Origin of the sequence: Zoogloea oryzae (assembly GCF_030161255.1) — a bacterium.
GTDB lineage: Bacteria > Pseudomonadota > Gammaproteobacteria > Burkholderiales > Rhodocyclaceae > Zoogloea > Zoogloea oryzae.
In genome coordinates, this window is sequence record NZ_BSPX01000032.1 from 1 (window position 1) to 51,364 (window position 51,364).

General features: G+C 65.3%; 41 protein-coding genes. 20 read left to right on the forward strand and 21 right to left on the reverse strand.

Annotation, left to right across the window (positions count from 1 at the left end):
• The 3 genes from QQK25_RS11650 to QQK25_RS11660 form a co-directional block, all read left to right on the forward strand.
• Nucleotides 1-592 (forward strand): DUF2894 domain-containing protein (locus QQK25_RS11650; protein WP_284188087.1); only part of this gene is annotated, 592 nt, incomplete at its 5' end.
• A 500-nt stretch (nucleotides 593-1,092) separates the two neighbouring features.
• Nucleotides 1,093-1,302, forward strand: a complete 210-nt coding sequence (locus QQK25_RS11655) for a hypothetical protein (protein WP_284188088.1) — start codon at nucleotides 1,093-1,095, stop codon at nucleotides 1,300-1,302.
• Entirely contained in the window at nucleotides 1,303-1,563 is a 261-nt protein-coding gene (locus QQK25_RS11660) for a hypothetical protein (protein ID WP_284188089.1), read from the forward strand.
• A gap of 64 nt (nucleotides 1,564-1,627) precedes the next feature.
• On the opposite strand, the gene QQK25_RS11665 is transcribed toward QQK25_RS11660, so the two are convergent.
• The 3 genes from QQK25_RS11665 to glmU form a co-directional block, all read right to left on the reverse strand.
• Nucleotides 1,628-3,463: a 5'-nucleotidase C-terminal domain-containing protein gene (locus tag QQK25_RS11665; protein ID WP_284188090.1), complete on the reverse strand. Its 1,836-nt coding sequence runs from the start codon at nucleotides 3,461-3,463 to the stop codon at nucleotides 1,628-1,630.
• A gap of 152 nt (nucleotides 3,464-3,615) precedes the next feature.
• Entirely contained in the window at nucleotides 3,616-5,454 is a 1,839-nt protein-coding gene (glmS, locus tag QQK25_RS11670) for a glutamine--fructose-6-phosphate transaminase (isomerizing) (RefSeq protein WP_284188091.1), read from the reverse strand.
• A 58-nt stretch (nucleotides 5,455-5,512) separates the two neighbouring features.
• The gene (gene glmU / locus QQK25_RS11675) at nucleotides 5,513-6,877 is read right to left on the reverse strand and encodes a bifunctional UDP-N-acetylglucosamine diphosphorylase/glucosamine-1-phosphate N-acetyltransferase GlmU (protein ID WP_284188092.1); all 1,365 of its coding nucleotides are present in this window, start codon (nucleotides 6,875-6,877) and stop codon (nucleotides 5,513-5,515) included.
• A 205-nt stretch (nucleotides 6,878-7,082) separates the two neighbouring features.
• Here glmU and QQK25_RS11680 point away from each other — a divergent pair, with 205 nt between their 5' ends.
• Together QQK25_RS11680 and QQK25_RS11685 are read left to right on the forward strand one after the other, a co-directional pair.
• A complete protein-coding gene (locus QQK25_RS11680; protein WP_284188093.1) occupies nucleotides 7,083-8,495 on the forward strand; it encodes a bifunctional enoyl-CoA hydratase/phosphate acetyltransferase in 1,413 nt (470 codons plus the stop codon).
• Nucleotides 8,492-9,691: an acetate/propionate family kinase gene (locus tag QQK25_RS11685; protein WP_284188094.1), complete on the forward strand. Its 1,200-nt coding sequence runs from the start codon at nucleotides 8,492-8,494 to the stop codon at nucleotides 9,689-9,691. Before QQK25_RS11680 ends, QQK25_RS11685 begins: the two co-directional genes overlap by 4 nt.
• Nucleotides 9,692-9,781: 90 nt before the next feature.
• Here the strand turns inward: QQK25_RS11685 and QQK25_RS11690 are convergent, their stop codons facing one another.
• From QQK25_RS11690 to QQK25_RS11740, 11 genes are all read right to left on the reverse strand, one after another.
• A complete protein-coding gene (locus QQK25_RS11690) occupies nucleotides 9,782-11,248 on the reverse strand; it encodes a glutamate synthase subunit beta (protein ID WP_284188095.1) in 1,467 nt (488 codons plus the stop codon).
• A 1-nt stretch (nucleotide 11,249) separates the two neighbouring features.
• A complete protein-coding gene (locus QQK25_RS11695; protein WP_284188096.1) occupies nucleotides 11,250-15,926 on the reverse strand; it encodes a glutamate synthase-related protein in 4,677 nt (1,558 codons plus the stop codon).
• Nucleotides 15,927-16,159: 233 nt separating this feature from the next.
• On the reverse strand, nucleotides 16,160-17,284 hold the full coding sequence (locus tag QQK25_RS11700) for a deoxyguanosinetriphosphate triphosphohydrolase (protein WP_284188097.1): 1,125 nt from the start codon (nucleotides 17,282-17,284) through the stop codon (nucleotides 16,160-16,162).
• 19 nt (nucleotides 17,285-17,303) lie between these two features.
• Nucleotides 17,304-18,383, reverse strand: coding sequence for a 3-dehydroquinate synthase (gene aroB / locus QQK25_RS11705; RefSeq protein ID WP_284188098.1), 1,080 nt, complete (start codon nucleotides 18,381-18,383; stop codon nucleotides 17,304-17,306).
• Nucleotides 18,371-18,913 carry a shikimate kinase gene (locus QQK25_RS11710; protein WP_284188099.1) on the reverse strand — a complete coding sequence of 181 codons (543 nt, stop codon included), beginning with the start codon at nucleotides 18,911-18,913 and terminating at the stop codon, nucleotides 18,371-18,373. Before QQK25_RS11710 ends, aroB begins: the two co-directional genes overlap by 13 nt.
• A gap of 75 nt (nucleotides 18,914-18,988) precedes the next feature.
• The gene (locus QQK25_RS11715; RefSeq protein WP_284188100.1) at nucleotides 18,989-20,923 is read right to left on the reverse strand and encodes an Ig-like domain-containing protein; all 1,935 of its coding nucleotides are present in this window, start codon (nucleotides 20,921-20,923) and stop codon (nucleotides 18,989-18,991) included.
• Between the two features lie 24 nt (nucleotides 20,924-20,947).
• A complete protein-coding gene (locus QQK25_RS11720; protein WP_284188101.1) occupies nucleotides 20,948-23,128 on the reverse strand; it encodes a type IV pilus secretin PilQ in 2,181 nt (726 codons plus the stop codon).
• Complete coding sequence (locus tag QQK25_RS11725) at nucleotides 23,125-23,658, reverse strand: pilus assembly protein PilP (protein WP_153160726.1); 534 nt, start codon at nucleotides 23,656-23,658, stop codon at nucleotides 23,125-23,127. Before QQK25_RS11725 ends, QQK25_RS11720 begins: the two co-directional genes overlap by 4 nt.
• On the reverse strand, nucleotides 23,655-24,311 hold the full coding sequence (locus tag QQK25_RS11730) for a type IV pilus inner membrane component PilO (protein WP_284188102.1): 657 nt from the start codon (nucleotides 24,309-24,311) through the stop codon (nucleotides 23,655-23,657). Before QQK25_RS11730 ends, QQK25_RS11725 begins: the two co-directional genes overlap by 4 nt.
• 17 nt (nucleotides 24,312-24,328) lie before the next feature.
• Nucleotides 24,329-24,934: a PilN domain-containing protein gene (locus tag QQK25_RS11735; RefSeq protein ID WP_153160730.1), complete on the reverse strand. Its 606-nt coding sequence runs from the start codon at nucleotides 24,932-24,934 to the stop codon at nucleotides 24,329-24,331.
• Entirely contained in the window at nucleotides 24,931-26,007 is a 1,077-nt protein-coding gene (locus QQK25_RS11740; RefSeq protein WP_284188103.1) for a pilus assembly protein PilM, read from the reverse strand. The genes QQK25_RS11735 and QQK25_RS11740 overlap by 4 nt, the downstream gene beginning before the upstream one ends.
• Before the next feature lie 175 nt (nucleotides 26,008-26,182).
• Here QQK25_RS11740 and QQK25_RS11745 point away from each other — a divergent pair, with 175 nt between their 5' ends.
• The gene (locus tag QQK25_RS11745; RefSeq protein ID WP_284188104.1) at nucleotides 26,183-28,519 is read left to right on the forward strand and encodes a penicillin-binding protein 1A; all 2,337 of its coding nucleotides are present in this window, start codon (nucleotides 26,183-26,185) and stop codon (nucleotides 28,517-28,519) included.
• Between the two features lie 16 nt (nucleotides 28,520-28,535).
• Here the strand turns inward: QQK25_RS11745 and cyaY are convergent, their stop codons facing one another.
• Nucleotides 28,536-28,856: an iron donor protein CyaY gene (cyaY, locus tag QQK25_RS11750; RefSeq protein WP_284188105.1), complete on the reverse strand. Its 321-nt coding sequence runs from the start codon at nucleotides 28,854-28,856 to the stop codon at nucleotides 28,536-28,538.
• Nucleotides 28,857-28,903: 47 nt separating this feature from the next.
• Between cyaY and lptM the strand changes: the two genes are divergently transcribed.
• From lptM to QQK25_RS11770, 4 genes are read left to right on the forward strand one after another with little or no spacing between them, the layout of a single operon-like run.
• Nucleotides 28,904-29,113 (forward strand): LPS translocon maturation chaperone LptM, encoded by a 210-nt coding sequence (gene lptM, locus QQK25_RS11755; protein ID WP_284188106.1) that lies wholly within the window; start codon nucleotides 28,904-28,906, stop codon nucleotides 29,111-29,113.
• Nucleotides 29,110-30,372: a diaminopimelate decarboxylase gene (lysA, locus tag QQK25_RS11760; protein ID WP_284188107.1), complete on the forward strand. Its 1,263-nt coding sequence runs from the start codon at nucleotides 29,110-29,112 to the stop codon at nucleotides 30,370-30,372. The genes lptM and lysA overlap by 4 nt, the downstream gene beginning before the upstream one ends.
• Before the next feature lie 35 nt (nucleotides 30,373-30,407).
• The gene (locus QQK25_RS11765) at nucleotides 30,408-31,526 is read left to right on the forward strand and encodes an efflux RND transporter periplasmic adaptor subunit (RefSeq protein WP_284188108.1); all 1,119 of its coding nucleotides are present in this window, start codon (nucleotides 30,408-30,410) and stop codon (nucleotides 31,524-31,526) included.
• Nucleotides 31,523-34,594, forward strand: a complete 3,072-nt coding sequence (locus QQK25_RS11770; protein WP_284188109.1) for an efflux RND transporter permease subunit — start codon at nucleotides 31,523-31,525, stop codon at nucleotides 34,592-34,594. The genes QQK25_RS11765 and QQK25_RS11770 overlap by 4 nt, the downstream gene beginning before the upstream one ends.
• 465 nt (nucleotides 34,595-35,059) lie before the next feature.
• Here QQK25_RS11770 and QQK25_RS11775 read toward each other — a convergent pair whose 3' ends face one another.
• The 6 genes from QQK25_RS11775 to QQK25_RS11800 form a co-directional block, all read right to left on the reverse strand.
• Nucleotides 35,060-36,463: a 3'-5' exonuclease family protein gene (locus tag QQK25_RS11775; RefSeq protein ID WP_284188110.1), complete on the reverse strand. Its 1,404-nt coding sequence runs from the start codon at nucleotides 36,461-36,463 to the stop codon at nucleotides 35,060-35,062.
• Nucleotides 36,464-36,625: 162 nt separating this feature from the next.
• Nucleotides 36,626-36,811, reverse strand: a complete 186-nt coding sequence (locus QQK25_RS11780) for a DUF3460 family protein (RefSeq protein WP_284188111.1) — start codon at nucleotides 36,809-36,811, stop codon at nucleotides 36,626-36,628.
• A 63-nt stretch (nucleotides 36,812-36,874) separates the two neighbouring features.
• Nucleotides 36,875-39,079: a RelA/SpoT family protein gene (locus QQK25_RS11785; RefSeq protein ID WP_284188112.1), complete on the reverse strand. Its 2,205-nt coding sequence runs from the start codon at nucleotides 39,077-39,079 to the stop codon at nucleotides 36,875-36,877.
• Nucleotides 39,080-39,105: 26 nt separating this feature from the next.
• A complete protein-coding gene (rpoZ, locus tag QQK25_RS11790; RefSeq protein WP_079434420.1) occupies nucleotides 39,106-39,321 on the reverse strand; it encodes a DNA-directed RNA polymerase subunit omega in 216 nt (71 codons plus the stop codon).
• A 7-nt stretch (nucleotides 39,322-39,328) separates the two neighbouring features.
• Nucleotides 39,329-39,943: a guanylate kinase gene (gene gmk / locus QQK25_RS11795; protein WP_153160743.1), complete on the reverse strand. Its 615-nt coding sequence runs from the start codon at nucleotides 39,941-39,943 to the stop codon at nucleotides 39,329-39,331.
• 9 nt (nucleotides 39,944-39,952) lie between these two features.
• Nucleotides 39,953-40,819, reverse strand: coding sequence for a YicC/YloC family endoribonuclease (locus QQK25_RS11800; protein ID WP_284188113.1), 867 nt, complete (start codon nucleotides 40,817-40,819; stop codon nucleotides 39,953-39,955).
• Between the two features lie 85 nt (nucleotides 40,820-40,904).
• Between QQK25_RS11800 and QQK25_RS11805 the strand changes: the two genes are divergently transcribed.
• The 10 genes from QQK25_RS11805 to QQK25_RS11850 all read left to right on the forward strand — a co-directional run bounded on the left by QQK25_RS11805 (nucleotide 40,905) and on the right by QQK25_RS11850 (nucleotide 51,305).
• Nucleotides 40,905-41,855 carry a serine/threonine protein kinase gene (locus QQK25_RS11805; RefSeq protein ID WP_153160745.1) on the forward strand — a complete coding sequence of 317 codons (951 nt, stop codon included), beginning with the start codon at nucleotides 40,905-40,907 and terminating at the stop codon, nucleotides 41,853-41,855.
• On the forward strand, nucleotides 41,852-42,760 hold the full coding sequence (locus QQK25_RS11810; RefSeq protein ID WP_153160746.1) for a PP2C family protein-serine/threonine phosphatase: 909 nt from the start codon (nucleotides 41,852-41,854) through the stop codon (nucleotides 42,758-42,760). The genes QQK25_RS11805 and QQK25_RS11810 overlap by 4 nt, the downstream gene beginning before the upstream one ends.
• Before the next feature lie 157 nt (nucleotides 42,761-42,917).
• Nucleotides 42,918-44,195 (forward strand): tyrosine-type recombinase/integrase, encoded by a 1,278-nt coding sequence (locus QQK25_RS11815; protein WP_284188114.1) that lies wholly within the window; start codon nucleotides 42,918-42,920, stop codon nucleotides 44,193-44,195.
• A gap of 82 nt (nucleotides 44,196-44,277) precedes the next feature.
• Nucleotides 44,278-45,102, forward strand: coding sequence for a hypothetical protein (locus tag QQK25_RS11820; protein WP_284188115.1), 825 nt, complete (start codon nucleotides 44,278-44,280; stop codon nucleotides 45,100-45,102).
• Between the two features lie 176 nt (nucleotides 45,103-45,278).
• A complete protein-coding gene (locus QQK25_RS11825) occupies nucleotides 45,279-45,545 on the forward strand; it encodes a helix-turn-helix transcriptional regulator (RefSeq protein ID WP_284188116.1) in 267 nt (88 codons plus the stop codon).
• A complete protein-coding gene (locus QQK25_RS11830; RefSeq protein WP_284188117.1) occupies nucleotides 45,542-45,886 on the forward strand; it encodes a hypothetical protein in 345 nt (114 codons plus the stop codon). The genes QQK25_RS11825 and QQK25_RS11830 overlap by 4 nt, the downstream gene beginning before the upstream one ends.
• Nucleotides 45,883-48,945 (forward strand): DUF927 domain-containing protein, encoded by a 3,063-nt coding sequence (locus tag QQK25_RS11835; RefSeq protein ID WP_284188118.1) that lies wholly within the window; start codon nucleotides 45,883-45,885, stop codon nucleotides 48,943-48,945. Before QQK25_RS11830 ends, QQK25_RS11835 begins: the two co-directional genes overlap by 4 nt.
• 614 nt (nucleotides 48,946-49,559) lie before the next feature.
• On the forward strand, nucleotides 49,560-50,096 hold the full coding sequence (locus QQK25_RS11840) for a serpin family protein (RefSeq protein WP_284188119.1): 537 nt from the start codon (nucleotides 49,560-49,562) through the stop codon (nucleotides 50,094-50,096).
• Nucleotides 50,097-50,584: 488 nt separating this feature from the next.
• The gene (locus tag QQK25_RS11845; RefSeq protein ID WP_284188120.1) at nucleotides 50,585-51,082 is read left to right on the forward strand and encodes a hypothetical protein; all 498 of its coding nucleotides are present in this window, start codon (nucleotides 50,585-50,587) and stop codon (nucleotides 51,080-51,082) included.
• Entirely contained in the window at nucleotides 51,066-51,305 is a 240-nt protein-coding gene (locus QQK25_RS11850) for a hypothetical protein (RefSeq protein ID WP_284188121.1), read from the forward strand. The genes QQK25_RS11845 and QQK25_RS11850 overlap by 17 nt, the downstream gene beginning before the upstream one ends.
• Nucleotides 51,306-51,364: the final 59 nt, after the last annotated feature.

Consider the following 51,364-nt stretch of genomic DNA (forward strand, 5'->3'; position numbering starts at 1 on the left):
CCTCGCCGCGCTGCTTGCCGACTACACCGCCCGCCTGGACAAAACCCGCAACGAGGCCGACACCCGCCTCGCCCGCGCCTGCGGTGAGTTCCCCGACGCCGCCGACGCGCTCACCGCCCTCCACGCCGGCGGCCACTTCGCCCAGTTCCGCCAACGCATCGCCCGGCTCGAAGCTGCCCGGCGCGCCCCCCTGCTCGCCAACCTCGTCACCCACATCGACCAGCGCAAGCGGGCCGACACCGCCGGCACCCCGGCCAGCCCCACCGACGACGCCGACGCCCCGGTCGACATCAGCTCCCTCGCCTACTTCGAGAAGATCTGGGCCGAGCTGAAGGTCGAACAGCAACTCGCCGAAGCCCTCGCCCAGGCCCCGGAAAACGCCGGCCCCCTCAACTCCCACCTCCTCGCGCTGCAATCCCTCAAGCTCATGCGCGACCTCTCGCCGGGCTACCTCAAGCGCTTCGTCTCCTACGTGGATGCCCTGCTGTGGCTCGACCAGGCCGACAACGCCGGCAAACCTGCGCCCAAAAACGCAGCCAAGAGCGAGAAGGACAAGAAGCGCAAGGCCACGCCGCGGGGCAAGAAGGCCTGAAACGGAGCTGCAATGGATCGAGCGGAGGCTCGGACCTCCCGGTTCGGCGCTTTTTGCTCCCGGTTGAGAGCTGCAAGCTCCCGGGTCGGATAAATTTGCTCCCGACCGGGAGTGTTTCACTCCGAGTTGGGAGAAATCTGCTCCCGGCTGGGAGCATTTCGCTCCGAGTCGGGACCTTTTTGCTCCGAACCGGGAGCTCAATCGTCCGAACCGGGAGCAAAAAGCGCCCAACCGGGACGATCGATCTCCCAACCCGGCGCAGCGTTTGGAGGTGGGATGTCGGCTCACGCTGCACGACCCCGACCTACCGGCGACTTCAAGCGGCTCGGGCGGAAACAGCCCAGCTCCTGCAGGCAATATCGGTTAGCCATCACCGCCAGAGTCCCGTCGTCATGGGGTGAGGGCTCCGGGACTTAGCGTTACGCCGCATCAATCCAGCCAGCGGGCCATACGGTCGAGCAGGACATTTTTCGCAGCAAGTCGCAACACAGGACATACAAGTGAGAGTCTTCAGCGCAGCAATCCTCCTGGCCGTTTCCGGATGCATGCTTTCAGGCATTGACAAGCCGAGTCGGTACGACTTCGAAACGTGGAAGAAAGAGGGGACGTCGATTACCGAAACCCAGATTGCAATGCTGGAATGCGGTTACCACTCAATTTATTGGAACGGATCGATGGAGTTCGCTGAAATAACGACCGCCCATCTGTGAATGAAAAAAATCGGTTTTGTCAGCACGTCCGCGGATGATTACTTCAGCTGCCGCAACAAAAAATTGCGCGATCATCCCAGCTGCGCCTTGGATGCATTGATTCCAGCGCCCAGCGTCGAACGTCGCCTAAACAGCCCCACCTGCAAGGAATACCCGAAGGCCTATGCCTGCCAGCCCCCTGGCACCCCTATCCCCACGGATGCCGAACTGGAAAACCTGAAGCGACAACGGAAGTCCATGCCGGTCAGGCAAGCAGAGTGAAGCCCGACGCCGCCGCGTCAAGCCACCACCGCGTGCCTCGTTGCCCACAGGCGGCGCCCACCCATCAAGGCGTCTCGATATACGACTGCGTGCTCCGCGCCGCCGCGGCCGGCTTGGTCAGCGCGCCCTTGCTGCGCACGTACTGCAGGAAGGAATCGGCGTAATCCAGGAAGGTGTCTTCGCGCTGGGCGGCGGGGATGGTCTTGAAGGTGTCGTACTTGTCGCCGCCTTCGGCGGTGAAGTTGTTGGTGATGAGCTTGTAGCTGGCGGCCATGTCGAGGGCGACCCACGCGCCGCTGCTGTTGCGGATTTCCAGGTTGCTCACCCGGTTGCCCTTGGTCTGGTTCATATCCACCCGGAAGCGCAGGCCGCCGGTGTAGGGGTAGGCGCCGGTGCCGGTGCCGTTCATCACCGAATCCACGCCGTCTTCCAGCGCCGATTTGACCTGGGCGCCGGTGAGCACCAGCCGGTAGAGGGTGTTCTTGAAGGGCAGCAGGGTGTAGATGCGGCCGACGGTGAGGTTGCCGGCGGGCAGGTCGATGCGCACGCCACCGGCGTTCTGCAGGCTGATGTCGGCGCCGCCGAAGCGCTGGCCTTGCTCCAGGAAGGCGTCGGCCACGAGCTGCTGGATGTCGCCGCCCTGGGCGATCACGGTGGCGTCCTTGTTGCAGACGTCGCCCAGGCTGGAGCGGCTGGTGTCGCGCTTGGTGCCGGGTACGCGGCGCAGGCACAGGTTGTCGGCGGCGCTGCCGGCCACCTGGGTGCCGAGGGCGTCCTTGGCGGCCTTGAAGGGCGCCAGCGCCGCGGTGGCGGCGGCCGACGGGGTGGTGGTGCGGAACACGCCGGAGGCGTCGAGCTGGCTGCGGTAGGCGGCGGCGTCGGCCGCGGAGGCGGCCGTGCTGCCCACCTTGTAGGTGTCGCCGACGAGCACCTGGGGCTTGCCGGTGCAGCTGGTCACCACGCCGTCGGCGTCGAACTTCACGTCGAGCGCGCCCACGGCGTAGGCGTACTGCCAGGCCTGGGCGATGCACACCGGGCGGCCGTCCTTGTCGGTGGCGGCGGTGGGATAGGCGCCGGAGGGCGTGAGGCCGAAGCCCTTCATGCTGTCGGGGCCGAGCAGGGTGTGGGAATCGCCGCCGACGATCACGTCCACGCCCGAAAGCCTGGGCGCGATGGCCTTGTCGGCGTCGTAGCCCAGGTGGGACATCAGCACGATCTTGTTCACCCCGCGGGCGCGCAGGGCGTCGATGGCGGCCTGGGCGGCGGTGGCTTCGTCGAGGAAGGTGGTGGTGGCGTCGGGGCGCGAGGCGAACTGGGTCTTGCCCTTGACGGTGAGGCCGATCACGCCGATCTGCTGGCCGCTGCGCTGGATGATCGTGTAGTCGGCGATGCGGGAGGCGAGCGGCGAGCCGGCCGCGGGGCGGACGTTGGCCGACAGCACCGGCGTCTGGCAGCTGCCGGCGCGCAGGTAGTCGATGAACTTCACGAGGCCGTTGTCGGCGCTGTCGAATTCGTGGTTGCCGAGGGTGAAGGCGTCGAAGCACACGGTGTTCATCAGCACCGCGTCGGCCTGGCCTTCGCTCTGGGTGAAATACAGGTCACCGGTGATGGCGTCGCCGGCGTGGAGCTTGAGCACGTTGGGCTTGCTCGCCGCCAGCTGCTCGATGGCGGCGGTGACGCGGGCGAAGCCGCCCAGGTCGACGGTGACCGAGCGGCTGGCACCGGTGGCGTCCTTGAGGGTCAGCGCGGTGGTCTCGGCATCCAGGTGCGAGTGGTGGTCGTTGATGTGCAGGATGCTCAGGTCGAGAGGCTCGCCGTGATTGCTGCTGCCGCCACAGGCGGCAAGGCTGAGGGCGCACAGGGACGCGGCGAGGGTGCGCAGCGGGGTCGTGATTTGCATGGAGGGCGTGGCCGTGGGCAGTAGTGGATTTCCCTGCAGGCTAACGGCCTCACGTTAAGCCCCCGTGAAACCAGCCCGGGCGCAAAAAAGCCAACGCCCGATTGGCATCGGGCGTTGGCTTTAGGGTGGCTCGGCCCTGCCGGGCCCGGCGCTTACTCGACAGTGACCGACTTGGCGAGGTTGCGCGGCTTGTCCACGTCGGTGCCCTTGACGAGGGCGGCGTGGTAGCTGAGGAGCTGCAGCGGGATCACGTGGAGGATCGGGGAGAGCATCCCGTAGTGCTCGGGCATGTGCAGGATGTGCACGCCTTCGGATTCGGCGATCTCGGAGCCGGCATCGGCGAACACGTAGAGCTCACCACCGCGGGCGCGGACTTCCTGGAGGTTGCTCTTGAGCTTTTCGAGCAGCTCGTCGGCAGGGGCCACGGCGATGACGGGCATCTCCTTGTCCACCAGCGCCAGCGGGCCGTGCTTGAGCTCGCCGGCGGCGTAGCTTTCGGCGTGGATGTAGGAGATTTCCTTGAGCTTGAGGGCACCTTCCATCGCGATGGGCCAGTGGCTGCCGCGGCCGAGGAAGAGCGCGTGGTGCTTGCCGGCGAAGCGCTGGGCCCACTTCTCGATCTCGGGTTCGAGCTCCAGCACCTTGCCCACGGCCACCGGCAGGTGACGCATCTGGGTGAGGTAGCCGGCTTCCTGCTCGGCGGAGAGGCGGCCGTTGATCTTGGCGAGCGCCAGGGTCAGCAGCGCCAGCGCGGCGAGCTGGGTGGTGAAGGCCTTGGTGGAGGCCACGCCGATCTCGGGGCCGGCACGGGTGATGAAGCGCAGCGCGGATTCACGGACGATGGCGGATTCGGGCACGTTGCAGATCGCCAGGGTCTTGGTCATGCCCAGGCTCTTGGCGTGCTTGAGGGCGGCCAGGGTGTCGGCGGTTTCGCCGGACTGGGAGATGACGACGACCAGGGTGTCGGATTCGGGCACCGATTCGCGGTAGCGGTATTCGGAGGCGATCTCGACGGTGCAGGGGATCTTGGCGACGGATTCGAGCCAGTAGCGGGCGGTGAAGCCGGAGTGGTAGCTGGTGCCGCAGGCCAGGATCAGCACGCGGCGGGTGGCCTTGAGGACGTCCACGGCCTCGGCGCCGAAGATCTGCGGGCTGATGGCACCGGCGCCGGCGATCGGCTCGAGGGTGTTGGCCAGGGCCTGGGGCTGCTCGAAGATTTCCTTCTGCATGTAGTGACGGTACTTGCCCAGCTCGACGGCGTCGGCCGACAGGCTGGAGATGTTCACCGCGCGCTCGACGGGAGTGCCGTCGGTGAGGGTGACGCGGAAGCCGTCGAGGGTCAGCTCGGCCACGTCGCCGTCTTCGAGGTAGACCACCTTGCGGGTGACCTGCAGCAGCGCGGCGGTGTCGGAGGCGGCATAGTGGCCGTCCTCGCCGACGCCCAGGAGCAGCGGCGAGCCCTTGCGGGCGACGATCACGCGGCTGGTGTCGATCTCGGCCACCACGCCGATGGCGTAGGCGCCGACCAGCTCGGCCACGGTGGCGCGAACGGCGTCGAACAGATCGGGGGTGGTCTTGAGCTTGTCGTGCAGCAGGTGGGCGATGGCTTCGGTGTCGGTCTCGGACGTGAACACGTAGCCCTTGGCGCGAAGCTGGGTACGCAGTTCCTCGAAGTTCTCGATGATGCCGTTATGCACCACCGCCAGGCCACCGGAGATGTGCGGGTGGGCGTTGCGCTCGGAGGGCACGCCGTGGGTGGCCCAGCGGGTGTGGGCGATGCCGATGTTGGCGGTGAGGCCGGTGGCGTCGGCCTGGGCGGTCAGTTCGGCCACCCGGCCGACGGCGCGCAGGCGCATGACTTCGGGCTTGCCCTCGGTCTTGAGGACGGCGAGGCCGGCGGAGTCGTAGCCGCGGTATTCAAGCTTGCGCAGCCCTTCGAGCAGCACGGGAACAATGTTGCGACGGGCAATGGCGGTGACGATGCCACACATGAGCGGAAACCTTTCGAAAAGGCCCGACCATCATGGCCGGGCCGAAAAAATGGGGAGATCAGGCTTTCTTGACTTTGACCGGGCGCTTCCAGCCCGGGATCGAGACCTGCTTGGCACGGGAAACCGTGAGCTCGCCGGCCGGCGCATCCTTCGACAGCGTGGTGCCGGCGCCGAGGGTGGCGCCCTTGCCGACGCGAACCGGGGCGACGAGCTGGGTGTCGGACCCGATGAACACGTCGTCCTCGATGATGGTGCGGAACTTGTTGGCACCATCGTAGTTGCAGGTGATGGTGCCGGCGCCCACATTGACCCGCTGGCCGATGTCGGCGTCGCCCACGTAGGCCAGGTGGTTGGCCTTGGAGTGGTTGGCGATCACGCTGTTCTTCACCTCGACGAAGTTGCCCAGGTGCACGTCCTCGCCCAGCACGGTGCCCGGGCGGGTGCGGGCGTAGGGGCCGATGGCGCAGGCGGCGCCCATCGTGGTGTCTTCGATGTGGGAGAACGGGGCGATCTTGGTGCCGGCGCCGATGGTGGCGTTGCGGATCACGCAGTTGGCGCCCACGCGCACGCCGTCGGCGAGCTCGACCTTACCTTCGAAGATGCAGTTCACGTCGATCTCGACATCACGCCCGCAGGTGAGCGTGCCGCGCACGTCGATGCGCGCCGGGTCGATCACGGTGACGCCGGCGTCGGTGAGGCCGCGGGCGATGTTGCGCTGATGGATGCGCTCGAGTTCGGCGAGCTGGGTCTTGTTGTTGACGCCGAGGGTTTCCTCGAAGGCGTCGGGCTGGGTGGTGACCACATCCAGGCCGTCGGCCACCGCCATGGCGATGATGTCGGTGAGGTAGTACTCGCCCTGGGCGTTGTCGTTTTTTAGGTTGGCGAGCCAGCCGCGCAGGCGCTCGACCGGTGCGGCGAGGATGCCGGTGTTCACCTCGCGCACCTGGCGCTGCTCGGGGCTGGCGTCCTTCTCCTCGACGATGCAGGTGACCTTGCCGGCGTCGTTGCGGATGATCCGGCCGTAGCCGGTGGGGTCGTCCATATCCACGGTGAGGAGCGCCAGTTGGCGGTCGCTGGCGGCGGCCATCAGGCGCTGCAGGGTGGGCACGCCGATCAGCGGTACGTCGCCGTAGAGGATCAGCGCGATGTCGCCGTCGTCGACCAGCGGCATGGCTTGCTGCACCGCATGGCCGGTGCCCTGGGGCGGGTCCTGACGGGCCCAGGCAAGATCGGGGGCGTCGAGGGCTTCACGCACCACTTCGCCGCCGTGGCCATACACCACCACGATGCGTCGGGCTTCCAGCACCCGGGCCGTGTCCAGCACGTGCCCCAGCATCGGTTTGGCCGCGAGGGGCTGAAGTACTTTCGGCAACACCGAGCGCATGCGCTTGCCCTGCCCGGCGGCGAGAACGATCACTTCCATGGACATCCTTCAATGCGGTTTGAATTTGGCTCGATCGGATTCTATCACGCGAGTTTTTATGAAAATTGCGACACAGTTCTCGAAACAGGCGGCATTGCCCCGCGAAGCGTGATGCGACGCAACAATCATTTGATCTAGTGCTAAAGTTAGTTTCGAGTCTTTCCGTAGAATCGTCGTGCTGCAAGGCAATAATTCAGGAAACATCATGACTACACAAGCTCGCGATTTCATCCAGAACCGCACCTTTGACGAAATCGCCATCGGCGACTCCGCCCAGCTCGTCCGCACCCTGCTCCCCGAGGACATCCACCTGTTCGCGGTGATGTCCGGCGACGTGAATCCCACCCACGTGGACCCGGAGTTCGCCCGTTCCAGCCAGTTCCGCGAGGTCGTCGGCCACTCCATGTGGGGTAGCGTGCTGATCTCGTCCATACTCGGCACCGAATTCCCCGGCCCCGGCACCGTGTATGTGGGCCAGACCCTCAAGTTCTGGCGCCCGATCACCATCGGCGACACCCTCACCGTCACCATCACCTGCGTCCAGCGCTTCGAGCACAACCATCATCTGATCCTCGAGTGCCTGTGCGTCAATCAGGACGGCCTGAAGGTCATCGACGGCACCGCCGAGGTGATGGCCCCCACCGAAAAGATCAAGCGCCCGCGCATGGCGCTGCCCGAGATCACCATCTCCGACCGCCAGCAGCGCTACCTTCACGTGCTCGAGATGACCAAGGGCATGGAGCCGATCCCCATCGCCGTGGCCCACCCCTGTGACACCGAATCCCTGCGCGGCCCGATCCAGGCCCGCGACGCCGGCCTCGTCATCCCGGTGCTGGTCGGCCCCGAAAGCAAGATCCGTGAAGTGGCCGAGCGTGAGGGCATCGACCTCCACGGCGTGCGCATTGTCGATGTGCCCCACAGCCACGCCTCGGCCGAAACCGCCGTGCGCATGGCCCGCAACGGCGAGGTGGACGCCCTGATGAAGGGCTCGCTGCACACCGACGAGCTGATGAGCGAAGTCGTCGCCAAGGAGACCGGCCTGCGCACCTCGCGCCGCATCTCCCATGTCTTCATGGCCGACGTGCCGACCTACCCGCATCCGCTGCTCATCACCGATGCGGCGATCAACATCTCGCCAAGCCTCGAAGACAAGGTCCACATCATCCAGAACGCCATCGAGCTGGCGATCATGATGGGCGTGCCCGAGCCCAAGGTGGCGATCCTCTCGGCGGTCGAGACGGTCAATGTGAAGATCCGCTCCACCCTCGACGCCGCCGCCCTGTGCAAGATGGCCGACCGCGGCCAGATCAAGGGCGGCCTGCTCGACGGCCCGCTGGCCTTCGACAACGCCGTGTCGCTCGTCGCCGCCAAGACCAAGGGCATCCGCTCCGCCGTCGCCGGCCAGGCGGACATCCTGGTGGTGCCCGACCTCGAATCCGGCAACATGGTCGCCAAGCAGCTCGAATACCTCGCCGACGCCCTGATGGCCGGCGTGGTGCTCGGCACCCGGGTGCCCATCGTGCTCACCAGCCGCGCCGATACCGCCGAAACCCGTACCGCATCCTGCGCCATCGCGCAGCTGATGGCCCACAAACGTCGCCAGGGAGTCCGCCTGTGAAAGCTGTCCTCATCCTCAACGCGGGCTCGTCCAGCCTGAAGTTCGCCCTCTTCCCGATGACCCCGAAGCTGGCCGACATGCCGCGCCTGTCGGGGCAGGTCGAAGGCATCGGCGCCGAGCCGCTGATGACCGCCAAGGACACCAGCTCCGGCGAACGCTTCACCGAAGCACTCACCGTGCCCGTGGGCACCGACCAGAACGGCCAGCACCGGCTGGCGCTGGAGTTCATCTTCGACTGGATCAACCGCCACAGCCCCGGCGTCGAGATCGTCGCCGCCGGCCACCGGATCGTGCATGGCGGCGACCACTACGGCGCCCCGGTGGTGCTGACCCCGGAAGTCGTCGCCGAGCTGGAAACCCTGATCCCCCTCGCGCCGCTCCACCAGCCCCACAACCTGCGCGCCATCAAGTCGCTGTTCGGGCTGATGCCGGACGTGCGTCAGGTCGGCTGCTTCGACACCGCCTTCCACCGCACCCGCCTGCCGGTGGCCGAGCGCTTCCCGCTGCCCCGCGCGCTGTTCAACGAAGGCGTGAAGCGCTACGGCTTCCATGGCCTGTCGTACGAATACGTGTCGCGCCAGCTGCCGGATCTCCTCGGCGAAGAGAAGGCCCGCGGTGCCATCATCATCGCCCACCTGGGCAACGGCGCCAGCATGTGCGCACTGAACGAAGGGCAGTCCCGCGACACCTCGATGGGCTTCACCGCCGTCGACGGCCTGATGATGGGCACCCGCACCGGCAGCCTCGACCCCGGCGTGATCCTCCACCTCATCGAGCAGAAGGGCATGGACGCCAAGGGGCTGTCCAACCTGATCTACAAGCAGTCGGGCCTGCTGGGCGTCTCCGGCCTCAGCCAGGACATGCGCGCGCTGCTCGAATCCGACGAAGATTCAGCCAAGGAAGCCATCGAGCTGTTCTGCTACCGCGCGGCCTGCATGATCGGCCAGCTGTCGATGGCGGCCGGCGGCCTCGAGGCGCTGGTGTTCACCGGCGGCATCGGCGAGCACGCCGCGCCGATCCGCGCCCGCATCGCCGAGTGGCTGGAATGGACCGGCCTGCGCCTGTACCCGGCCGCCAACCAACGCCACGCCACGCGCATCCACACCAAGGACAGCAAGGTCGAGGTGCTGGTGGTGCCGACCAACGAGGAATGGATGATCGGCCACCACGCGGTGAATCTGCTCGGCCTGGGCTGAGCCCTCACCCGCCCCGGCCCGCCGCCGGGGCCGCAAAAACAAAAAGCCCGGGTCACCCCGGGCTTTTTGCTGGCTGCGATGATCCGTGGATCAGCGCGGCAGGACGGACGAGCCCATCAGGAAGGCGTCGACCTCGCGGGCAGCCTGACGGCCTTCGCGGATCGCCCACACCACCAGGGACTGACCACGACGCACGTCACCGGCGGCGAAGACCTTATCCACGTTGGTGCGGTAGCAGCCTTCGCCGTCGGTCGTCGCCTTGGCATTGGCGCGGGCGTCCTTCTCGACACCGAAAGCGTCGAGCAGCGAACCCACCGGGTTGGTGAAGCCCATCGCCAAGAAAGCAGCGTCGCAGGGCAGCTCGAACTCGGAGCCGGCCACTTCGGCCATCTTGCCGTCCTTCCAGTCGAGGCGGACAGCCTTCAGGGCCTTGACGTTGCCCTTGCCGTCATCCACGAAGCCCTTGGTCGCCACCGCGAAATCGCGGGAGCAGCCTTCGTCGTGGGAGGACGAGGTGCGCAGCTTGTACGGCCAGTACGGCCAGGTCAGCGCCTTGTTCTCGGACTCCGGGGGCATCGGCATCAGCTCGAACTGGGTCACCGAAGCCGCACCGTGGCGGTTGGAGGTGCCCACGCAGTCGGAACCGGTGTCGCCGCCACCGATCACGATGACGTGCTTGCCCTTGACGTTGATCGGGTTGGCGATGCCCTGCTGGACTTCCTTGTTCTGCGGGATCAGGAATTCCAGCGCGGCGTAGATGCCCTTCAGCTCGCGGCCCGGGACCGGCAGGTCGCGCGGCACTTCGGAGCCGGCGGCCAGGATCACGGCGTCGAACTCGGCCTTGAGCGCCTCGGCGGAGACGACTTCGGTGGCGTCGTTGTTGATGCCGGCGGGAAGGTTCTTGTCGCCGACCAGCACCTTGGTCTTGAAGACCACGCCTTCGGCCTGCATCTGCTCGACGCGGCGGTCGATGACCGCCTTGTCGAGCTTGAAGTCGGGGATACCGAAGCCGAGCAGACCGCCGATGCGGCTGCTCTTCTCGAACACGGTCACGTCGTGGCCGACGCGGGCCAGCTGCTGGGCGGCAGCCAGGCCGGCGGGGCCGGAACCGACGACCGCGACCTTCTTGCCGGTCTTGACAGCGGACGGCTGCGGCTTGACCCAGCCGTTTTCCCAGGCCTTGTCGATGATCGCGTGCTCGATCGACTTGATGCCCACGGCTTCGGTGTTGATGTTCAGCGTGCAGGCGGCTTCACAGGGCGCCGGACAGATGCGGCCGGTGAAGTCCGGGAAGTTGTTGGTCGAGTGCAGGACCTCGATCGCTTCCTTCCAGTTGCCGCGGTAAACCAGGTCATTCCAGTCAGGAATGATGTTGTTCACCGGACAGCCGTTGTTGCAGAACGGGATGCCGCAGTCCATGCAGCGCGCGCCCTGCTTGCTCGCTTCTTCGTCGGTCAGGGTGACGACGAATTCCTTGTAGTTCTTGAGACGTTGCTCGACCGGCGCATAAGCCTCGGAGAGGCGCTCGAATTCGAGAAATCCAGTTGGCTTGCCCATGTTACGCGGCCTCCAGTTCTTTCTGTTGTTGCGCGGCCATTTCGGCCAGCGCGCGACGGTATTCGTGCGGCATCACCTTGACGAACTTGCAGCGGTAGGCTGCCCAGTCGGCCAGGATGGCCTTGGCGCGTTCGCTGCCGGTGTAGGTGGCGTGACGTTCGATCAGCATCTTCAGCAGGGCCTCGTCGGCCATGCCCAGGTGACGCACGTCGACACGGCCGTGGCCTTCGAGATCGTCGCCGGCCTCGGAACCCTTGCGGGCGGCGAATTCCTCTTCGACCGGCTCCAGGGCCACCTGGGCCATGTTGCAGCGGGATTCGAAGGTGCCGTCTTCGTCGAACACGTAGGCAACGCCACCGGACATGCCCGCCGCGAAGTTGCGGCCGGTCATGCCGAGCACCACCACGGTGCCGCCGGTCATGTATTCGCAGCCGTGGTCGCCCACGCCTTCGACGACCGTGGTCGCACCGGAGTTACGCACCGCGAAACGCTCGCCGCCAACGCCGGCGAAGTAGGCTTCGCCTTCGGTGGCACCGTACAGCACGGTGTTGCCGATGATGATGTTGGACGGGGTGTCGCACTTGAAGCCGGGCGCCGGGCGGACGACGATGCGGCCACCGGAGAGGCCCTTGCCGACGTAGTCGTTGCCTTCACCCACCAGTTCGAGGGTCAGGCCGCGGGACAGGAAGGCGCCGAAGCTCTGGCCGGCAGTGCCGTTGAGCTTGATATGCACGGTGTCGTCCGGCAGGCCGGCGTGACCGTACTTGGCGGCAAACCTTCCCGACAGCATCGCGCCGACGGTGCGGTTGATGTTGCGCACCGGCAGTTCGATGTTGACCTTCTCGCCGTTCTCGAGGGCCGGCTTGGCCAGCTCGATGAGCTGGTTGTCCAGCGCCTTGCCCAAGTTGTGGTCCTGGGTTTCGGTGTGGATGCGCGGCACGTCGGCGGGGACGTTCGGCAGGTGGAAGATGCGGCTGTAGTCCAGGCCGCTGGCCTTCCAGTGGTCGATGCCGGCACGCATGTCGAGGAGGTCGGCACGGCCGATCAGGTCTTCGAACTTGCGGATGCCCAGCTGGGCCATCAGCTCGCGCACTTCTTCGGCAACGAAGAAGAAGTAGTTCACCACATGCTCCGGCTGGCCGGAGAAACGCTTGCGAAGGGTCGGATCCTGCGTGGCCACGCCCACCGGACAGGTGTTCAGGTGGCACTTGCGCATCATGATGCAGCCTTCGACGACCAGCGGCGCGGTGGCGAAGCCGAACTCATCCGCACCCAGCAGGGCGCCGATGACGACGTCGCGACCGGTCTTGATCTGGCCGTCGACCTGCACGCGGATGCGGCTGCGCAGGCGGTTGAGCACCAGGGTCTGCTGGGTTTCGGCAAGGCCGAGTTCCCACGGCGAACCGGCGTACTTGATCGACGACAGCGGCGAGGCACCGGTACCACCGTCGTGACCGGCGATGACCACGTGGTCGGCCTTGGCCTTGGCGACACCGGCGGCAACCGTGCCGACGCCCACTTCGGACACCAGCTTCACCGAGATGTCGGCGACCGGGTTGGTGTTCTTCAGGTCGTGGATCAGCTGGGCCAGATCCTCGATCGAGTAGATGTCGTGGTGCGGCGGGGGCGAGATCAGGCCGACGCCCGGCACCGAGTGACGCAGGAAGCCGATGTATTCGGAGACCTTGTGGCCGGGCAGCTGACCGCCTTCACCGGGCTTGGCGCCCTGGGCCATCTTGATCTGGATCTGGTCGGCATTGACCAGGTATTCGGTGGTCACGCCAAAGCGGCCGGAAGCCACCTGCTTGATCGACGAACGCAGGCTGTCGCCGGCCTTCAGTTCGATGTCGCGCTCGACGCGGCTGGCGCCGATGACTTCGGACAGGGTGGTGTCCTTGGCGATCGGGAAGAAGCGCTTCGGATCCTCGCCGCCTTCACCGGTGTTCGACTTGCCGCCGATGCGGTTCATCGCCACGGCGAGGGTGGTGTGGGCTTCGGTCGAGATCGAGCCGAGGGACATCGCGCCGGTGGCGAAACGCTTGACGATCTCCTTGGCGGACTCGACTTCTTCCAGCGGCACTGGGGCGCCAGCGGGCTTGAGGTCGAACAGGCCGCGCAGGGTCATGTGGCGCTTGCTCTGATCGTTGATGATCTTGGCGTATTCCTTGTACGTGTCGTACTTGCCGGAGCGGGTGGAGTGCTGGAGCTTGGCGATGGCGTCCGGGGTCCACATGTGCTCTTCGCCGCGGACACGGAAGGCGTACTCGCCGCCGGCGTCGAGGGCGTTGGCGAGCACCGGATCGGCGCTGAAGGCCTGCTGGTGCAGGCGGATCGCCTCTTCCATCACCTCGAACACGCTGATGCCTTCAACCTGCGACGAGGTGCCGGTGAAGTACTTCTCGACCAGCGACTTCTGGAGGCCGATGGCTTCGAAGATCTGCGCGCCGGTGTAGGACATGAAGGTGGAGATGCCCATCTTGGACATGACCTTCATGAGGCCCTTGCCGACACCCTTGATGAAGTGCTTGGTGTACTTCTCGGTGAGTTCGGCGTCGCCCTTGGCGATCTGGGCCAGGGTTTCGAGGGCGAGGTAGGGATGCACCGCCTCGGCGCCGTAGCCAGCCAGCACGGCGAAGTGGTGGGTCTCGCGGGCGGAGCCGGTCTCGACGACCAGGCCGGTGCGGGTACGCAGGCCCTGGGTGACCAGGTGCTGGTGGATCGCCGAGGTGGCGAGCAGCGCCGGGATCGCGACGTTGTCGGCGTCGACCTTGCGGTCGGAGACGATCAGGATGTTGGAGCCGTTGAGCACCGCGTTCTCGGCTTCGGCGCACAGGGAGGCCAGGCGCGCTTCGACGCCCTGCTTGCCCCAGGCGAGCGGGTAGCAGATGTCGAGTTCGGCGGAGCGGAACTTGTTGCCGGTGTAGCCAGCGATGCCACGCAGCTTCGCCATGTCGGCAAAGGTGAGCACCGGCTGAGTGACTTCCAGGCGGTACGGCGGGTTGATCTCGTTGATGCCGAGCAGGTTCGGACGCGGGCCGACGAAGGACACCAGCGACATGACCAGCTGTTCGCGGATCGGGTCGATCGGCGGGTTGGTCACCTGGGCGAACAGCTGACGGAAGTAGTTGTAGATCGGCTTGTTGCGCGAGGACAGGACGGCCAGCGGGCTGTCGTTGCCCATCGAACCGGCGGCTTCCTCACCGCTCTTGGCCATCGGCTCGAGGATGAACTTGATGTCTTCCTGGGTGTAGCCGAAGGCCTGCTGACGATCCAGCAGGGAGGCGGAGAAGGTCGGCGCGGCATCGGCTTCGGGCTCGGCACAGGAGTCGAGCTTGATGTTGATGCGGGACAGCCATTCCTGGTAGGGCTTGGCGGCGGCGAGGGACTCCTTGAGCTCCTTGTCGTCGATGATGCGGCCCTGCTCCATGTCGATCAGGAACATCTTGCCCGGCTGCAGGCGCCACTTCTTGACGATCTTCTCGTCGGGGATCGGCAGCACGCCGGATTCGGACGCCATGACCACATAGTCGTCATCGGTGACGAGGTAGCGGGCGGGGCGCAGGCCGTTACGGTCGAGGGTGGCGCCGATCTGGCGGCCATCGGTGAAGGCCACGGCGGCGGGGCCGTCCCACGGCTCCATCATGGCGGCGTGGTATTCGTAGAAGGCGCGACGCTTCTGGTCCATCAGCGTGTGGGATTCCCAGGCTTCGGGAATCATCATCATCATCGCGTGGGCCAGGGAGTAGCCGCTCATCACCAGCAGTTCGAGGGCGTTGTCGAAGGCGGCGGAGTCGGACTGACCCGGATAGATCAGCGGCCACAGCTTCTGCAGGTCTTCACCCAGCAGCGGCGAGTGGGTGCCCTTCTCGCGGGCACGCATCCAGTTGTAGTTGCCACGAACCGTGTTGATTTCGCCGTTGTGGGCGATGTAACGGAACGGGTGGGCCAGATGCCAGGTCGGGAAGGTGTTGGTCGAGAAGCGCTGGTGGACGAGCGACAGCGCGGACACGCAACGCGGATCCTGCAGGTCGAAGTAGTACTGGCCGACCTGGTCGGCGAGGAGGAGACCCTTGTAGTTGATGGTCCGGGCGGACATCGACGGGGTGTAGAACTCCTTGGAGTGCTTGAGCTTGAGCGCGGCGATGGCGTTGGCGGCACGGCGACGGATCACGTACAGCTTGCGCTCGAGGGCGTCGGTGACCATCACGTCGGGACCGCGGCCGATGAAGACCTGACGGATCACCGGCTCCTTGGCCTTGACGGTGGGCGACATGGGCATGGCCGGATCGGTCGGCACATCGCGCCAGCCGAGGACGACCTGGCCTTCGGCACGGGTGGCACGCTCAATCTCTTCCTCGCAGGCGAGGCGGGAGGCGTGCTCCTTCGGCAGGAAGACCATGCCGACACCGTAGTCGCCGGCGGGCGGCAGCGTCACGCCCTGCTTGGCCATCTCTTCGCGGAACAGGGTGTCCGGAATCTGGATGAGGATGCCGGCGCCGTCGCCTTGCAGCGGATCGGCACCCACAGCACCCCGGTGATCCAGGTTCTTCAGGATTTCGAGACCCTGCAGAACGATGTCGTGAGTCTTGTTGCCCTTGATATGTGCGATGAAGCCGACACCACAGGCGTCATGTTCGTTGGCGGGGTCGTACAGACCCTGCTCCAGGGGAAGATCCATCTTGTTTTTCCTCGACACAACACACACCGGCGTTCGCGTTGCTGTAACGCCGGACCTTCAAACTGCGGAAAACGCCCCGTCCGAACCGTGAAAAAGCCGGCAAAGCATGGCCGGCCGGCTACGCGAGATCCCGACGAGGAGACCGTTCAAACACATTGGGCGAGGGTCGAATATACCGCCGCAGGTGCCCGTCCTTCAAGGATTTTTTGCGCTGCCGCAAGACCGGCGCGGCTTCAGTAGATTTCGCCGACGGCAAACAGGCGGCGATGTTCCTTCATGGCATAGCGGTCGGTCATGCCCGCGATGTAGTCGGCGATGGCACGCGGCTTGTCGCTGCGGGCCATCTGCTGGTACTGGGGCGGCAGCAGGCGCGGGTCGTTCATGAAGGCGCCGAAGAGGTCCTGGATGATGCGTCGGGCCTTGTCGGTCATGCGCAGCACCTGGTAGTGGTGGTAGAGGTTGTCGCGGAGGAAGCCCTTGAGAATCCGCAGTTCGGGCAGCAGATCGGTGCTGTAGGCCACCAGGCGCGGCGCGCGACGAACGTCCTCAAGGCTGGTAACGCCAGCTGCCAGGATGTTGTCACGGGTCTGATCGATGAGATCGACCGCCATCATGTTGATCATGCGCCGGATGGTCTCGTGGATCAGGCGGCGACCGGCCAGACCGGGGTAGGCCGCTTCGACAGTGCGCCGGTTGCGGGCGAAGATCGGCACCGCATCAAGCTGCTCGAGGCTAATGAGGCCCGAGCGCAGGCCGTCGTCCACGTCGTGGTTGTTGTAGGCGATCTCGTCGGCGAGGTTGGCGAGCTGGGCCTCGAGGGATGGCTGGCGACCTTCGAGAAAACGCCGGCCGATGTCGCCGAGCAGCTCGGCATTCTTCGGCGAGCAATGCTTGAGGATGCCCTCCCGCGTTTCGTGGAGGAGGTTGAGGCCGTTGAAATCGGCGTAGCTCTCTTCGAGCAGATCGACGGTGCGCAGGGACTGGAGGTTGTGCTCGAAGCCGCCGAAATCCTTCATGCACCCGTTGAGCGCCTCCTGGCCGGCGTGGCCGAAGGGGGTGTGACCCAGATCGTGGGAGAGGGCGACGGCTTCGGCGAGATCCTCGTTGAGGTGCAGCGCCCGGGCGATCGAGCGGGTGATCTGGGCGACCTCGATGCTGTGGGTGAGGCGGGTGCGGAAAAGGTCGCCTTCGTGGTTCACGAAGACCTGGGTTTTGTATTCGAGCCGCCGGAAGGCCGTGCAGTGGACGATGCGATCCCGGTCGCGCTGGAACTCACCGCGGGCGAGCGGCGGCGGCTCGGGCAGCTGGCGCCCGCGGGAGTTGGCTTCGGTGACGGCGTAGGGCGCGAGATCGGTCATGTTTTCCCGGCCCGGCGTTTCAGCAGCAGGCCTCGATGGTGGCGCGGATGGACTCGACCGGCGCTTCTGCGGTGATCACCGCCTTGCCGATCTGCTTGAGCAGCACGAGACGCAGCGTGCCGTCGGAGACTTTTTTATCGTGGGCCATCAGCTCGAGGTAACGATCGGCGCCCAGCGGCGCGCCCTTGACCGGCAGGCCGGCGCGGGCATGGATCGCGCGGACGCGTTCCACATCGGCGTCGCTGAGCCAACCGAGGCGCCGCGAAAGATCGGCCGCCATCACCGCACCGGCAGCGACGGCCTCTCCGTGCAGCCATTCGCCGTAGCCGAGGCCGGTTTCGATGGCGTGGCCGAAGGTATGGCCGAGGTTGAGCGTGGCGCGCTCGCCCTGCTCGGTCTCGTCGGCCACCACGACCTCGGCCTTGTTGCGGCAGGAGCGATCGACGGCCTCGGCCAGGGCATCCTGATCGCGGGCAAGCAGGCGCTCGAGATTGGCCTCGATCCAGTCGAGGAAAGGCAGGTCACGAATCAGACCGTACTTGATGACCTCCGCCAGCCCCGCCTTGAGCTCGCGGTCCGGCAGGGTGTTGAGGGCGGTGGTGTCGGCGATCACCAGCCGGGGCTGATAGAACGCGCCGATCATGTTCTTGCCGAGGGGGTGGTTGATCGCCGTCTTGCCCCCCACCGACGAATCCACCTGGGACAACAACGTGGTAGGCACCTGGATGAAGGGCACGCCGCGCTGGTAGGTAGCGGCAGCAAAGCCAACCATGTCGCCCACTACACCGCCACCGAGGGCGATCAGCGTGGTGCCACGGTCACAGCGCGCGCCCAGCAGGCCGTCGAAGATCAGGTTGAGGGTCGGCCAGTCCTTGTGGGCTTCGCCATCGGGCAAGATGATGCGGGTGACGGTGAGGCCTTCAGCCTCCAGCCCGGCGACAAACGCGTCGAGGTACAGCGGCCCGACCACGTCGTTGGTGATCACCGCCACGCGCCGCGTCTTGACGTAGGGCTTGATGAGCCCGGGCTGCCCGAGGAGATTCGCGCCGATCCGGATGGGGTAGCTACGCTCGGCGAGTTCGACGTTCAAAGTGCGCATAGGGTCTGCAGTTCCTTTTCAATCGTTCTCACCATCGCGTGGGGCGTGCCACGCCCACCTTCGACGACGACGTGGGCCACTTCCCGGTAAAGGGGATCGCGGGCGACGTAGAGTTCCTGGAGCCGACCCTTCGGGTCCGGCACCTGGAGCAACGGCCGGGTGCGGTCGTGGCGGGTACGCTCCCACAACACCTGCGGGGTGACGTTGAGGTAGATCACCACGCCCCGCTCGGCGAGGAGGGAACGGTTTTCGGCTCGCGTCACCGCGCCGCCGCCGGTGGCCAGCACCAGATCGGATTCTTCGGTAAGGGCCTCGAGGGTCTGGGTCTCCCGACGTCGGAAGCCTTCTTCGCCTTCGATCTCGAAGATCGTAGGAATCTTGACCCCGGTCCGGGCTTCAAGTTCGTGATCGCAGTCGACGAAACGGCGACCAAGGCGCTTGGCAAGCTCCCGCCCAACCGTGGTCTTCCCCGAACCCGGCATTCCGACAAGAACGATGCAGCGCGCTTTTTCAGGATTCACGACGGACATAACGGGTGTGTGTGGACAACAAAAAGCTGGCCCGGGTTGGGCCAGCTTTTCTGGTTTGCAGCATTCTACTTTGTATCAGTGCGACGTGCAGCTTGGCGCCCGACCGAAAGGCGAAGTCACAAAGGACGGTGCAACATCCTTGTCCAGCAGTTCGGATGCCGGAACAGGCAGGTAGAAACTCGTCGATGCGGCGCTGTTCTTGCCCGACACCGCGGCCGTCGCCTTGAGTTCAATAAAGGCCCACGAGCCGTAGGAACGCAGATACTCGACGTAGAAAGTGGCGGCACCGCTCTCATCGGTCGTGACCGTCGTGCTCAGGCCGCCGGTGGACGTCGGCGCCCGCACAATGGCCGCACCATTGGGTTCAAGGAAACCATCACTGTCCGCATCGCCAATCTCGCCGGTTTCGACGACACCATTGTTGTTGGCATCTTCGGCAGGGCAGGTGTATGGGTTGGTGAGTACCTTGCCCCACTTGGTTTCGCCGCTCGGGACCGTGTAGTAGCCCTTGTCGAAGCCAATGCCGCGCAGGGAGATCGTCACGACCTGATTCTTGATCGGGCCACTCGCCGGATCCGAGACGATGACGCCCCACTGCTTGCGGTAGCGCGGCGGACTATCGAGCACAACAACCTGATTGTCCGTACCAATGACCATATTGACCGCAGAACCTGCGACGGTCAGCACCGTGAATGCATTGGGCACACCACTCACGGACGCAGTGACCTGCACGGAATCCTTGCCGCTGATCGATGAATCAGCGTTGAAGGTGGTGCTGGCCTTGCCGGAGTCGTTGGTGACGGCAGTGGTCGGGTTGGGTACACCACCACCATTGGGCGCGGCGAAGATCACGGTCTGGCCGGACACCGGATTGCCGTTCACGTCCTGCACGAACGCGGTGATGCTGGACGAACCACCCACCACGACGACCGAGGGATCGGACTGGACGACCACCGAGTTGGGCACGGTAGCGATGAACTTGACCGGCAGCGTGGTCTTGGCAGAAGACGAACTGCCGGTGAGTTCGGCATATACGGTGGCCGAGCCAGCACTCGGCGACTTCACATAAGCCGTGGCAAGACCACCGGAGAAGGTGATCGTCTGGGACGAGGCACCACTCGAGCAGCTGGAATCCGCATAAACGAGTCCGCGCGACACCGTGAACATCGCACCGCTGGCGGACGTACCGATCAGCCTCGCGGTGACCGGCATGCAGATGTTAACGTTGATGGACGAATCCGCCGACGGGGACGTGAACGCAAAATTGACCGCCGAGATCACGATGTCCTGGGTCAAGGTCGCCCCGAGCGCGGAGGCCGTGATCGTATCGGTGCCTGCAACAGTCGGCGTGAACGTGATGGTCACCTGGCCATTGGCGTCAGTGGTGACCGAAGAAGCCACGCTGTTGCCGAGCTTGGAACTGAGCGAAACCGCACGACCGGCAATCGGCTTGCTGGCGCCGTCGAGCAGCGTCACAGAGAACGACGCGGTCTTGCCCACGACACCGGAGGTGTCACCACCGAAACCGATCCGGGTACCCTGCACGACGACCGACGTCGCCTGACTCAGGGAGCCGGAGGTCGCCGTGAAATTGACGGTGCGGTTGGTCTTGTTGTCGTTGGAATTGAAGGTGATCGATGCGACGCCGCTGGCGTTGGTCGTTGCCGTCGAAGCGGAGATCGTCCCGGAATCTGCGGTGAAGGTCACCGTTGCGCCGGGCACGACGGCGTTCTTTGCGTCCTTCAGGGTGGCCGACAAGGTGACCGTCGAACTGCCGTTGGTCTGGATGGTCGGCGTATCCACCGTCAGCGACAGCTGAGTCGCGGTCTGGGTCGTGGTGGTCGTACCCCCCGTGGTGGCACACTCGGTAGAGGTCTGGTATGGCAGGCAATTGTTCGTGCTGCTACTGCCGCCACCACCGCCACCGCACCCGGCCAGCGCCAGCGCAGCGGCCAGCGCCACCACAATCCGGCTCCGGGACATCCAGCCGGCAGTTCTCAGATTACGCATAGATTTTTCCATTCAAAACAGGGTTCAACGCAGACCAAGCTGGTCGTTGATGATACGCGGCGTGATGAAGACAAGCAGTTCGGTCTTGTTGTCCTTGCGCTCGTTGCTGCGGAAGAGATAACCGAGCACCGGCAGATCGCCGAGCAGCGGGATCTTGGTCGTCGCGTTGGAGACATCCTGGGTGTAGATGCCACCGATGACGATCGTACCGCCATTCTCAACGACAACTTCCGTCTTGACGTGCTTGGTGTCGATCGGGACGCCCGAGGTCAGGGCCACATTGTAGTTGGGCGAATCCTTGTTCACCTCGAGCGTCATCATGATCTTGCCATCAGGCGTGACCTGCGGCTTGACCTTGAGCGCCAGATTGGCTTTCCGGAAAGACACGCTGGTGGCACCGGAGCTGGTCGCCGAGTTGTACGGGATTTCAGTACCCTGCTCGATGATCGCCTCGGCCTTGTCGGCGGTCATCACGCGCGGACGGGACACCACCTTGCCGCGCCCGTCGGCTTCGAGGGCAGAGACTTCGAGATCAATGTAGCGCGTCGCGGCGCTGTTCCAGAGGGCCAGCGAGAACGCGCCAGCCTGCTTGTTGTTGATCGTCGAGGCAGGCAGGTTGACCCCAAGGGAGTCGCTGAAGTTGGGCACCGTGAGGATCTGACCGGCCTGATAGCCAGTGTTGGACAGATTGCCGGAACCGAAGGTGTTGCGATAGACCTGCACGCCGCCGGTGGTGGTGCCCAGCAGGCCGCCGGTCTTGCCGCCGAAGCCCAGACGGACGCCCAGGTTGCGCGAGAAGGTGTCGGTGGCTTCGACGATCTGCGCTTCGATCAGCACCTGGCGCACTTCCACGTCGATCTCGGCGATCAGGCGGCGCATCTCCTCGAGGCGCGACGGGATGTCGTTCACGAAGATCTTGTTGCTGCGCTCGTCGGGCACCACGCTGCCACGCTTGGACAGCACCGTCTGGTCCTTGCTCTTGAGGAACTCGGCGACGGACTTGGCCTTGTGGTAGTTGATCTGGAAGCTCTCGGTGCGCAGCGGCTCGAGATCGCCGATCTGGGCCTTGGCCTCGAGATCGAGCTTCTCGCGGGCGGCGAGTTCATCCCGCGGCGCGATCCAGATCACGTTGCCGTTCTTGCGCATGTCGAGGCCACGGGCCTGCAGGATGATGTCCAGCGCCTGATCCCACGGCACGTCCTTCAGGCGCAAGGTGAGGTTGCCCTGCACCGAATCGCTGGTGATGATGTTGAAGTTCGTGAAGTCGGCGATGACCTGCAGTACCGAACGCACGTCGATGTTCTGGAAGTTCAGCGACAGCTTCTCGCCGCCAAACCGCCCCTTGGCGGAGCCCTGGGTGAGCTTGTTCGGGTCTTCGCGGACCGGCTTCACCTCAAGCACGAACTGGTTGTCGCTCTGGTAGGCGTTGTGCTCCCACAGCCCCTTGGGGGTGATGGTCATGCGCACGTTGCCGCCCTGGGCCTGGGTCAGCACGGTGGACACCGGTGTGCCGAAATCCATCACGTCGAGCTTGCGACGCAGCTGTTCGGGCACGTCGGTCTTGAGGAAATCGACGATCAGGCTGGTGCCCTGCTGGCGGATGTCGATACCGGCGTTCGGATCGGACAGGTCCACCACCAGCCGGCCTTCGCCTTCCTTGCCGCGGCGGAAGTTGATGTCGCGGATCGCGTGACGCTCGCCCATACCAACCGCCGACGGTGCCGCAAACTGCGACGACTGGGCCACGCCCACGCCGGTAGCTTCCTTCATCTGGGCAGACGAGAGGGTGATCAGCACGTCCTTGCCATCGATGCGGACATCGTAGGGCGAGACGCGGGTCAGGTTGAGGACCAGCCGCGTGCGGTCGCCCACCTGGACGATATTGACACTGCGCAGATCACCGGCGTTGAGCGCCTGGCTGTTGCGCCCGAGGCCGTTGGCGGTATCGGGAAAATCGAAGGCCACCCGCGCCGGATTAGCCACGCTGAAGCTCGCCGGCACGGCCGCCAGGGGCTGGGCCATGGTGAGCTTGAGCATGACGTTGCCGCCCTGATCGGCGGCGACGATGTTCTCGATGCGGTTGGCTGCCCGGGCTTCAGCCCCCGGCGGCGTCTGCGCCATGGCTGGCGCCAGCGGGGTCAGCCCCCCGAAACATGCTGCAATGACCCACGCGCCAAGCTTGACGCCACAACGTCCCGTTTTCATTTCTTCGACTCCTGAGGCGCCTGCTCTTGCAATTGCAGCGTGCTGATGCGTTCCGTCCACTCACCGCTCGCATCTTCGACGAGTTCCTTCAATGTGACCTCCGTCTCCGTGATGGCGGTGATCTGCCCGTAGTTCTGTCCGAGATAGTTGCCAACCTTCACCTGATGCAGCGTCTTGTCGGCAAAGATGATGGCGTGGGACTGTCCGCGTTTCATCAGCACACCGACCATCTTCAGCGATTCCAGGGGATAGGCTTCGAGCGGCTCACGCCGTCGGTTGGCATCGGGAGCAAACTGCCCCCCTTTTTTGTCCGGCTCAAGCTTGGCAACCCGGAACGGATCAACCTTGCTCGCGCCCTGATAATTCACCGGCACGACCTGCTGGATCGGCGGAAGCGGCTTGAGGTTGGGCTTGAGCCCCTTGGAGTTTTCTTCCATCCAGCTGCGCAGGTCATCCTGCTCGTCCCCGCAGCCGGACAACAGAAGCACCGCAGCCAGCGGCAGCAGCGCGGTCAATCGGACGCTCTTCATTTAGCCGCCTTTTCCTTGGCCTTTTCCTTGCGCAGCTTGGCCACTTCGTCGTCGTCAAGGTAGCGGTAGGTCACGGCCGTCGCATCGAACTTGAGCACGCCATCCTTCTGCGTCTCGATGGCGATGTCGTTGAGGGTGACGATCCGCGGCATCTGCGCCACATCGCTCACGAACTCACCGAGGTCGTGGTAGTTGCCGATGACGCGCACCGCGATGGGCAACTCGGCGTAGAAATCCTTCATGACTTCCGAGCCCGGCTTGAACAGCTCGAACTGCAGGCCGCGGCCAAGGCCCGCCTGGTTGATGTCGGCCAGCAGGGCTTCCATCTCGGAGCGGTTGGGCAGCTGCTTGAGCAGCGCGCCGAACTGGCGGTCGATCTCGCTCAGCTGGCGCTTGTACTCGGGCAGATTGACCGCCTGCTCCTTCTTTTCCTTCCACTCCTGCTTGAGGCGGGATTCTTCCTCGCGCTTGGTGTCGAGTTGCGACAGCTGGTTGCTCCAGTCGAGCCACCAGCCGCCCACCACGATGGCAAAGAAGACCGCGATGAGGAAGGTCACCCGCGGCAACAGCGGCCACTGGCCGGGATCGTTGGGATCCAGGCCCTTGAAATCCCGCATCAGGCTCTGGTAATCCCGGCCCCGGATCTGCTCCATTGACACCCTGAGACCCATTACGGCTTACCCCCTACGATCACGGGCGTCTTTCCCTTCAGCTTGCCGACCGGCTCTTCGGTCTTGGGGCGCTCGATGGTGAAGTTGAGGCTGAACTCGCTCACGCGGCGGTTGTTCAGCGTGGCGGCCTTGACCTCGACGAGATCGGCGCGCTCGAGATTGGGCGAAGCCTCCAGATTGCGCATCAGGTTCGAGACCCGCGCGTTGGACTGGGCGTAACCCGTCAGATTGATCCGCGAACCGCTCTGCTTGAGGCCCTTGAGATAGACGCCTTCGGGCATCTGGCTGGCGAGTTCGTTGAAGATCTGGACGGTTTCGGTCCGGTTGGTCTGCAGGGATTCGATCACCTGCTTGCGCGACAGCAGCGCCTCGGCCTGCTCGCGCAGGCCCTTGATTTCGGCGATTTCCTTGTCGAGTTCGACGATGCTTTCCTTCAGGAAGACGTTCTTGGCTTCCTGACCATCCACGTAGCCGGCGATGATCGTGTGGCCAACAAACCACACCGCCACGCCCGACAGCGCCGCGACCGCGGCAAACAGCCAGAACTGCTGACGTCGGGCCTTACGTTTTTCCTCCCGGTGGGGGAGCAGGTTGATGCGAATCACGAATCAAACCTCCGCAGCGCCAGTCCGCAGGCCACGAGCAGGGCAGGTGCGTCGGCCGCCAGATTTTTGGGGCGAATCTTGGAACTCAGGCTCATGTTCGCAAAGGGGTTGGCGACCTGGGTCTCGACCTGGGTCCGGCCCGCAACGGTGTCGGCGAGGCCCGGAATGACCGCACAGCCACCGGCCAGCACGATGTGATCCACCTGATTGAACTGGGTCGAGGTGAAGAAGAACTGCAGCGCCCGGGAGACCTCCAGCGCCAGGGCGTCCATGAACGGCCGCAGCAGTTCGGGTTCGTAGCTCTCGGGCAGGGAGCCGGTGCGCTTGGTGCTTTCGGCCTCCTCGAGGGACATCCCGAAGTGGCGCATGATGTCCTGGGTGAGCAGGAAGCCGCCGAAGGCCTGCTCCCGCGCGTAGATCTGGACGCCATTACGCAGCACCGACACGTTCATCACGTTGGCGCCCGCATCGACGAGGGCGATGATCTTGTCTTCCCCCTGGCCGGGCAGCTGGGCCTGGACGAGCTCGAAGGCCGACAGCGCCGCGTAGGACTCGACATCCATCACCAGCGCCTTGAGGCCGGCGGCTTCTGCCGCGGCCACGCGGTCTTCAACCTTTTCCTTGCGCGACGCGGCAATCAGCACCTCGTCCTCCTCGGCGCTGGACGCCGCCGGGCCGATGACCTGGAAGTCGAGGTTCACTTCGTCGAGGGCGAACGGGATGTACTGGTTGGCCTCGGATTCGACCTGCACCTCCAGCTCCTGATCACGAAGCCCCGCCGGGAGAATGATCTTCTTGGTGATGACCGCCGAGGCGGGCAGCGCCAGCGCGACGAACTTGGTGGTGGTGCCGAGACGGCGCCAGCCGCGACGGATCGCTTCGGCGACGGCGTCGAGGTTGGCCACATTGCCATCGGACACGGCTTCGCGGGGAAGGGCTTCGATCGCATAGCGCTCGACCCGGTACCCGCCCCCGGAAACAGCCGACAACTCGACCATCTTGACCGACGACGACGAAATGTCGACGCCGATCAGGGGACGTGTCCTGGGGCTGAGAAAGGATAGGTCGATCACAAAAAATCCTGAAAATTCTTTATGTTAGGCGCAATAACAACAATCTACATGAAATCCTAGCAACAACCATGACAGGTGTAAAGCAACACCCTGTAAAACACCGCCGTCGCCCGAACAGGCGGGCAGCAGTGCGTACTCGTATAATGCCGCACTTTACTTGCACCTTCTTTCCGCCATGCGTTGGGTTCTCTACCCTCTTGCCGTCCTGCTCGGCCTCCTCGCGGTCGGCATCGCAATCGTCGCCATCGCTGTCGCCTTTGCCTGGCCCACGCTCCCGTCGCTGGAAGCCCTGACCGACTACCACCCCAAGATCCCGCTGCGCGTCTATACCGCAGACGGCGCGCTGATCGGCGAGTACGGCGAGGAGCGCCGCGCGGTGGTGCACATCCAGGATGTACCGCCGGTCCTCAAGCACGCCATCCTCGCCGCCGAGGACGACCGCTTCTACCAGCACTCGGGCGTCGACTTCCTCGGCATTCTGCGTGCCGCCGGCGCCAACCTGGCCACCGGCGGCAAGCGCCAGGGCGCCTCGACGATCACCATGCAGGTGGCGCGCAACTTCTTCCTGACCCGCGAGAAGACGATCTCCCGCAAGCTGTACGAAATCCTCCTGGCCTTCAAGATCGAGCAGAACCTCACGAAGGACCAGATCCTCGAGGTCTACATCAACCAGATCTTCCTCGGGCGCCGCGCCTACGGTTTTGCGGTGGCTTCCCAGACCTACTTCGGCAAACCGCTGCGTGACCTGTCGATTGCCGAAGCGGCGATGCTCGCCGGCCTGCCCAAGGCGCCGTCGGCCTACAACCCGATCGTCAACCCGAAGCGCGCCGCGCTGCGCCAGCAATATGTGCTGCGCCGGATGACCGAACTCGGCTTCATCACCCCGACCGAACAGCAGCAGGCGATCGACACCCCGCTCAAGGTTGCCACCGGCAGCAACACCGCCGGCAACCTGGATTTCGGCGGCAGCGCCGACTACGTGGCCGAAATGGCCCGCCAGATCGCCTTCGAGCAATATCGCGAGGAGGCCTACACCCGCGGCATCAAGGTCATCACGACGATCAACAAGGCCGAGCAGGATGCCGCCTACCACGCCCTGCGGCGCGGGATCATGGATTACGACCGCCGCCACGGCTACCGGGGCGCCGAAGCCTACGTCGACCCGGCCCGCATGAACGCCGAGCAGACCGAGACGCTGGACGAACTCCTCGCCGAAACCCCCGACTACGACGACATGCTGGCCGCCATCGTCACCAAGGTGGGTGGCGGCGCCGTCACGGCCTACCGGTATGGCGAATCCATCAAGATCAGCGGCGAAGGCGTGCGCTTTGCATCCGCCATGCTCGGCGACAAGGCGCCGCCCAACAAGCGTATCCGCCCCGGCGCCGTGATCCGCATCACGCGAATCGACAACCACTGGGAGATCACCCAGCTGCCCGAAGTCGAAGGCGCACTCGCCGCGGCCGACCCGCGAACCGGCGCGATCCGCGCACTTGCCGGCGGATTCGACTTCAATCGCAACAAGTTCAACCACGTCACCCAGGCGTGGCGACAGCCCGGCTCCAGCTTCAAGCCCTTCATCTACTCGGCGGCCTTCGAGAAGGGCTACGGCCCCAACAGCGTGGTGGATGACTCGCCGCTATCGTTCCCGGCCGGCGAGACAGGCAGCCAGGCGTGGGAACCGAAGAACTACGACGGTCGCTACGATGGCCCGATCACCGTCCGCACCGCACTGGCCCGCTCCAAGAACATGGTGTCGATCCGCCTGCTCAAGTCGGTCGGCACCCGCTACGCCCAGGACTACGTCACCAAGTTCGGCTTCGACGCCGAACGCCACCCACCCTACCTCACGATGGCCCTGGGCGCCGGCTCGGTCACCCCGTGGCAGATGCTCCGCGGCTACTCGGTGTTCGCCAACGGCGGCTACCGCATCGAACCCTATCTGGTGAAGGAGATCCGCGACGAGGCCGGCAACGTGCTGGCGCGGGTTGACCCGCCGGTGGCCGGCGAGACCGCCGAGCGCGCCATCGACGAGCGCAATGCCTACCTGATGGATTCGATCATGAAGGACGTGGTCCGCCGCGGCACCGCCACCAAGGCGCTGGTGCTCAAGCGGGGCGACCTGGCCGGCAAGACCGGCACCACCAACGAATACGTGGACGCGTGGTTCTGCGGCTACCAGCCCACCGTGGTGGCCGTGGCATGGATCGGCTTCGACCAGCCCAGAAAGCTCGGCAGCGGCGAGACCGGCGGCGCCGCCGCCCTGCCCATGTGGATCAACTACATGCGAAAAGCCCTCGACGGCGTGCCGGAAACCTACCCGACCGCCCCCGCTGGGCTGATCCGCGTGCAGCCCGCCGGCAGCGCCACGGAAGAGATGATCTACAAGGAAAACCTGCCTGCCGCACCGCCCGACGTGCCCCACGAACCAGCTAACGCGCCCCCCGCCGACGAAGCCCCCGCGCCGGCAGCAGCGCCTCAGCCGACCGCCGCCGCAGCGGCGGCCGAGTAGCCCCCGCGAAGCCCGGTCAGCCCGCCAGGCTGACCGGCTCGCCAGCCTGCTCCGTCATGCAGCGGGACAGCACCGCGTAGAAATCCGCCCCGTCCCGCGTCCCCAGCCAGCGCCCGCCTTCCGGCCGGAAGTGAAAGCCGCCGGACTTTGCCGCGAGCCAGATCTCCCGCGCCGCCGTGTGGCGATTGACGATGATCTTGCTACCGTTGTCAAACTCCAGCTCGACGATCCCGCCGGGCTTCAGCTCGTAATCGAAATCCAGGTCGCACTTGTCGAGCAACCCTTCCAGACGGGCCAGTTCGGCATCCGCCAGTGCGTTGAAATCTGCTTCGTTCATCGCCGTCTCCGTTGATCTGTTAACATTCCCGTTTTTGCGCGGAATCCATGCGAAACATCGCCATTGCCGCCGCGGCCTGCGGCCTGCTCGTGCTGGGCGGATGCGGCATCAAGGGGCCGCTGTACATGCCGCAGCCCCCCAAGCCGGCCGCCAAACCCGCACCCAAGCCCAATTCAGTACCGACTCCCGCCCCGGCCGCCACGCCGGCGCCGGGCGCCGATCATAACAAACCCGCCTCCCAGGACTCTGCCCAATGACGCTCGCCCTGCCCGTGCCGACGCTCACCGCCGGCCCCGCCGGCCTGACCCTCGAAGGGGTCGCCCTCGCAGACATCGCCGCCCAGTTCGGCACCCCGACCTACGTCTACTCCCGCGCCGCCCTCACCGCCGCCTTCAACGCCTACCAGCAGGCCCTCGGCCTGCGCAAGTCGCTGGTGTGCTATGCGGTCAAGGCCAACTCCAGCCTCGGCATCCTGTCGGTGTTCGCCAAGCTGGGCGCCGGTTTCGACATCGTCTCGGGCGGCGAACTCGCCCGCGTGCTGGCCGCCGGTGGTGACGCCGGCAAGGTGATTTTCTCGGGCGTCGGCAAGACCCGCGACGAGATGCGCTACGCGCTCGAATCCGGCATCGGCTGTTTCAACGTCGAATCCGCCGCCGAGCTCGACCGCCTCAATGAAGTCGCCGTCAGCATGGGCAAGCGTGCGCCGATCGCTTTCCGCGTGAATCCGGACGTGAACCCCAACACCCACCCTTACATCTCGACCGGCCTGCGTAGCAACAAGTTCGGCGTCGCCTTCACCGAGGCCCTCGACCTGTACCGCAAGGCCGCCGGGCTTCCGAACATCGAGATCTCCGGCATCGACTGCCACATCGGCTCCCAGCTCCTCGACCCGGCCCCGATGGCCGAAGCCGCCGACAAGATCCTCGGCCTCGTCGACCAGCTCGCCTCCGAAGGCATCAAGCTCGACCACATCGACCTGGGCGGCGGCCTCGGCATCCGCTACCGCGACGAAGAGCCGCCCACGCCCACCGAATACCTCGCCCCGCTGCTGGCCCGCTTCGAAGGCCGCGACGAAGCCCTGTGCTTCGAGCCGGGCCGCTCGCTGGTGGGCAACGCCGGCCTGCTGCTCACGCGCATCGAATACCTCAAGCCCGGCGTCGAGAAGAACTTCGCCATCATCGATGCTGCGATGAACGACCTCGCCCGCCCGGCGCTCTACGACGCCTACCACGAGATCGTCGCCGTCGCTCCGCGCAACCTGCCCGCCACCCGCTACGAAGTGGTCGGCCCGATCTGCGAGAGCGGCGACTTCCTCGGCCACGACCGCGACCTGTCCGTCGAAACCGGCGACCTGCTGGCGATCCTCTCCGCCGGCGCCTACGGCATGACCATGAGCTCCAACTACAACACCCGCCCCCGCGCCGCCGAGGTGCTGGTGGATGGCAGCGAGGTCCACGTCATCCGCGAGCGGGAAACCCTCGAGCACCTCCTGAAGGGCGAACGCCCGCTGCCCTGATCCCGCCCACGCCCGCCAGTCCGACGTCACCGACCATGCGTTCAGTTTCCTGCATCGCCCTGTTCCTTGCCATCGGACTCGCCGGCTGTGGCGACAAGCCGGCGCCGGCGGCCAGCAAGCCGTCCGGCCCGCCGGCCACCCCGGTCACCGCCTTCAAGGCCGCCAGCGTCTCGCTGGACGTGACCGAGAACACCCTCGGCACGCTTGAGGCGCTGATCGACCCGAAGATCGGCGCCGAAGTAGCCGGGCGCGTCACCAACGTGATCGCCCACGGCGGCGACCACGTGAAGAGGGGCCAGCGCCTCGCCGAGCTCGATCCCACCGACTTCCAGATCCAGGGCCAGACCGACGCCGCCGAGATCACCCGCCTCGAATCCCTGGTCGCCCAGGCCGAACGCTTCGCCGAGCGCCAGCAGAACCTCGTCGCCAAGGGCTTCATCTCGCGTAACGGCGCCGACGACGCCCTCGCCCAGCGCGACGCCCTGCGCGCCCAGCTGGCCACCGCCCGCGCCAGAAGCGGCAGCAGCCGCAGCAACCTGGCCCGCACAAAGGTGGTGGCGCCGGTGGATGGCATCATCGAAACCCAGATCGTCTCGCCGGGCGACTACGTGAAGGTGGGCGATCCGCTGTTCAAGCTGGTCTCCAACCGGGTGCTGCGCGCCCACCTGCCGTTTCCCGAATCCGCCGCCGGGCGCATCCGCCCCGGCCAGACCGTGCGCCTCGGCCTGCCCCACCAACCGGGCAAGGTCATCACCGGCGTGGTGGAGGACGTGAAGCCCACCATCAACGATCTGTCCCGCGCCATCGACGTGCAGGTGCGCCTCGACAACGACGGCTCGATGCTCTCGGGCGGCACCGTCAACGCGGCCATCGTCACCGGCAGCAAGCCCGCCGCGGTGGTGGTGCCCGAGCAGAGCGTGGTACTGCGCCCGGCCGGCAAGGTGGTTTATGTGATCGCCGACGGCAAGGCCAGCCAGCGGGTGGTCGAAACCGGCGTCAAGCAGGACGGCCGGATCGAGATCGTCAAGGGCCTCGCCAGCGGTGAGACCATCGTGGAGGACGGCGCCGGCTTCCTCACCGACGGCGCCCCCGTCAGCATCAAGGCCCCCGCCGCCGCCAAGCCCGCGGCAGCTGCCCCCGCCGCCAAGCCATGACCCTGCCCGAGCTGTCCATCAAGCGCCACGTGCTGGCGTGGATGATGAGCGCCGTGCTGGTGCTCGTCGGCATCATCGGTTACCAGCGGGTCGGGATGGACCGCTACCCCTACATCGAATTCCCGGTCATCTCGATCACCACCACGCTGAAGGGCGCCAACCCGGACATCGTCGATTCGAGCATCACCAACGTCATCGAATCCGCCGTGAACAGCGTGCCGGGCATCGAGCACGTCCAGTCCACCTCGTCGCCGGGCGTGTCCACCGTCAACATCACCTTCTCGCTGGAGAAGAAGGTGGACGTGGCCTTCAACGAGGTCCAGTCGAAGGTCAATCAGGTGCTGCGCCGGCTGCCCAAGGACGTGGACCCGCCGGTGGTGGCCAAGGTCGAGACCAACGCCCAGCCGGTGATGTGGCTGGCGCTGCAGGGCGACCGCACCCAGCAGCAGCTCAACCAGTACGCCATCAACACCCTCAAAAAGCGCCTCGAGACCATCGACGGCGTGGGCGAAGTGCGTATCGGCGGGCGGCGCGACCGCACCATCCGGGTCAACCTGCTGCCCGACCGGATGGCCGCCCACAAGGTCACCGCCCAGGACATCACCGACGCCTTCGCCAAGGAGCACGTCCAACTGGCCGGCGGTTTCGTGGTGGGCAAGACCACCGAAAGCCTGGTCAAGCTTGATCTGGAGTTCCACCAGGTGGAGCAGCTCAGGGAGTTGGTCGTGGCCTGGCGCGAGAAGGCGCCGGTGCGCCTGGGCGATGTTGCGGAGATCGAGGACGGCCTCACCGACAACCGCCAGCTCGCCCGCTTCAACGGCAAGACCACCGTCGGCCTGGGCATGGTGAAGATCGCCAACGCCAACACCGTGGCGATCACCGAGCGCATCCAGGAACGCCTCGACCGCGATCTGCGCCCCATGCTGCCGCCGGGGATGACACTCTCCGTCGTCTCCAACGACGCGGTGTTCATCCTCGAGATCGTCGATTCCCTGAAGGAACACCTGATCGAAGGCACCCTGCTCGCGGCGCTGGTGGTGTGGATCTTCCTGCGCTCGGTGCGCTCCACCCTCATCATCTCGCTGGCGATCCCGGTGTCGCTTTGCGGCGCCATCGCGGTGATCTACTTCGCCGGCTTCACCCTCAACTCCCTCACCATGCTGGCGCTGCTGCTGCTGATCGGGGTGGTGGTGGACGACGCCATCGTGGTGCTGGAAAACATCTTCCGCCACCGGGAAGAGCTCGACCCCGATCCCGTCTCGGCGGCCGTCAATGGCAGCAACGAGGTGGTCTTCGCGGTGATGGCGGCCACCCTGTCGCTGGTGTGCATCTTCGCGCCGGTGGCCTTCATCTCGGGGATCATCGGGCAGTTCTTCCGCAGCTTTGCGCTGGTGGTCACCTTCGGCGTGCTGGTGTCGCTGTTCGTGTCGCTCACCCTCACGCCCATGCTGTGCTCGCGCTATCTCAAGGTGGAGAAGCAGCACGGCCCGATCTACCGCTTCTTCGACCGCGTTTTCGAGGGCCTGGACGCGCTCTATGTGCGCCTGCTGGAAGCCGCCCTCACCCACCGCCTGTGGGTGCTGCTGGCGACCCTGGCCGTCGTGGGATCGAGCGCCTTCTTCTTCGCCAACGTGGGCAAGGCCTTCGCGCCGGAGCAGGACGAGGGGCGCTTCCTGGTGTCGCTGCGCACGCCGCTGGGTTCGAGCATCGACTACACCGACAGCAAGCTGAAGGAGGTGGAGGCCATTCTCGACCGTCACCCCGAGGTGCGCTCCGAGTTCGCGCTGATCGGCCTCGGCACCGCCGGACAGGTTAACCAGGGCACGGTGGTCGTGCGCATGGCCCCGCGGGAGGAGCGCACCGTCAAGCAGCAGGACATCATCCCGCTGCTGCGCAAGGAGTTTGCCCAGATCGCCGGCGCGCGGGTGTTCGCCGCGCCTTACCCGATGGTGCAGGGCCAACGGGGCGAGCCGCTGCAGTTCGTGCTCACCGGCGAGAACCTGCAGGAGCTCGGCCGCCACGCCGTGGCCCTGCAGAAGAAGCTCACCGCGATGCCCGGCATCGGACGCATGGACACCGACCTGCAGCTCGACCTGCCCCAGCTGATCTTCGCGCCGGACCGCCTGCGCATCGCCGACGCCGGCCTCACCACCCAGGACGTGGCGCTGGCCATCAACATGCTTACCGGCGGCGTGGACATCGCCAAATACAACGACGAACCGGGCGACGGCCAGCGCTACGACATCCGCGTGAAGGCCAGGGAAGGCACCTTCACCCAGCCGGCTGATCTTTCGAAGATCTTCCTGCGCAACAAGGGCGGCGAGCTGGTGCGCCTGGATAGCGTGGCGGGCTTCCGCGAGGCCCTGGGCCCCGCCATCGTCGGGCGCTTTGATCTCCAGTACGCGGCCACCTTCTTCGCCACCCCCACCCTGCCCCTGGGTGAGGCGGTGGAGGTGGTCAAGGCCACCGCGGCCGAGCTGCTGCCCACCGGCTACCAGGTCAAGCTGATCGGCCAGGCCGAGGAGTTCGGCAAGACCCAGAAGTACATGAGCTTCACCTTCGCCCTGGCCATGACCCTGCTCTACATGGTGCTCGCCAGCCAGTTCAACAGCTTCCTGCAGCCCGCCATCGTGATGCTGGCCCAGCCGCTGGCCATCGTCGGCGGCGTGGCGGCCCTGTGGCTCACCGGGCAGACCCTCAACATCTACTCGATGATCGGGCTGGTGCTGTTGATCGGCCTCGTCGCCAAGAACTCCATCCTGCTGGTGGATCTCACCAACCAGCGCCGCGCCGAAGGCCTCAAGGTGGACGCTGCCCTGCGCAACGCCTGCCCGATCCGGATGCGCCCGGTGCTGATGACCTCCATGACGGTGATCCTCGCCCTCGCCCCGGCCGCCGCCGGCTTTGGCGCCGGCAACGAGACCAACCAGCCGCTGGCCATCGCGGTGATCGGCGGCATGATCAGCTCCACCCTGCTCACCCTGGTGGTGGTGCCGGCGGTGTATTCACTGGTCGAAGGCTGGCGCGAACGCCGCGCCGCCACCCGCGAGGCCCACGCGCCGGCCTGAGCGGCGTACCGGACTATCTCCGGGATAGTCGCGAGTGTCTCGGAGATAGTCGCGAGCACCTCGCGGATAGGCTGTCCTATCCCGGAGTCCCGGCCGACAAACGCCAGGACAGGATGGTCCGGTCTCCAAGTCTCTCCCGAGCTGCAAAAAGCAGCACCCGACAAGCTCGCCGAATGAACAGGTCTGTCCCAAAGCCCCAGGCGAGCATCTCCCGGACAGGATGGTTCAGTCTCCGAGTCCCGCCCGAGCTGCAAAAAGCAGCACCCGACAAGCTCACCGAATGGACAGGTCGGTCTCAAAGCCCCACGGGAGGATCTTTGGGATAGTCGCGCCCCTTCCTGTAGGTCGGGCTTCAGCCCGACAGACTCAGCCGGGCAGTAAAGAAGCACCCCAGAGCACCACGGCGACACCCGCGACGGGCCCGCGGAGGCACGTGAGCAGCGATGCGGGGCCGACGAGGGAGGATCAGCCCAGCGGCGTGACCGCGCTGCGGCCGGCGGGGGTGTCCAGCCAGCGCTGGAGGATGCGGTAGGTGTCGAGGTCGAAGCGCCGGGGCGGCAGGGCTTCGAGCAACGAGCCCAGTTCGCCCTCGTCCTCGACGCTGCCCAGCAGGCACCAGCGATCCACCACGTGCACCGCGCTGCGGCCGGTGTCCGGGTGGTGTTCGCGCACCGCCACCGGGCCGTCCCACGGCCAGCGGCGGATGCGCAGGCTTTCGAGCACCTTGAGCAGGCGCTCGTCGTGCTCCGCGTGGGCTTCCTTGCCGCAGCACACGCCGGCGCAGCGCTTCATCTGGTGGGCCATGCAGGCGCCATCGCCCCACGGCTCGGTGCCGATGCGCCGCGGGCACAGCTTGTAGAGCAGGGCCAGCTCACGCAGGGCGTTGTCGGCTTCCTTCTTGGTGCGGAAGGCGCCATTCACTGCGTCCCAACCGGCCGGGTCGGCCCCGTTGAGAGCTTCGCGCACCAGCACCGGGCCGCGCTTCTTCGTCGGGTCGTAACGCAGGCCGAACACGGCCTCGGTCTCGCGCAGCTTGCGGTTCTCGGTGGGCTTGCGTTCCTTGACGAGGCGCGCCTCCAGCAGCAGCGCGCCCAGCTCGCCCGCGGTGGGCAGCCATTCGACGCGCCGCACCTGCTGGGCCAGCTTGGCCTCTTTGGTGCTGGAATGGTCGGACGAGAAGTGGCTCATCACCCGGGAGCGCAGGCTGACGCTCTTGCCGATGTAGATGGGCAGCTCGTTCTCGCCGTAGAACAGATACACGCCCGGGCCCTCGGGCACGCCTTCGAGCACCCCTTCGGGCAGCCCCACCGGCCGGCTCGGAGCCTTCATGGCCTTGGCGATGGCAATGCCGAGGATCTCCGGCGGAAATTCGTCGGCGACGATGCCGGCAAACTGGAACAGCGCCTCGGTGTCGCCCATCGCCCGGTGGCGGGCCGAGCACGTGAGATTGTGCCGGGCGATCAGCGCATCCAGCCCGTGGCGGTGGTGCTGGGGGTAGAGCGCGCGGGACAGCTTGACGGTGCACAGCACCGGCGCGTCGAAGCGCTCGCCGATGCGCGAGAACTCGTTCTTGATGAAGCCGTAGTCGAAGCGCGCGTTGTGGGCCACGAACACGCAGTCGGCGAGCAGCGCCCGCACCCCGTCGGCGAGATCGGCAAAGGGCGGCGCATCGGCGACCATCGCGTCGGTGATGCCGGTGAAGCCCTGGATGGTCGGCGGAATCGCCATGCCCGGATTGACCAGGCTCGACCAGCGCTCGACGAGCACGCCGTCCTCGATGCGCAGGATCGCGATCTCGGTGACCCGGTCGACCACCGGATTGGCGCCAGTGGTTTCAACGTCGATGAAGGCGATCTTGGGGGCGAACACGGCAGCGTCGGGAAAACGAAAAGACGGCGTGCGGCCAACTGGCGGCACACCTGGGAAAGACATCCCGCCCCGCGGTGCAACGCCGTCGGGCGCGCGCAGCGGGGCGGGAGGCTGAACGTGCAGCCGCGGCTGAAGCCCCCGGCGGAGCGTCAGCCGGCGGGCTTATTCAGTGGCGTAGGGGTAGGGCTTGTGGGCGACCTTGCCGGCGGCGTATTCGCTCTGGGTTTCCAGATCCTGCGGCTTGTCCCACCACAGGGCGCGGCCCTTCTGCTGCTCTTCGCGCTCTTCCGGATGGGCCTTCATCCATTCGCGCATGAACTTGGTGTGCTCGGATTCGTAAATTGCCATTGAGTGTTCTCCCGTTTTAGCGGCGTGATTCTATCAGCGTCGGGGCGCGCTGGCCCCGGCGGTTCATTTCTGGTCGCCCCGCATCCGCCCGATGCGCACCACTTCGGGAATGGTGCGCAGGCCGCGGATGACCTTGGCCAGATGCAGGCGGTGGGTGACCTGGACGGTGATGTAGAGCGAGGAATAGGTGCCCTGCTCGCCATCGGTGGAAACGTTCTGGATGTTGCAGTCCTGCTCGGCGATGGCGTTGGCCACCTTGGCGAGCACGCCCCGGGCGTTCTTGGTGAGCAGCTTGAGGGTGACGTCGAACAGGCGGTCGGTGGAGGGTTCCCACTCCACGTCGATCCAGCGGTCGCGCTCGCTGCGCAGCTTGCGGGCCTGGGGGCAGTCGTGCATGTGCACCTCCAGCCCCTGACCCTTGCGGATGATGCCGACGATCGGGTCGCCCGGAATCGGCCGGCAGCAGCGGGCGAGCTGCACCGCAACGCCTTCGGTGCCGCGGATCAGGATCGCCCCGGCGGGCCGCGGCTTGACCACGTCGGCGCGGCCGGATTCGACGTCCTGGATCTCGGCCAGCCGCCGCGCCACGATGGCCGGCAGGCGTCGACCGAGGCCGATATCGGTCATCAGTTCGCGGCGGGTGGCGAGGGTGAATTCGCGCAGGAAGCGATCCCACGCAAAGGTGCTGACCTGGCCCAGGGTGAGGCCGTGGGGCCGCAGGGCCTGGTTGAGCAGGCGCTCGCCGAGGGTCGAGGCTTCTTCCTGCTGGGCGTTTTTCAGGAAGTGCCGGATCTGCGCGCGGGCCTTGCCGGTGCGCACGTAGCTCAGCCAGGCCGGGTTGGGGCTGGCGTGGGCGGCGGTGATGATCTCGATCTGGTCGCCGTTGTGGAGCTCGGTGCGCAGGGGCATCAGCTCGCTGTTGATGCGCCCGGCGACGCAGCGGTTGCCCACATCTGTGTGCACCGCGTAGGCAAAATCGACCACCGTGGCACCCCGCGGCAGGGCGAAGATCTTGCCCTTGGGGGTGAAGGCGTACACCTCGCCCGGGAAGAGATCGACCTTGACGTGCTCGAGGAACTCGCTGGAATCGCCCGAGGTGGATTGCAGCTCGAGCAGCGACTGCAGCCAGGAGTGCGTCTTGTGCTGGAGCTCGGTGAGGGTTTTTTCGTCTTCCTTGTAGAGCCAGTGGGACGCCACGCCGCTCTCGGCCACATGGTTCATCTCCGGCGTGCGGATCTGCACCTCGACCGGCGTGCCGAAGGGGCCGATCAGCGTGGTATGGAGCGACTGATAGCCGTTGGCCTTGGGGATGGCGATGTAGTCCTTGAACTTGCCGGGCACCGGCTTGTAGAGGCCGTGCAGCGCGCCGAGGGCCCGGTAGCAGGTTTGCACATCCGGCACGATGACGCGGAAGCCATAGATATCAAGCACCTGGGAGAAGCTGAGACGCTTCTCGGCCATCTTGCGGTAGATGCTGTAGAGGTGCTTCTCACGGCCGCGCACTTCGGCCTCGATGTGCCACTGGGGCAGGCGCTCTTCGATGGCGGCGAGGATCTTGCCGACCACCTCGCGGCGGTTGCCCCGGGCGGAGAGGATGGCTCGCGACAGCACCCGGAAGCGCATCGGGTGGCGGTGCTTGAAGGCGAGTTCCTGGAGCTCGCGGTAGATGCTGTTGAGGCCCAGCCGGTTGGCGATGGGCGCGTGGATTTCCTGGGTCTCACGGGCGATGCGGCGACGCTTGTCGGGCCGCATGTGGTCGAGGGTCCGCATGTTGTGCAGACGGTCGGCCAGCTTGATGAGGATCACCCGCAGGTCGCTGGCCATCGCCATCAGCATCTTGCGGAAGTTTTCGGCCTGGGCTTCTTCTTGCGACTGGAACTCGATCTTGTCGAGCTTGGACACGCCATCGACGAGCTCGGCCGTGGTGCGCCCGAAGCGCTCGGCGATCTCGGCCTTGGTGATGTGGGTGTCCTCCATCACGTCGTGAAGGAGGGCGGCGCACAGGGCCTGGGCGTCCAGGTGCCAGCCGGCGAGGATCTCGGCGACAGCGACCGGATGGGAGATGTAGGGTTCGCCGCTCTGCCGCATCTGCCCCTGGTGGGCGTCGGCGGAGAAGTGATACGCGGCCTCGATGCGGCCTACGTCTTCGGCGCGGAGATAGGTGGAGACGAGCGCCCGCAGCCGACCGAAGTCGAGGGGCACGACGCTGGAAGCTGGAGGCTGGAAAACGCCGCCACCGCTAACGGGAACCGGGGCGGCGGATTCCATGACATTGCTCTCTGGCGGGAGGCCGTTCAGGCCTGACCGCGGTTGAGGACTTCGGTGCCGACCTTGCCGGCGGCGATTTCGCGCAGGGCGATCACCGTGGGCTTGTCCTTGTCGTGGCGGTCGAGGTCCACCTGCGGGGTGGCGCCGGCCGTCAGCTGACGGGCACGGTAGGTCGCAGCCAGGGTGAGCTGGAAGCGGTTGGGGATTCTCTTCAGACAGTCGTCAACGGTTACACGGGCCATATTTGCCTCAATCCTGTTCCAGATAACGGAAAAACTCCGGCTTGCGCGCCTCCTGGTTGGCGTAGCGCAGCCGCGATGCTCTTACCACGCCCACGAGATCGTCGATGGCTGTGGGCAGGTCTTCATTGATTATAACGTAGTCGAACTCTGCCACATGGCGCATCTCGCCACGGGCGGCGAGCACCCGGCGGGCGATCACGTCCTCGCTGTCGGTGCCGCGGCCGCGCAGGCGGCGCTCGAGCTCTTCGACCGACGGCGGCAGGATGAACACCCCGACCGCCTTCGGAAAGACCTTGCGCACCTGTTGGGCGCCCTGCCAGTCGATCTCGAGGAGGATGTCCTTGCCGGCGCTGATCTGCGCTTCAAGCCAGCCCTTCGAGGTTCCGTAGTAGTTGTTATGGACCTCCGCCCATTCGAGAAATTCCCCCTTGTCGCGCAGCTGGCGGAAGGTGGAGACGTCCACGAAATGGTAGTGGCGGCCGTCCTCCTCGCCAGCCCGCGGCGCGCGGGTGGTGTAGGAGATCGACAGCTTGACCAGCGGATCACGCTCCAGCAGCCCGCTGACCAGGGTGGTCTTGCCGGCGCCGGAGGGAGCGGTGACGATGAACAGGGTGCCGGGCATGGCCGCTCCTTACTCGATGTTCTGCACTTGCTCGCGCATCTGCTCGATGGCCAGCTTGAGCTCGACGGCGATGGCGGTCATGTCGGCGGCCATGGCCTTGGAGCCGAGGGTGTTGGCCTCGCGGTTGAGTTCCTGCATCAGGAAATCCAGCCGCTTGCCGGCAGCGCCGCCAGCCTTGAGGATGCGCTCGACCTCGTCCAGGTGGGTGGACAGGCGGGAGAGTTCCTCGGCCACGTCGACCCGCTGGGCAAACAGGCCCACTTCGGTGCGGATGCGGTCGTCGTCGAGGGTGGCGGCGGCATCGCGCAGGCGGGTGGCGAGCTTTTCCTGGTATTCGGCCACCAGCGCCGGCACGCGCGGCGCCACCTTGGCGACCAGCTCGCGCATGTGGGCGATGCGGCCGCGGATCATCTCGGCGAGCTTCTCGCCCTCGCGACGGCGGGTGGCGACGAGTTCATCCAGCGCGGCACTCACCAGCGGGCCGATCTCGGGCTGCAGGGCCTCGAAGGTGACGCCGTCATCGGCCAGCATGCCCGGCCAGCGGAGGATCTCGGCCACCGAGAAGGGCGCGGCCTGGGGCAGCTCGGCAAGAATGGCGGCCTGGGCCGTTTTGAGCTGTCCGAAGAGCACATCGTTGATCGCGAGATCACGAGGTGCGCTATCCTTCGCCTGCAGGTTGAACCTGCACTCGACCTTGCCCCGGCGCAGTCGGGAGGTGATCGCCTCGCGGATCAGCGGCTCGGATTGACGCAAGTCGTCATTGATGCGAAACGCAAGATCGAGATAGCGGGAGTTAACGCTTCGCAATTCGAGGTGCAGGGCAACACGGCCCAGGTCGCGAACCTGGACGGCAAAGCCCGTCATGCTGTGGATCATCCTGTTTTTCCCGAGAAAGTGCGGCAGTCGAAGTAAACTAGCAGACCCGAACGCCACCAAAAGACGAAGTGTAGCGCCCCGCCCGATGGCCACTCAACAGAACTGCGCCCTCCCGCCAGGTTTCCTCCTCGACCACTACCGGGTCGAGCGGCAACTGTCGCTGGGCGGATTCTCGATCGTCTACCTGGCGTACGACCAGGATGGCTCGCCCGTGGCCATCAAGGAATACCTGCCGAACTCCCTCGCCCTGCGTAGCGAAGGCGAGGTCACGCCCCACGTCACCGAAGCGCACGAGGGCGCCTTCCGCTACGGCATGAAGTGCTTCTTCGAGGAAGGCCGGGCGCTCGCCAAGCTGGTGCACCCCAACGTGGTGCGCGTGCTCAACTTCTTCCGCGCCAACGGCACGGTTTACATGGTGATGCAGTTCGAGCGTGGCCGCACCCTCCACGACTACGTCCAGAAGAACAAGGGCAACGTCCGCGAACGCTTCATCCGCGGGGTGTTCACCCGCATGCTCAACGGGCTGCGCGAAGTCCACGCCCACAAGCTGCTGCACCTCGACATCAAGCCCTCCAACATCTACCTGCGCGCCGACGGCACGCCGGTGCTGCTGGATTTCGGCGCCGCGCGCCAGACGCTGATGTCCGACACCCCGATCCTCAAGCCGATGTACACCCCCGGCTTCGCCTCGCCCGAGCAGTTTGCGAGCCGCGAAGCCCTCGGCCCATGGAGCGACATCTACAGCGTGGGCGCGTCGATGTATGCCTGTCTCGCCGGCACCTCGCCCCAGCGCTCCGACGAGCGCATCAAGCACGACACCGTCGTCCCGGCCACCAAGGCCTGGGCGGGGCAGTATTCGCCCCACTTCCTTGCGACCATCGACTGGTGCCTGCAACTCGACCCGCTCAAGCGCCCGCAGAGTTGCTTCGCCCTGCAGAAAGTCCTCGCCCAACGCCACCGGGAAGCGCCTCCGCAGCAGAAGACCTGGCTCGAAGGCCTCGGCTCCCGACTAAAAACAATGATAGGCCGTACATGAGATTCACGATTTTCCAGGAGAGCCGGATCGGCAAACGACGCACCAACCAGGATCGTGTGGCGTATTCCTACACCCGCGACGCCCTGCTGATGGTGCTCGCCGACGGCATGGGCGGGCACCTCTACGGGGAGGTCGCGGCCCAGATCTCCGTGCAGTTCATCGCCCAGTCCTTCCAGCAGGAGGCGCGGCCCAAGGTCACCGACCCGGTGCTGTTCCTGTCGCGGGTGCTCAGCAACGCCCATCACGCGATCCTCGACTACGCCTTCGACAAGCACCTGGCCGACATCCCGCGCACCACCATCGTCGCCTGTCTGATCCAGGAAGGCGTCGCCCACTGGGCCCACGCCGGCGATTCGCGCCTCTACATGATCCGCAAGGGCCGGCTGGTGGCCCAGACCCGCGACCATTCCCGCGTCCAGCTGATGCTCGATCAGGGCCTGCTCGACGCCGAGGCCGCCGCCGTTCACCCGGGCCGCAACCGCATCTTCAGCTGCCTGGGCGGCAACCATCCGCCTCAGATCGAGTTCTCCCGCGGCGCATCGCTCGCCAACGGCGACGTCATCGCCATCTGTTCCGACGGCGTGTGGGGCCCCCTCGAACCCGAAACCCTGGTCAAGTCCCTGGCTGACGGCCGGGTCATGGAAAGCGTGCCCAAGGTCATGAACGAGGCCGAGCTCCTCGGCGGCCACCAGTGCGACAACATGACCCTGATCGCCATGACCTGGCACGACGACCACCAGGAAGACATCCCCGACACCGTCTCCACCCGCACCATGCCCGCCGACGCCTACACCACCCAGATGGAAGGCTTCGGCCGCGGCAAGCGCGAGCAGGAAGACCTCAGCGAAGACGAAATCGAACGCGCCATCCGCGAAATCAACGCAGCCATTCACAAATTCAAATGAAGTTTCAGGCCACCCCATGCGGTGGCCTGAATGCTTTGAATTCAAGCACTTTTCAAAAAACGCCGTTTCACGCGATTTCACCCAAAAGCACCCAATCGCCTACAATCCGTGTAGCTACATGTGTAGCTAAGGATTAGACGTTCCCTAGGGGGTGGTTGTGGGCAAGCTCACCGACATCGAGCTTCGCAAGTGGATCAAGGCAGGCGCGCCGGTCGTCAAGTCGGACGGTGGCGGGCTCTACTTCACCATGTCCGCCAAGCAGGCCCTCGAGCGGGCCGGGTCGTGGATCGTCCGTTACCGCTTCGACGGCAAGGGGCGCGAACTCACCCTGGGGCGCTACCCCGAAATCTCCCTGGCGGTTGCCCGCGGCCTGACGATGGAAGCCCGCGCCAAGATCCAGCAGGGCACCGACGTGGCCCGCGCGAAGCAACAGACCCGCATCGCCCGTGCCGCGGCCAAATCCTTCCGCGAGCTGGCCGACGACTACATGGACAAGACCTTCCCGCGTCTGTCCGAAAGCACCATCAAGCAGCGCCGCCGCTACATCGAAGGCACGATTGCCGCCCGCCTGGGGGGCATCCCGGCACGGGAGGTCACCACCGCCGATGTGGTCGCCCTGCTCGATAGCGTCGGCGCCCGCTCTGCCAACGTGGCCGAGATGGTCTATACCGCCGTCTCCGAGATCTTCAAGCACGGCGTTGCCCGCCACGTCGTCACCGCCAACCCCTGCAGCGCCATTTCGGTGTCGGCAATCTGCGGCAAGCCCGCGCCCCGCCGGCTGCGCCTCAAACTCACCGAGGCCGAGCTGCGGGCGATCCTGCCCGCCCTGCCCTCCATCGGCACCGAAAACGCCCTGGCGGTAAAGCTGCTGCTGGTCACCTGCACGCGCATCGGCGAACTCACCCGGGCCGAGTGGAAGGACGTGAACCTTGATCGGGCCGAGTGGTTCATCCCCGACGAGAACAGCAAGTCCGGCAAGGGCTTCACCATCCCGCTTCCGCCCTGCGCCGTCGAATGGATGAAGCAGCTCCAGGCCGTGGCCTGCGGCGCCCGCTACGTGCTGCCGGCCCGCCAGCAGCGCCGCAAGCGTGGCGGCGAAGAACGCCACTTTGAGCAGCGCACCATGAACGCCATGCTGCACAAGCTGTGCGACGGCCTGAAGGACAAGACACGCCGCTTCACCCCGCACGATCTACGCAGCACCGCCCGCAGCCACCTAGCGGCCCTGGGCGTGCCGGTGCTCATCGCCGAGCGCTGCCTGAATCACGCCCTGGGCGGGCTGGTAGCGGTGTATGACCAGCACGACTACCTGACCGAACGCCGCGCCGCCCTGGAATTGTGGGCGGACTTCCTGCTGGCCTGCGAAGCGGGGCGGGAGTGGGTCGCGCCTTGGGGGCAAGGTCGTGCCGATCCGCGGGCATGCCGCATGAACTGACGATCAACCGAGCAGCACGCCGCGCCTACCTCGACGGGGGGAATCCCGGGCACCTTCACCCGGCTGGCGCGGCACCTTTCATTTGAAGGCGCTGGAAGGGGCGAACATGTACAGCGTGGATGAACTACGCAATTTTTGTATTGAAATCCTCTTGGAGGACAGATCACCAGGCATGATCAAGGCAACACGCCTTGGTGACTTAAAGGGGCAATTCCCGGGCAAGTCCGATCAAGAACTGCAAGCGATGGCACGGCAATCGGATCCTGACGCCTGGGCGTACCGAGATGAGCTCGCCGCCAAGACCTACGCGGAATTGCTAGAGATGGCAACAGCCGTGAATGACCGCAAGAAGGCGCAGGAACGCTTACAGAAAAAACCGTCGATCTACGCTAAGTGGGCGCGGAAACCTTTCTGGACAAAAACCGAAGCGGTCGCCCTTCTCCTAGGGTGTGACCCTGACGGGGATGCATCAATCTACGACTATCCGGATGAACGCAATGATTTGACTGATCTTCTTGATAGGGCAATCAAGGTCGGGCAGCTAAAGCGGGAAATGTCGCCGCCGAATCTACTGAGTTGGGCTCAAAGTGCGCATCTGAGCGTACCTTCTGCACTGGCTCAAGCCGTGGACGAACTGAAGCCCAAGCCACCGAGCGCCCCTTCTGGCGAAGCGCCCTCAAAGTTTTTGGTAAATATTGAGGGCTACGACAGTCCGCCTGAGCTAGCGGTGATGGTTGAGGCGATAGCGCGCTTTTGGACGAATGTCGACCGCAACCGCCCTCCAAAGAAGGACGAGGAGATCATCCCCTGGATCCGCAGCAAGGTTGATTCCGACGTGAAGGCCAACGCCATTGATCTACTTATCAGGCCCGAATGGGCAAGGGTCGGCGGCAACAGAAAGAGATAAGGGGGTAAGCCCTTGAAAGCCTTTGCTGACGAGGGTTTCACCGCTTTAACACCCCCCCCACTTACCCCTTCCTTTTTACCCCTTTGACCCGTTACAGGGGGTCTATCGGCTTCTTACGCTGCTTCGTATCGCGGAACTTCACCGCGCAACAAGCTGCAACCCAGGAGCCGATAGACATGAACACATCCAACGCCCTCAAGAGCACCGCTAGAGCCGACTCCGCAGCCCCGATCCCGTCAGCTCTCCGCAACTTCGACGATCTACCCGATTCGGCGTTCGTTCGTCTCCCTGTAGTCGCAAGCCTCTTTGCCTGTTCGCCGGTCACGATCTGGAGGCGGGTTAAGAAAGGTGCGTTCCCCGTCCCTCGCAAACTCTCCGAAGCCGTCACAGCCTGGAATGTCGGGGAGCTGCGCAAGGCCTTGAAGGGTGAGGCCTGGCAATGACTCACGCGGTGATTGACGGCGTGCCTCATGCCATTACCGTCGAGTTTGACGACCGCCGCAGTGGGTGGTGGTTTCGGATGCCCTCGCTTGGCTTCGAGTTCATGGCTTGGGGCACGAGTGATGGGGATCATTTCGACGATCCGAACGCCCCTCAATTCCTTGAGGCGGACGTTGCTTGCGCCGCGGCTGGGTGCGAAGCACGTATTTCGATACGGCTCGGATCTTCCGGCGCGATCACTGAAGACCTGTTTGCATCTGCTGCATTGAAAGCGCTGCGCGCCGCCTTCCCCGAGGTTTTCGCCGGTTTTGCCGGCACCGTCGAACTGCCGAGGGCGGAATGAACGAATACGACATTCTCGCCCAGTTCCGCAGCGCCGCCGAAGCACGTGGTCTACGCCTGCCAGACCGCCTGGACGCTGACGGCAAGCTGCACCGCTGCCCCCTGCAGGACGGCCCCGCGGTGAAGAAAGACGGCGCATGGCTGCTGCACCTTGACGGCGTTCCGGCCGGCGGATTTGAAAATCACCGCGACGGCCTAGGCTGGCAGGCATGGAAAGCAGACATCCGTCGGCAGCTCACGCCCGAAGAGGAAGCCGCCCACCGCGCCCGCATGGATGCCCATCGTGTCGAACGGGAAGCGGAAGCGAAGAAAAAGCGGGATCTCGCGCGCCGCAAGGCCAATGCAATCTGGAGCGGCGCCCGGCCTGCTCCGGACGACCACCTCTATCTGCAGCGCAAGGGCGTGCAATCCTTCGGTCTGCGAGCAGGAACCTGGCCGAAGTGGGTTCAGGATCACGCCGGCCGCTGGGAGGAAACCCACGTTCCTGGCGTGCTCTTGGTACCGATGCGTAGCCCGTCCGGCACGCTGCACAGCCTGCAGGCGATCTATCCCGAGAAGGTGGACGGGCGAGACAAGGACTTTCTGCCCCACGGCGAGAAGGTCGGGAAATCCCATTTGATCGGCGAACCGGCCGAAGGCCTGCCCCTGTGCGTTGCTGAGGGCTATGCCACCGCGGCGAGCATCCACCTGGCCACCGGCTGGCCCGTCGCCGTGGCCTTCGACGCCGGCAGCCTTGAAGCCGTTGCCCGTGCCTTGCACCAGGCGCACCCTGCCGCCTGCTTCATCCTGTGCGCCGATGACGATGCTTTCGGCGAATGCTTCGCCTGCCAGGCGCCGGTAAGGGTGGCCGATGGCGATACCTGCCCAGCCTGCGGCCAGCCCCACAAACGCCGCAACGCGGGCCAGCTCCGGGCGCAGGAAGCCGCCCGGGCCGTGGGTGGCGTGGTGGCCTCGCCTGCGTGGCCTGACCCCGCCGGCCGCTGGGAGCACTACCAGGCCACCCGCAAGGCCCCGACCGACTTCAATGACCTGCACCAGCTCGCCGGGCTCGATGCCGTGCGAACGATCCTCGAAGCCGCCACCGCGTCGTTTGCGGCCCCGCAGGGCGATGAAGCGCCCTCCGCTACGCCCACCGCACCCGACGCCGAGACGCCCGCCGCTTGCCCGAAAACGGCCCCTGCTGCGTCTTTGGACGAAGCTGCGAAGCCCGTAAAGCGTTCCCGCTCGAAAGCCAAGGGCAAGGGCCAAGGCGCTCAGCCGCATGCACAGGGTGGCGAGCTGTTCGAACTTCGGGAAGGCAACGACGGCCGCGGGGTGTATCGCCTGAAGGTGGAGCGCCGCGGCGAAGGCTGGGAGACCGTTGAACAGTTCGTGTGCGCGCCGCTGGAGATCACCCACATGGTGCGCGATGCCCGGGGTGAGGGATGGTGCCGCCTTGCCGTTTTCAATGACCACGACGGCCGCCGTCGCCGGGTGCTGCTTCCTGACGAGATGCTTGATGGTGATGGCACCGCCCTGGCGAAGCTGCTGCGGGCTCAGGGGCTCTTCATCGGCGACAACAAAAACGGACTATTGAAAATGCATATCAATAGATCCCGGCCCAATGCCCGCGCGCGTGTGACGAGTCGCATTGGCTGGCATGAGGACGTGACCGCGGCCGGCCGCTGGTCTTACGTCCTCGGTGGCGATGCCGACCCGCTCGCCCCGGCAGAGGCGGAACTGTGGCTGCACCAGGCGAACGGCACGGGGCACGCCCAGTTCAAGCAGTCCGGAACCCTGGACGACTGGCGCGCCAACGTGGGCGCCCTGGCGGTCGGTAACAGCCGGCTCACCTTCGCTCTCTCGGCGGCCTTTGCGGGCGGCCTGTGCTGGCTGCATCCGAACGTTTCGGGCGGCTTCCATTGGGCGGGTGGTTCGAGCCTCGGCAAGTCCGCCTTGCTCTATTCGGCGGCAAGCCTGTGCGGTCCTGCGAGCTACCGGCGCACCTGGCTTCTCACCGCCACCGCGATTGAAGGCGTGGCCGCCGGGCACTGCGACGCGCCGCTTCTGCTCGATGAGCTCAAGCAGGCGGGAAACCCCCGGGACGTGGCCCAGGCGGCATACATGCTCACCAGCGGACAAGGCAAAGGCCGTGGGCAAGCTGCGGGCGGGCTGCGTGAAACCGCGTCCTTCTCGCTGCTGTTCCAGTCGAACGGAGAAATCGGTCTCACGCAGTTCCTCGAGGAGAACCAGGAGCGCGCCTACGCTGGCCAGGAGGTTCGCTTCTGTGAGCTGCCCGCCGATGCCGGGGCCGGCTTCGGGTGCTGGGATGTGCTGCACGGCCTGCCCGATGGTGCCCGCTTCTCCGAAACCCTGCAGCGCAATGCCGCCAAGCATTACGGCACGGCGTACCCCGAGTTCATCCGGCGAGTGATTGCCGAGCGCGAGGCCATGCCCCAGCAGTTCGAGGAGTTGCGCCGTGCCTTCGAGGCCCGCGCCCTATCGGACAAAGCCGGCGGGCAGGCGATCCGGGCGGCGACGCGCTTTGCCGCCGTGGCCTACGCAGGCGAGAAGGCTACGGAATGGGCGCTGACCGGGTGGCCGCAGGGCGAGGCGATCAAGGCTGCTTTCCGGATGTTCAAGGACTGGCTGCACGCATTCGGCGGCGAAGAGAACCGCGAGCCCCGCAAGATGGTGGAACAGGTTCAGGCGTGGATTCAGGCCCACGCGGGCGCCCGCCTGGAGGATTGGCGACGCCCCAGCATCTCCGACACCCACGCCCCGCGGACGATGAATCGGGCCGGCTGGAAACGCCCAACGAAAGAGACGGCAAGCCTCAACGAACCGGATCACGTCTTCGAGTACCTGATCTATCCGACCGTCTTCAAGGGCGAGCTCTGCAGCGGCTTTGACCCGGCTCAGGTAACGCGTGAACTGGTCAAGCGCGGGCTGCTGGTTTCATCCAAAGACGGGCAAGGCGTGCGACACCAGATCAAGGTTCGAGAGCCCGGCGCAGGCGGCACGAGCTGGATGGTGTGCATCTCGCCTTCGATCCTCGAATGGTGCGGCGATGAAGGCTGACTGGTCGGATCTCGTTGCAGCAGCGCTCTCCGATGCCATGGAAAGAGACTGCTTAAAGCCGTGTTCCCAGGCGAGCAGTGGGAACACGGCAGGTGGTGCGGGAACAGAAAACCCCATTCAAGCCACTGATTTTAAACAAATCATTGAACCGTGTTCCCACGTTCCCACTGTTCCGGGGATTTTTGAAAGGCCAAGCCCTTACGCGTGCGATGCCGGTACGCCCCGCGCAACCAATGAACCGGGGGGTGGAGGTGATGAAGCCAACCGCGCTCCAGGAAAAGAGGGCTTCGAACCGTCGTGCAAGACGTGCGCCCACCTGCGCCGGCCCGGCCTGTCCGATGGGTACTGCACTCAGGACGTTGGGCAGCCACGTGCCTACTCGGACGGCCACCCGCTGTGGCGATGCGCCCTCAACGAAGGCCGCGCCTGCACTGGATGGGCCTTGCATCCGACTCTGTTGGGCTGGGATTTCACGGGTCCTCCCCAGGCATCTCCCCCAGGGTACGGAGAGCCCCGTCTTTTGTGTAGGTAAGACCTTGAAAAATAAGTGAAATATTTACAGCACGGGTGACACGATGACAAGCAGAGCGAAAAAGGATGGAAGAGCCGCAGGCGTGCCCGAGGCGTCAACCTCGGCGCCGTTGCCCTTCGACCCTTCGACTTTGGCCCAAGGCGTGCGCGTCAGTCAGGCCGACTTCGCCCGCCTGGCCGGCGTATCGCGCCAGACCGTCAGCCAATGGGTGCGGAAGGGGAAGATTCAGACGGTCTATCCGGACGGGAGCCTCGATCCCGCCCGCGCGGCGCGGGACGTGATTCGAAACACCAAGCCATCGCAACTGCGCGCCAAGGTTTTCAAGGTGGCCACCGAGGATGCCCAGGCGCTGCGGATTCGCCTGGCCCAGTTGGAGCGGAAGTACGCGGAAGCCGTCGCCTTCGGCGAAAACATCATCCGGGCGCTGCGCGATACCGGCATTTCTGAATGTCAGATCGAGTACCTCGAATGGCTGGCTAGCACGGGCAAGCGGCATACCGACACAGACGAAGCCGACCAGGACGATGACGCCCAGCCTGCAGCGCCTGGCCCCGAAGGCCTGCCTCTTTTCGAGTCTGCAAACATCCCTAACGACGCAGATGCACCCCGGGAGCACTGAAACCATGGGAACACCGGGAACAGTGGGAGCAAATGCCGGATGCGCCAGCGCTGGCGCGGCTTTGCAGGGGTCTATGTTGTTCCCACTACCAACTAACTAAGTGGGAACAGTGGGATCAGCTGCTGCCCTGCTTATTTCGCAGATTGGCGCGCCATCGCCCCCACCCGGCGTTTGGTTGCTGTCTCATCCGGCCTCCTGAAAATGAGACTAAATGCACGCGAATCTATGCCCTTCAGCGCGTACGGAAGGATGTAGCGATGCAATCACCCAACACCTCCAAGCCTCTGGCCAGCCTTCTCACGACAGAGGAATTTGCAGGCTTTTACGGCATCAAGCCCGGCTCTGTTCGGTCGGCGCTTTACAAAACTGGCAGCTACTTCGGCACAAAGCCGATTCGCCTACCCAATGGCCGACTTCGCTGGCCGGCACCGCAACTCCCCTAAGACAGCCACAACCGGCCCAACCTCCCCCCGCTAAGGAGACCCTCCATGAAAACCAATCCGAACCTCCGCCACCTGCTTCTCTCGCTGGATCTCAAAGGGCTGCACGCGGAGCTGATACGTCAGGCAGACGACTTCGCCTCCGAACCTGGACGCCTTCAGATCACCCTCCCGCGGCAGTTTTCTCACCTGCTCAGAACCAGTCCCCATACCGCCTCGATGATCTCCGCTGAGTTGATGGCGCAGCACGGTATCGCCATGACCGTGACCATCCATGTGCGAGAGGAAGCGACTGGCGAAATCGACTCTCAGGCTCTGGCTGCCGACGAAGTGGAAGCGATAGCCACGATCGGGCACAGCCTGACCGTGTTTGCGAGCGAGTGTGAACAGTCTGGCGCGCTCTTCAAGGTCGCTCTGGGAACCGTCCTGCGTACCAACACCCAGGCGTTCGCCGAACTGCTGTTTGAGCAGATCTGCGTGGCGAAGGGTGACCGCGCCTCCGTCCCCCAACTGATCGAGAAAGCGAACCATGGCCATTCTCTCTGACGACGAAATCCGGCTGCGTCTTGCCTTCGAGACCGAAGGCGGAGGCATGCTGTCCAAGCTGGCTGCCGATGTTGACTCCTTGGCCGCCAATGCGGGTGAGGCTGCGCCGAAGTTCAATGCACTGTCATCTGAGATTCGCAGCATCGGGCAGCAGAAGATCCAGATTGATGGATTGCAAGCAGCTATGGGAGTGTCAGTAATTTTGTGTTCGAGGCGGTCTTGATTCTTCCTGCGCTGCCGCGGCAGCGCAGGAAGAATCGGCTCACCGTGCCATCGCCGGGA

What these genes read in the sequence shown, in the direction of transcription:
- glmS (WP_284188091.1), bottom strand. Translation starts at nt 5,454, where the DNA reads ATGTGTGGCATCGTCACCGCCATTGCCCGTCGCAACATTGTTCCCGTG.
- QQK25_RS11710 (WP_284188099.1), bottom strand. Translation starts at nt 18,913, where the DNA reads ATGTCCGTCGTGAATCCTGAAAAAGCGCGCTGCATCGTTCTTGTCGGA.
- glmU (WP_284188092.1), bottom strand. Translation starts at nt 6,877, where the DNA reads ATGGAAGTGATCGTTCTCGCCGCCGGGCAGGGCAAGCGCATGCGCTCG.
- gmk (WP_153160743.1), bottom strand. Translation starts at nt 39,943, where the DNA reads ATGCCCGGCACCCTGTTCATCGTCACCGCTCCCTCCGGCGCCGGCAAG.
- QQK25_RS11850 (WP_284188121.1), top strand. Translation starts at nt 51,066, where the DNA reads ATGGCCATTCTCTCTGACGACGAAATCCGGCTGCGTCTTGCCTTCGAG.
- QQK25_RS11835 (WP_284188118.1), top strand. Translation starts at nt 45,883, where the DNA reads ATGAACGAATACGACATTCTCGCCCAGTTCCGCAGCGCCGCCGAAGCA.
- QQK25_RS11780 (WP_284188111.1), bottom strand. Translation starts at nt 36,811, where the DNA reads ATGGCAATTTACGAATCCGAGCACACCAAGTTCATGCGCGAATGGATG.
- QQK25_RS11810 (WP_153160746.1), top strand. Translation starts at nt 41,852, where the DNA reads ATGAGATTCACGATTTTCCAGGAGAGCCGGATCGGCAAACGACGCACC.
- QQK25_RS11730 (WP_284188102.1), bottom strand. Translation starts at nt 24,311, where the DNA reads ATGGAGCAGATCCGGGGCCGGGATTACCAGAGCCTGATGCGGGATTTC.
- QQK25_RS11805 (WP_153160745.1), top strand. Translation starts at nt 40,905, where the DNA reads ATGGCCACTCAACAGAACTGCGCCCTCCCGCCAGGTTTCCTCCTCGAC.
- QQK25_RS11800 (WP_284188113.1), bottom strand. Translation starts at nt 40,819, where the DNA reads ATGATCCACAGCATGACGGGCTTTGCCGTCCAGGTTCGCGACCTGGGC.
- QQK25_RS11770 (WP_284188109.1), top strand. Translation starts at nt 31,523, where the DNA reads ATGACCCTGCCCGAGCTGTCCATCAAGCGCCACGTGCTGGCGTGGATG.
- QQK25_RS11845 (WP_284188120.1), top strand. Translation starts at nt 50,585, where the DNA reads ATGAAAACCAATCCGAACCTCCGCCACCTGCTTCTCTCGCTGGATCTC.
- QQK25_RS11830 (WP_284188117.1), top strand. Translation starts at nt 45,542, where the DNA reads ATGACTCACGCGGTGATTGACGGCGTGCCTCATGCCATTACCGTCGAG.
- cyaY (WP_284188105.1), bottom strand. Translation starts at nt 28,856, where the DNA reads ATGAACGAAGCAGATTTCAACGCACTGGCGGATGCCGAACTGGCCCGT.
- QQK25_RS11700 (WP_284188097.1), bottom strand. Translation starts at nt 17,284, where the DNA reads ATGACCGATCTCGCGCCCTACGCCGTCACCGAAGCCAACTCCCGCGGG.
- QQK25_RS11785 (WP_284188112.1), bottom strand. Translation starts at nt 39,079, where the DNA reads ATGGAATCCGCCGCCCCGGTTCCCGTTAGCGGTGGCGGCGTTTTCCAG.
- QQK25_RS11695 (WP_284188096.1), bottom strand. Translation starts at nt 15,926, where the DNA reads ATGGATCTTCCCCTGGAGCAGGGTCTGTACGACCCCGCCAACGAACAT.
- QQK25_RS11690 (WP_284188095.1), bottom strand. Translation starts at nt 11,248, where the DNA reads ATGGGCAAGCCAACTGGATTTCTCGAATTCGAGCGCCTCTCCGAGGCT.
- QQK25_RS11660 (WP_284188089.1), top strand. Translation starts at nt 1,303, where the DNA reads ATGAAAAAAATCGGTTTTGTCAGCACGTCCGCGGATGATTACTTCAGC.
- QQK25_RS11665 (WP_284188090.1), bottom strand. Translation starts at nt 3,463, where the DNA reads ATGCAAATCACGACCCCGCTGCGCACCCTCGCCGCGTCCCTGTGCGCC.
- QQK25_RS11720 (WP_284188101.1), bottom strand. Translation starts at nt 23,128, where the DNA reads ATGAAAACGGGACGTTGTGGCGTCAAGCTTGGCGCGTGGGTCATTGCA.
- QQK25_RS11745 (WP_284188104.1), top strand. Translation starts at nt 26,183, where the DNA reads ATGCGTTGGGTTCTCTACCCTCTTGCCGTCCTGCTCGGCCTCCTCGCG.
- aroB (WP_284188098.1), bottom strand. Translation starts at nt 18,383, where the DNA reads ATGCGCACTTTGAACGTCGAACTCGCCGAGCGTAGCTACCCCATCCGG.
- rpoZ (WP_079434420.1), bottom strand. Translation starts at nt 39,321, where the DNA reads ATGGCCCGTGTAACCGTTGACGACTGTCTGAAGAGAATCCCCAACCGC.
- QQK25_RS11825 (WP_284188116.1), top strand. Translation starts at nt 45,279, where the DNA reads ATGAACACATCCAACGCCCTCAAGAGCACCGCTAGAGCCGACTCCGCA.
- QQK25_RS11715 (WP_284188100.1), bottom strand. Translation starts at nt 20,923, where the DNA reads ATGCGTAATCTGAGAACTGCCGGCTGGATGTCCCGGAGCCGGATTGTG.
- QQK25_RS11765 (WP_284188108.1), top strand. Translation starts at nt 30,408, where the DNA reads ATGCGTTCAGTTTCCTGCATCGCCCTGTTCCTTGCCATCGGACTCGCC.
- QQK25_RS11680 (WP_284188093.1), top strand. Translation starts at nt 7,083, where the DNA reads ATGACTACACAAGCTCGCGATTTCATCCAGAACCGCACCTTTGACGAA.
- lysA (WP_284188107.1), top strand. Translation starts at nt 29,110, where the DNA reads ATGACGCTCGCCCTGCCCGTGCCGACGCTCACCGCCGGCCCCGCCGGC.
- lptM (WP_284188106.1), top strand. Translation starts at nt 28,904, where the DNA reads ATGCGAAACATCGCCATTGCCGCCGCGGCCTGCGGCCTGCTCGTGCTG.
- QQK25_RS11725 (WP_153160726.1), bottom strand. Translation starts at nt 23,658, where the DNA reads ATGAAGAGCGTCCGATTGACCGCGCTGCTGCCGCTGGCTGCGGTGCTT.